This window comes from Salinadaptatus halalkaliphilus (assembly GCF_006543045.1).
GTDB classification, from domain to species: domain Archaea; phylum Halobacteriota; class Halobacteria; order Halobacteriales; family Natrialbaceae; genus Salinadaptatus; species Salinadaptatus halalkaliphilus.
In genome coordinates this window covers 111,283-154,185 of the sequence record NZ_RBZW01000022.1, presented here as the reverse complement: position 1 = coordinate 154,185, position 42,903 = coordinate 111,283, and the positions used below count along the sequence as shown (strand labels likewise).

The 42,903-nt window shown below is 63.7% G+C and carries 42 protein-coding genes and 1 pseudogene (1 of these 43 only partly in view); 18 read left to right on the top strand and 25 right to left on the bottom strand.

Features of this window, described 5'->3' with window-relative positions; genetic code table 11:
- Window positions 1-93 precede the first annotated feature (93 nt).
- Window positions 94-237: pseudogene (locus D8Y22_RS23510) on the bottom strand (IS6 family transposase); the annotation flags it as partial.
- Between the two features lie 203 nt (window positions 238-440).
- Between D8Y22_RS23510 and D8Y22_RS22845 the strand changes: the two are divergent.
- The 3 genes from D8Y22_RS22845 to D8Y22_RS10435 all read left to right on the top strand — a co-directional run bounded on the left by D8Y22_RS22845 (window position 441) and on the right by D8Y22_RS10435 (window position 2,982).
- Window positions 441-1,319, top strand: coding sequence for an HNH endonuclease (locus D8Y22_RS22845; RefSeq protein WP_141464651.1), 879 nt, complete (start codon window positions 441-443; stop codon window positions 1,317-1,319).
- 234 nt (window positions 1,320-1,553) lie between these two features.
- Window positions 1,554-1,946 carry a DUF5805 domain-containing protein gene (locus D8Y22_RS10440; RefSeq protein WP_141464650.1) on the top strand — a complete coding sequence of 131 codons (393 nt, stop codon included), beginning with the start codon at window positions 1,554-1,556 and terminating at the stop codon, window positions 1,944-1,946.
- Window positions 1,936-2,982, top strand: coding sequence for a tyrosine-type recombinase/integrase (locus D8Y22_RS10435; protein ID WP_141464649.1), 1,047 nt, complete (start codon window positions 1,936-1,938; stop codon window positions 2,980-2,982). Before D8Y22_RS10440 ends, D8Y22_RS10435 begins: the two co-directional genes overlap by 11 nt.
- Window positions 2,983-3,207: 225 nt before the next feature.
- Here D8Y22_RS10435 and D8Y22_RS10430 read toward each other — a convergent pair whose 3' ends face one another.
- Entirely contained in the window at window positions 3,208-3,573 is a 366-nt protein-coding gene (locus D8Y22_RS10430; RefSeq protein WP_141464648.1) for an ArsR/SmtB family transcription factor, read from the bottom strand.
- Between the two features lie 96 nt (window positions 3,574-3,669).
- Between D8Y22_RS10430 and D8Y22_RS10425 the strand changes: the two genes are divergently transcribed.
- A complete protein-coding gene (locus tag D8Y22_RS10425; protein WP_141464647.1) occupies window positions 3,670-4,365 on the top strand; it encodes a DUF7509 family protein in 696 nt (231 codons plus the stop codon).
- A 7-nt stretch (window positions 4,366-4,372) separates the two neighbouring features.
- On the opposite strand, the gene D8Y22_RS10420 is transcribed toward D8Y22_RS10425, so the two are convergent.
- The 5 genes from D8Y22_RS10420 to dph2 form a co-directional block, all read right to left on the bottom strand.
- Window positions 4,373-5,308, bottom strand: coding sequence for a hypothetical protein (locus D8Y22_RS10420; RefSeq protein WP_141464646.1), 936 nt, complete (start codon window positions 5,306-5,308; stop codon window positions 4,373-4,375).
- A gap of 268 nt (window positions 5,309-5,576) precedes the next feature.
- The gene (locus tag D8Y22_RS10415; RefSeq protein WP_141464645.1) at window positions 5,577-7,877 is read right to left on the bottom strand and encodes a tropomyosin; all 2,301 of its coding nucleotides are present in this window, start codon (window positions 7,875-7,877) and stop codon (window positions 5,577-5,579) included.
- 80 nt (window positions 7,878-7,957) lie between these two features.
- Window positions 7,958-8,788, bottom strand: a complete 831-nt coding sequence (locus tag D8Y22_RS10410; RefSeq protein ID WP_141464644.1) for an MBL fold metallo-hydrolase — start codon at window positions 8,786-8,788, stop codon at window positions 7,958-7,960.
- Between the two features lie 32 nt (window positions 8,789-8,820).
- Entirely contained in the window at window positions 8,821-9,537 is a 717-nt protein-coding gene (locus tag D8Y22_RS10405) for a DUF7344 domain-containing protein (RefSeq protein ID WP_141464643.1), read from the bottom strand.
- Window positions 9,538-9,769: 232 nt separating this feature from the next.
- Window positions 9,770-10,819, bottom strand: a complete 1,050-nt coding sequence (gene dph2 / locus D8Y22_RS10400) for a diphthamide biosynthesis enzyme Dph2 (protein WP_141464642.1) — start codon at window positions 10,817-10,819, stop codon at window positions 9,770-9,772.
- Window positions 10,820-10,975: 156 nt separating this feature from the next.
- On the opposite strand from dph2, the gene D8Y22_RS10395 reads away from it, so the two are divergent.
- Together D8Y22_RS10395 and D8Y22_RS10390 are read left to right on the top strand one after the other, a co-directional pair.
- Entirely contained in the window at window positions 10,976-11,881 is a 906-nt protein-coding gene (locus tag D8Y22_RS10395; RefSeq protein ID WP_141464641.1) for a DUF7139 domain-containing protein, read from the top strand.
- Between the two features lie 97 nt (window positions 11,882-11,978).
- Window positions 11,979-13,001, top strand: coding sequence for a disk-shape morphogenesis protein volactin (locus tag D8Y22_RS10390; RefSeq protein WP_141464640.1), 1,023 nt, complete (start codon window positions 11,979-11,981; stop codon window positions 12,999-13,001).
- A 73-nt stretch (window positions 13,002-13,074) separates the two neighbouring features.
- Here D8Y22_RS10390 and D8Y22_RS10385 read toward each other — a convergent pair whose 3' ends face one another.
- Window positions 13,075-13,245 carry a TFIIB-type zinc ribbon-containing protein gene (locus D8Y22_RS10385; protein ID WP_141464639.1) on the bottom strand — a complete coding sequence of 57 codons (171 nt, stop codon included), beginning with the start codon at window positions 13,243-13,245 and terminating at the stop codon, window positions 13,075-13,077.
- A gap of 206 nt (window positions 13,246-13,451) precedes the next feature.
- Between D8Y22_RS10385 and D8Y22_RS10380 the strand changes: the two genes are divergently transcribed.
- The gene (locus D8Y22_RS10380) at window positions 13,452-14,084 is read left to right on the top strand and encodes an METTL5 family protein (RefSeq protein ID WP_141464638.1); all 633 of its coding nucleotides are present in this window, start codon (window positions 13,452-13,454) and stop codon (window positions 14,082-14,084) included.
- 53 nt (window positions 14,085-14,137) lie between these two features.
- On the opposite strand, the gene D8Y22_RS10375 is transcribed toward D8Y22_RS10380, so the two are convergent.
- From D8Y22_RS10375 to D8Y22_RS10360, 4 genes are all read right to left on the bottom strand, one after another.
- Window positions 14,138-15,364 carry an ABC transporter permease gene (locus tag D8Y22_RS10375; RefSeq protein WP_141464637.1) on the bottom strand — a complete coding sequence of 409 codons (1,227 nt, stop codon included), beginning with the start codon at window positions 15,362-15,364 and terminating at the stop codon, window positions 14,138-14,140.
- The gene (locus D8Y22_RS10370; protein WP_141464636.1) at window positions 15,361-16,617 is read right to left on the bottom strand and encodes an ABC transporter permease; all 1,257 of its coding nucleotides are present in this window, start codon (window positions 16,615-16,617) and stop codon (window positions 15,361-15,363) included. The genes D8Y22_RS10375 and D8Y22_RS10370 overlap by 4 nt, the downstream gene beginning before the upstream one ends.
- Complete coding sequence (locus tag D8Y22_RS10365) at window positions 16,607-17,371, bottom strand: ABC transporter ATP-binding protein (RefSeq protein ID WP_141464635.1); 765 nt, start codon at window positions 17,369-17,371, stop codon at window positions 16,607-16,609. Before D8Y22_RS10365 ends, D8Y22_RS10370 begins: the two co-directional genes overlap by 11 nt.
- Before the next feature lie 377 nt (window positions 17,372-17,748).
- Window positions 17,749-19,605 (bottom strand): rhomboid family intramembrane serine protease, encoded by a 1,857-nt coding sequence (locus D8Y22_RS10360; RefSeq protein WP_141464634.1) that lies wholly within the window; start codon window positions 19,603-19,605, stop codon window positions 17,749-17,751.
- A 165-nt stretch (window positions 19,606-19,770) separates the two neighbouring features.
- Between D8Y22_RS10360 and D8Y22_RS10355 the strand changes: the two genes are divergently transcribed.
- Window positions 19,771-20,055: a DNA-directed RNA polymerase subunit L gene (locus D8Y22_RS10355; protein WP_141464633.1), complete on the top strand. Its 285-nt coding sequence runs from the start codon at window positions 19,771-19,773 to the stop codon at window positions 20,053-20,055.
- A gap of 15 nt (window positions 20,056-20,070) precedes the next feature.
- Here D8Y22_RS10355 and D8Y22_RS10350 read toward each other — a convergent pair whose 3' ends face one another.
- From D8Y22_RS10350 to D8Y22_RS10315, 8 genes are all read right to left on the bottom strand, one after another.
- The gene (locus D8Y22_RS10350) at window positions 20,071-21,021 is read right to left on the bottom strand and encodes a methionyl-tRNA formyltransferase (protein WP_141464632.1); all 951 of its coding nucleotides are present in this window, start codon (window positions 21,019-21,021) and stop codon (window positions 20,071-20,073) included.
- A gap of 239 nt (window positions 21,022-21,260) precedes the next feature.
- On the bottom strand, window positions 21,261-21,737 hold the full coding sequence (locus D8Y22_RS10345; RefSeq protein WP_141464631.1) for a cupin domain-containing protein: 477 nt from the start codon (window positions 21,735-21,737) through the stop codon (window positions 21,261-21,263).
- 41 nt (window positions 21,738-21,778) lie between these two features.
- Window positions 21,779-22,564 (bottom strand): hypothetical protein, encoded by a 786-nt coding sequence (locus D8Y22_RS10340; RefSeq protein WP_141464630.1) that lies wholly within the window; start codon window positions 22,562-22,564, stop codon window positions 21,779-21,781.
- Between the two features lie 223 nt (window positions 22,565-22,787).
- A complete protein-coding gene (locus D8Y22_RS22365) occupies window positions 22,788-22,946 on the bottom strand; it encodes a hypothetical protein (protein WP_174811823.1) in 159 nt (52 codons plus the stop codon).
- A gap of 279 nt (window positions 22,947-23,225) precedes the next feature.
- A complete protein-coding gene (locus D8Y22_RS10330) occupies window positions 23,226-24,059 on the bottom strand; it encodes a hypothetical protein (RefSeq protein WP_141464629.1) in 834 nt (277 codons plus the stop codon).
- Window positions 24,060-24,160: 101 nt separating this feature from the next.
- Window positions 24,161-24,976, bottom strand: a complete 816-nt coding sequence (gene hisF, locus D8Y22_RS10325; RefSeq protein ID WP_141464628.1) for an imidazole glycerol phosphate synthase subunit HisF — start codon at window positions 24,974-24,976, stop codon at window positions 24,161-24,163.
- Between the two features lie 83 nt (window positions 24,977-25,059).
- Complete coding sequence (locus D8Y22_RS10320; protein WP_141464627.1) at window positions 25,060-26,424, bottom strand: transposase; 1,365 nt, start codon at window positions 26,422-26,424, stop codon at window positions 25,060-25,062.
- Window positions 26,421-27,173: a hypothetical protein gene (locus tag D8Y22_RS10315; protein WP_141464626.1), complete on the bottom strand. Its 753-nt coding sequence runs from the start codon at window positions 27,171-27,173 to the stop codon at window positions 26,421-26,423. Before D8Y22_RS10315 ends, D8Y22_RS10320 begins: the two co-directional genes overlap by 4 nt.
- Window positions 27,174-27,310: 137 nt before the next feature.
- Between D8Y22_RS10315 and D8Y22_RS10310 the strand changes: the two genes are divergently transcribed.
- Window positions 27,311-27,493, top strand: coding sequence for a DUF7550 family protein (locus D8Y22_RS10310; protein ID WP_141464625.1), 183 nt, complete (start codon window positions 27,311-27,313; stop codon window positions 27,491-27,493).
- A gap of 7 nt (window positions 27,494-27,500) precedes the next feature.
- Here D8Y22_RS10310 and D8Y22_RS10305 read toward each other — a convergent pair whose 3' ends face one another.
- Both D8Y22_RS10305 and D8Y22_RS10300 read right to left on the bottom strand, forming a co-directional pair.
- Window positions 27,501-27,731 (bottom strand): ribbon-helix-helix domain-containing protein, encoded by a 231-nt coding sequence (locus D8Y22_RS10305; protein WP_049923285.1) that lies wholly within the window; start codon window positions 27,729-27,731, stop codon window positions 27,501-27,503.
- Window positions 27,732-27,879: 148 nt separating this feature from the next.
- Window positions 27,880-28,179: a hypothetical protein gene (locus tag D8Y22_RS10300; protein ID WP_141464624.1), complete on the bottom strand. Its 300-nt coding sequence runs from the start codon at window positions 28,177-28,179 to the stop codon at window positions 27,880-27,882.
- 464 nt (window positions 28,180-28,643) lie between these two features.
- On the opposite strand from D8Y22_RS10300, the gene D8Y22_RS10295 reads away from it, so the two are divergent.
- Genes D8Y22_RS10295 through menD form a run of 3 tightly spaced genes read left to right on the top strand, consistent with a single transcriptional unit; the run spans window position 28,644 to window position 32,514 of the window.
- Window positions 28,644-29,285 carry a sulfite oxidase-like oxidoreductase gene (locus tag D8Y22_RS10295; RefSeq protein ID WP_141464623.1) on the top strand — a complete coding sequence of 214 codons (642 nt, stop codon included), beginning with the start codon at window positions 28,644-28,646 and terminating at the stop codon, window positions 29,283-29,285.
- Window positions 29,286-29,317: 32 nt separating this feature from the next.
- The gene (locus D8Y22_RS10290) at window positions 29,318-30,673 is read left to right on the top strand and encodes an isochorismate synthase (protein ID WP_141464622.1); all 1,356 of its coding nucleotides are present in this window, start codon (window positions 29,318-29,320) and stop codon (window positions 30,671-30,673) included.
- Window positions 30,670-32,514 carry a 2-succinyl-5-enolpyruvyl-6-hydroxy-3-cyclohexene-1-carboxylic-acid synthase gene (gene menD, locus D8Y22_RS10285; RefSeq protein ID WP_141464621.1) on the top strand — a complete coding sequence of 615 codons (1,845 nt, stop codon included), beginning with the start codon at window positions 30,670-30,672 and terminating at the stop codon, window positions 32,512-32,514. Before D8Y22_RS10290 ends, menD begins: the two co-directional genes overlap by 4 nt.
- A 17-nt stretch (window positions 32,515-32,531) precedes the next feature.
- On the opposite strand, the gene D8Y22_RS10280 is transcribed toward menD, so the two are convergent.
- The 3 genes from D8Y22_RS10280 to D8Y22_RS10270 all read right to left on the bottom strand — a co-directional run bounded on the left by D8Y22_RS10280 (window position 32,532) and on the right by D8Y22_RS10270 (window position 36,261).
- Complete coding sequence (locus tag D8Y22_RS10280; protein WP_141464656.1) at window positions 32,532-33,455, bottom strand: J domain-containing protein; 924 nt, start codon at window positions 33,453-33,455, stop codon at window positions 32,532-32,534.
- 428 nt (window positions 33,456-33,883) lie between these two features.
- Window positions 33,884-35,383, bottom strand: coding sequence for a phytoene desaturase family protein (locus tag D8Y22_RS10275; protein ID WP_141464620.1), 1,500 nt, complete (start codon window positions 35,381-35,383; stop codon window positions 33,884-33,886).
- 116 nt (window positions 35,384-35,499) lie between these two features.
- Window positions 35,500-36,261 (bottom strand): helix-turn-helix transcriptional regulator, encoded by a 762-nt coding sequence (locus D8Y22_RS10270; RefSeq protein WP_141464619.1) that lies wholly within the window; start codon window positions 36,259-36,261, stop codon window positions 35,500-35,502.
- A 143-nt stretch (window positions 36,262-36,404) separates the two neighbouring features.
- Between D8Y22_RS10270 and D8Y22_RS10265 the strand changes: the two genes are divergently transcribed.
- The 6 genes from D8Y22_RS10265 to D8Y22_RS10240 all read left to right on the top strand — a co-directional run.
- Window positions 36,405-37,298 (top strand): 1,4-dihydroxy-2-naphthoyl-CoA synthase, encoded by an 894-nt coding sequence (locus D8Y22_RS10265; RefSeq protein WP_141464618.1) that lies wholly within the window; start codon window positions 36,405-36,407, stop codon window positions 37,296-37,298.
- A gap of 229 nt (window positions 37,299-37,527) precedes the next feature.
- Window positions 37,528-38,829, top strand: coding sequence for a DUF7405 family protein (locus D8Y22_RS10260; RefSeq protein WP_141464617.1), 1,302 nt, complete (start codon window positions 37,528-37,530; stop codon window positions 38,827-38,829).
- A gap of 26 nt (window positions 38,830-38,855) precedes the next feature.
- On the top strand, window positions 38,856-40,232 hold the full coding sequence (locus D8Y22_RS10255; protein WP_141464616.1) for a DUF7350 domain-containing protein: 1,377 nt from the start codon (window positions 38,856-38,858) through the stop codon (window positions 40,230-40,232).
- Window positions 40,229-41,008 (top strand): cohesin domain-containing protein, encoded by a 780-nt coding sequence (locus D8Y22_RS10250; protein ID WP_141464615.1) that lies wholly within the window; start codon window positions 40,229-40,231, stop codon window positions 41,006-41,008. Before D8Y22_RS10255 ends, D8Y22_RS10250 begins: the two co-directional genes overlap by 4 nt.
- A 93-nt stretch (window positions 41,009-41,101) precedes the next feature.
- Window positions 41,102-42,049, top strand: coding sequence for a 1,4-dihydroxy-2-naphthoate polyprenyltransferase (locus tag D8Y22_RS10245; protein ID WP_141464614.1), 948 nt, complete (start codon window positions 41,102-41,104; stop codon window positions 42,047-42,049).
- Window positions 42,046-42,903, top strand: partial view of a mandelate racemase/muconate lactonizing enzyme family protein gene (locus tag D8Y22_RS10240; protein ID WP_141464613.1) — the 5' portion only. The gene runs 255 nt beyond the window's last position; the window shows 858 of its 1,113 coding nt (coding positions 1-858); the start codon lies at window positions 42,046-42,048; the stop codon falls past the right edge of the window. Before D8Y22_RS10245 ends, D8Y22_RS10240 begins: the two co-directional genes overlap by 4 nt.

The following is a 42,903-nucleotide window of genomic DNA, read 5'->3' as shown; positions in this document are numbered from 1 at the left end:
TGAGAGTCGTATCCGATGTCTGCTGCCTGTTCATATCGCGTCCGTTGAACGCTTTCTACGAGAGAGTACCGAAATCAGCTCGGGCTAAACACATACAATAATTGTATTCGAAAGCGATAGTCCCGCGAGATAATGTCGAATACCCATTTCAATAATCTTGCGGGATGTCCGCTCTCGGTGCACAAGCCCAAAGTCAATCCAGTCAGTAGATTCGGTGAGCCAGTCGATTTCGGCCATGGACACCCGAACCTTTGACCGCCTCGTTCCTAACTTAACACCACCCTATGTCTCTGGCCAAGATATTTGTGGATACAGGCGGTCAAATACTTTCACTTTGGTTTCTCCACCTTTAAGTATAAATGACACATATCGCTGTGTAGGATGCGTAGTGTTAGCAGAATGGTTACTACTGAAGACACAGATCGCACCTGATTGGTTCAATGAGTTCAAATAATACAGATCCTATCGATACTACCGATGATTCATGGACGGAGATTCGAGAGAGACGGCTTGAAATTGATGGTTATCAATGCGCTAACTGTGGTAAAGCCAACTCGCTCCAAGTCCATCACGTTGTTCCGGAAAGCCTCGGTGGTGTGGACGAAGTTTCGAACCTCCGTACTCTCTGTGCAAGTTGCCACGATAAAGCACACGGATCCACTATCGGATTAATCGCTAGTGAGCAGACTAGCAGCGAGACTCGCTGGATCCCGACTATTGAGACAATGCAATGGTTCGTAAGCAACGTAAATCACCCATTTGATCAACTTGTAGTAATGATCCTGGCGAAAACGGGAATCGGCGTTTCGGAGTTAGTCTCATTAGAGCTTAGTGACATCTACCTTCGAGATGGTGGACTCGGACTCACGTCAACAGTGGAAAGGCGAACGCGCCCGTTCTTCTTACTTCCGGAGTCTGAGAAGGGACCTGGAAGTGGGAACGGAAAACGACTCTGTGATACCTTAGTTCCGATTGGTCCCGAACTCCGAAAGTGTCTGAGGAGGTATTTAGCAGTCCGTCCCGACACAGAGTCTGCCAAGTTACTAATCTCAACAGGCGAAGCATGGGGAAAACCGATCTCACACGATATAATTCACCATACAGTCGAAAAGAACGCTAGAACGGTAGGCCTCTATGATACCGGTGCTGGTGCCGATTCAAACCTCACACCGACCGCCTTCCGTCAATTCTTCGCGAATAGATATCAGGGCCAGCCTGCTGTCCGTGATTACCTACTTGGGAAAAAAGAAAAGACACCCTTCAACCAAGGGCAGATCGCAACCGACTACCGCGAATCTATATTCAACCTCTTCCACTGACGACCAATACATAGGCCAGTGTAGATAGTCGCGAACTGAGGACCGTTACTCCTATTATATCTAACTATAGTACTTTCTTCTGAAATCATTTATATACAACAGTGGGACCCTCAGTCATATTTATATACTTCTATAGAGCTATCATTAGCCGAAATATCGTGACAGAAGTCAATATAAACTCACTTAGATCGGATGGTGGGAAGATTGAAGGTCACCGCGTTTGATCGTTCTCGTATGAGCGATTCGATGAACACCTCTCGAAAATCCGTCAAAACCTACGTCCCTGCCTATCAAAAGGAGGAGTGGCAGAATCACGCCGACGAACTCGACATGAGCCAGAGCGAGTTCGTTCGAACGATGGTCCAGGCCGGACGAAAGGGGTTCGAACCCATCGACGAGGAACCCGATTCTACCGGGTCAGACCCTGGGGGTAACGCCCTCGAGGATCGGGTCCTCGAGTTACTATCCGGTGACACGTTTTCTTGGGACGAACTGCTCGAGGCGGTCAGCGACGACGTCGAATCTCGCCTCGACGAGACTCTCGAGGAACTCCAGGCGAACGATCGGATTCGATACAGCGGCCGCGACGGGGGCTACACGCTGGTCGGTGATCACGATGGCGACTGAACCCACTACCGAGGCCCCCGAGGAAGTGACGGATCCCGTCGCGTACTTCCTCGACGACCAGCGCTACCACGGCAAGAGTGATCGGACGCTCGAGGCCTACGAGCGCGTGCTCCGGCAGTTCGAGGCGTTCACCACGGACCGGTTCGATCCGGTCGAGGGACTGCCAGACGCCGGGCGACGGGAGTGTATGGCCTGGATCCACTCGCTACGCGGCGAGTTCGAACCGAGCACGATCGCCACGTACGCCTCCTATCTCAACCGGTTCTACGATTACATGACTCGCGTCGGCGTCTTCGACGACAACCCGATGGCGCTGGTCATGGAAGAACTGTCCGAATCGATCGACACCGATCCGACACGGCGGGAGATCACGGTGCCAGAAATGCGGTCGTTCGTCGGGACGATCGCACACCCCCTCGAGCGGGCCGTCGTTCTCACCCTGTTGAAAACCGGAATGCGAGTCGGCGAACTCTCCAATCTCGATCTGCAGGATTGTCACCTCGAGACGCCCGAACTCGACCTCGAGTGGACGCCACGCGTCGCCCTCGAACGCCGTCCGGCGTCGGTGTTCGTCTCGTCGGAGCCGGCCCGGGGAACGGTCGTCAACGGCGAACGGCGGACGGCCTCGAACAAACGAAAGCGCGATACGATCGTCCCCGTCGACGACGAACTGCGTCGGGCACTCCTCGAGTGGCTCGCTATCCGCCCGGATGCCATCTCGGACGCGGAACCGCTCTTTCTCGACACACGGGATTCCTGGGGCAAACGCCTCACGCCGTCGGACATCCGGTATCTCGTCACGAAACACGCTCGAGCACACGGCTGGTACCGGAAAGGCGGCGGGACCACCGAGAACGTCACACCGCACTACTTCCGGCACTTTTTCACCACGCATCTGCGGGATCGAACCGGTGATCGCGGTATCGTTCAGTACCTCCGGGGCGATGTCGCCGGTGACGTGATCGATACCTATACCCACAACTGGGGGGACCGCGTTCGGGACACCTACCTCGAGCACGTGTATTGTTTCCGGTGACCAATATATTTACTACGCCAATACCCAACAATTTCGTCGGAAATCAATCTCGTAAATTCCATGTTGCTATATCGAAGTAGGATGGTGCCGTGGTGAACGGATGGGTGTACATTCGGCGAAATCGAGGACTCGAGGGCAACGTATCGAGCAGTCCGAACGCGAGGACACAGGGTCGATAGACGGGTCGATAACAACAGCGGACGACTATGCGCTGTCGTACCAGTATCAGGCGACTTCGGCGCGAGCCCCGACCGCATCGAAAATGTGTGGGACGAATCCTTCGGCGAGCGGCGAGAGCTCGTAGACGCGATTCCCTCCGTCCCGAAATTTCCCGACGAGGCCCGCATCTTCGAGCGTATTCAGGTGGTGGTACAGATCGTTCTGCCGGCGCTCGAGCAACGCTGCGAGTTCGCCACTGTCGAGTTGGCCTTCCTCGGCGAGTAGATACAGAATGATAAACCGCGTCGGTTCTCCCATCGCATCCAGTCGGTTCGCCTCTCGCTCGAGATCCAGCGTGTCCTCGAGAAGTGTCGCTTCGATTTGCTTCCGGGCCGGCGACCGTTCGTCCGTCTGGGCCTCGCGTTCACTCATAGGCGATGAGACGTTCTCGAGCGACTTAGGCTTAATTACCGTTAAGACATTTACTAGACATAAACCGTAATGTTCGCCGGTTCGGAACGAAAACCAATGGCGACACTCACGGAATACGAAGGGGCGTCGATCGAGGCGCGTATCGCTCGCTCGATTCCGGAGGCCGATCCGGACGATCCCTTCGTCTTTCTCATGGGGCCGTACCGTCTCCTCGATCCGTCGTATTTGTATCCCGACGATAGCCACCCGCTACCGTACGATCCGCTCGCGCCTCGTGACGGTGGGGCTGCACCGGACGCGATCGAAGCCACGCTGCGGACGATCTGTGACCGCGTTTCAGAAGCGACCGGGGTGACGGCGTTTATCGCGACGGACGTCGATATACCGACCAGACGGGAAGCCGAACGCGAGAACCTCGCGGAATCGGGGATGGCCGTCATCGATCAGTCGGTTGCGTTCGCGAAGGCGAGTGTGGGGAGTGCCTTCGTCTTCACGAAGGCCGGACTCACGACGGGCGCCGGCGCCGAAGCGGGTGCGATTCCCGAGTACTTCCGGCTTCGAGCGGGCAAGAACCGACGCCGCGATCCCCGAACGTTCTGTATCTTCGCGGAAGCCTCGCAGCGCAAGAGTGGGACCGGCTCCGTTTACGAACCCCGATTCAGCAGCGCGTCGATCGACGAAATGGACGACGCATACGACCTCCGGTTCCGGTACTTCGTCGACCGCGGGGAGTTAGCCGAGCGACTGATCGATTTCGTCGAGGCGTACGTTATCCCGCTCGTCGGACGGTAACCGCGAGTTACGCCACCTCGTTACCGACTGCGAGTTCCGTCTCGAGGTCGTCACCGTTCAACAGCGAGCGGACGGCGGCCACCGATTCGTCCACTTCGGAATGGTTCTCGAGCAAGACGGTTTCGCTTGGAAAGAGCTGTTCGCCGAGAAGGAGACCGTGATCGCGAGCCGTCGATCCGGTGACGGTCAGATAGACGCCGAGTCCAGTCTCGGCGATAGCGGCTTCCTCCTCACGATCCTCGGCCGGGTACCGAAAGTCGATGTCCTCGAGTGCGCGCGTGCCAAGCACGGCTCGAACGAGTCGTTCGTATCGTGGTTCGATACAGAGCGGCCCCTCGTAAGCTTCGAGAAAGTCGCGATCGAGAGCCGCCGCAGGCGGGGCAACCTCGGGCGTCGCCATCAGCGTATGATAGACGGTGTCACCGAGGCCAGTGACGACGCGGACATCGGTATCGGCCGGATCGATCCGGGCGTTCATATCCGCGATCCGTCCAACCGGCTCCGGGCGTAGCTCGACGACCTCCTCAAGGATGAGGTCAGCACTGTCGAACCCGAGTGCGAACTCGTGGGTTCGAAGTGCGCGAAAGGGCTCTTCACGGCCGACGAGTTGAATTTCGCCGTCGTCCGGACCGGCGTCGACGTCCTCGAGCGGAATCGTAACGCTGTCGAAGACGATCCGTCGCGGGTTGCCCGCTCGGTTGTCGCGCAAGAGCGTGTACTCGGGTGCGGTCGAATCCTCGACGGAGCTGTAGGTGGCGAGACGATGGTAAACGTTCCCGTCATCGGGGTCGATTGTCCCCTTCGTGAGTGCCTTCTCGTGACGTAGCGTCGACGTGATGTCATCTGCGAGGTCGGGAACGGAAAGTCGCCGTGCGAATCGGTCGAGCACCGACTCGAGGGGGCGCCCTTTTCGGGGAACAGCGATCGATATGGTCTCGCCCATCGACCGCTTCTCGAGTAGCGACGGATAAACGAGTTGCGTTTTCCAAAGGGAGACGCTCGATCACCGGCCTCGCGTATCGCCTCGAGGTGCCGTCGGACGTGACGACCGAACGACCGACCGTCGGACGGTCGTGTCGGTGCAACCGCGACCGTGCTGAATGGGCTGCGTGAGTACAGCAAACCGTCTCATACGGTTTACTGTAAGTCATTTCCGGCGCACCCGCGACCCGGGCGGCGGGTGCGCCGGTAAATCGTTACAGTAATCCGTATCAGTCGTCGGCAAACATCGAACCGAGTTGGTCGCGCCACTCCTGGATGTCCGTAATCTCGCCGCGAACGTCTTCAAGGTCGGATTCGACGGCCGCGATCTCACTGGAGAGGTCGGACTCGACCGCATCGAGATCGCTCTCGAGATCGCCGATATCAGTTTCGACCGTGGCGAGGCCGGTATCGAGATCGTCGACATCACCTTCGACGGCCGTCAGGCCGTCCTCGAGCGAGTCGACGTCGCCCTCGACGGCAGACAGCCCAGTTTCGAGGTCGTCGATATCACCTTCGACGGCCGTCAGGCCGCCCTCGAGCGAGTCGACATCATCCTCGACGGTGGCGACGCTGTCGTCGAGGTCGCCGACATCGCCTTCGACCGTCGTGATGGTCTCGTCGACCTGTTCGAGGTCGGACTCGAGAGCGCCGACGCGGTCGTCGACGGCGTCGACGTTCTCGTCGAGTTCGCCGACCGTCTCCGTCAGCGCATCGACGCTCGAGTCGACAGTCTCGAGGTCCGTCTCGACGGTCTCGACGCGGTCGTCGACGGTTTCCTCGACGGCGTCGACGTCCAGCTTCAGCGAGCCGACGTCGGATTCGACATCGTCGATGTCGTCTGCAACGTCCTCGACGGTGGTGGTCACGCTCTCGAGATCTTCGTCGATAGATTCGACATCAGATTCGATATCGGTCGCCCACTCCGTCAGCGTCTCGATTTCGGTTTCGACTTCGTCCACGCGGTTCGTGGTTCCGCTGAGTCGACGTTCGGTTCGCGTAACGCGTTCGTCCATCGTCTCGAACTCCGACTTGAACGACTCGAGTTCGTCCCTGAGATCGTTGATGAGTTGCTTGCCGGTCCCATTATCGCCGATAAACTCTTCGAGGGCGCTGGCGTAGGCGGCGACTTCCTCGACGCGGGACTGCAAGTGGTCGAGCTTGACCTGCTCGAGGTTCGACGGCTCGGCCTCGAGTTCGGTACGGAGCGTTTCGAGAGCATCGTCATCGATCTCCCCGTCGCGAATTTCGGTGGCTAACTGTGCGCCCAGCGAGCCGTCTGCTGGCGGCTGTGGCGTCTGTTCCGCTCGAGTGGGGACACCGGCATCGGCTGCGGGAGCGTCTGGCTCCGTTTCGATCGGTTCGGGCTCGGCCTCGTCGTCGACGGGCGTCGCTGACTCGTCGTCCGACTGGACGCTCGAGGTCTGCTCGTCGTCGGTCGCTGGCTCGACCACGGCGTCGGAGTCGGGCTCTCGGTCGGATTCCGGCGCTGGTTCCGACGCAGCGTCCGACTCGAGAGTGGACTCGGTATCCGACTCGAGGTCGGATGACGTATCCGTCTCGATATCGATCGCTTCGGTGGATTCGTCGTCGGATTGGTCAGCGGATGGGCCGGCTGTTTCGGCCTCGGGTTCGGTTGTCGTCTCGGGTTCGGTGGCAGCGTCCGTCTCGGCATCCACAGCAGCGTCCGTGTCGTCGATCGTAGCGGTATCGAGATCGAGTTCGATCTCGGGTTCGGCGGCCGACGCCTCGGCCGGTTCGGTATCCGTCGTCGACGAATCTGGCTCGGTCTGGCTCTCGTCGGTCGGATCGGCGAGGTCGATCGTCTCGTCGGCCGGTTGGCCGTCTTGGGGGTCTGGAATCTCGTCCTCGCCGAAGCCGAGATCGATGTCGGGCGCGTCGTCGTCGGTGTCCGTTTCGTCGTCGGTGTCGGTGGCGACGGGGTCAGTATCGACGTCGTCGAGGTTCAACTCGAGGCCGTCGTCGTCCTCGAGCGTGATGTCTTCCTCGGGGCTCGAGTCGTCGGCTGCGTCGTCCTCGAGTCCGGGGACGGCATCGGATTGGCCCGAGAGCATGTCCTTGACGGGCTGGTTGCGGTCTTCGGTGACGATGGTGTCGATGACGCCGTCTTCGACCTCGTCAGCGCCGGGACCGTCGGTCTCGTCGGCGTTGACGTCGACGATCGTCGGCTCGGTCATAAACGCCGCTGCCTCGCTTTCGTCGTCGATCCGAATGCCGTAGACCGTGACGAGCGATTCGTCGGGCGCGACCGAGCCGGTGAACTCGACGTGGTTGTCCTGAAAGGCGGTCCAATCGTCGCTGTGAAAGTCCGGGTGGAATCCGACCTTGTCCATCGGGAACGAATCGGGGATCTCCTCGGAAAGGCGAACTGCGACGTGGTCCGTGCGATCCGATTCGATCTCGAAACGAACCGCAGGGACGGGAAACTCGTCCGCCGTGAACGATTTCCGGACGGTCAACCCGTCGGAACTGACTTCGATCACGTCGTCCGTGTCGGCGGTGCTACTCATGCGGACAACGTTACCATACCATTATTATAAATGGTACGGACACTATGGTCGCGAAAACAGTCCTGGTACGGGCCAGGAAGTTACGCGAGGTCGACGCGGTCGCCGATCTCGACGATCTCAAGGCGCGTCGGATGCTCGAAACTCCGCGCGTGGTGGTGCAACACGGTCGGATCGGCGGTGAGGCCTTTCCACATGTCCCAGTGGGTAGGGACGAGCCGGTCGACCTCGAGCGCCGATGCGGCCTCAACGATCTGGTTTTCGTCGTTGTACCAGCGGGTGCGTTTGGGTTCACGCGTTTCTTTGTCGGGAATTTGCCCGACAGTACCGAAAGCGAGAATGCCGAGATCGATCTCGTACTCGTCGCCGAGACGGTCGAACTCGTCGCTTGGCTTCGTATCGCCGCCGTGGAAGACGGTGCCGGCGTCGTGCTCGAGGACGTAGCTCACCGGATGAGTCGCGTCGGGATCGTTGGCCACCTCGACGTGGACGGTGAACGCACCGATCTCGAGGGTATCGCCCTCGCTAACTTCGACGAGTTGGTCGTCCGCTACGTCCCACTCGGTCGTCCACTCTTCGTCGTGGGCGACGGCGAGGCTGTCGTCGGCGCCGTAGAAGGTCCCGCTGGACTCGAGAATCGGGGCCTGGCTCGGCCCGTGGACGTGATCGGTGTGTTCGTGGGTCGCGAGCACGGCGTCGGCGTCGGTGACGTCTTCGGGGTCGAACGGGACGGGGATCATCCGGACGGTTCGGGGCGGGTCGCCCAGCCCGAGATACGGATCGATGTAGATCGTCGTGCCGTCGCTATCTTTGAGAATGAGACCGTTGCAGCCGAGATACCAGATGGCGACGCCCTCGGGGGTCGCCGATTCGACGTCGCGAACGAGCCAGTCGCCCCAGTCACTCTGGATCATATCCGTTGGTGCGGGGACCGTCAGGGTAAGTGTTATCCTCTCGAGGCGCTCGTCGCTTTCGGCGACCGCTCGGAGTCACACTCGGTCGAGTCCGTATCGCCGAGCCAGGTGGCACGAAGCAACGGATGGCCGTCGGAGGAGACGTGACCGGATGCGCGCTCGTAGGCGACGAGACCGGCGTCCGCCAACAGCGGCAGGTCGGCGTGAACCAGCGACGTCCGGACGCGTTCAGTCGCTGCCGGCAGACGGCTCTCCTCGGTCGTTTCGCTAGCGACGATCTCCGCCGCCAGGGCGTCGACCGTCGTCGGCTGGTACTGGTGCTTGAGCGTCGAGAGCGCCCGGCGCCGTTGGGGATCGGCTATGGCCTCGAAGACGGCGTCGAGTTCGTCACTCGAGACGGTCGTGCGCTCCTCGAGGACGGCCTGGATTCCGGGGTCGCGGTAGGCCCAGTGATCCGTCGTCCTGACCGTCTCGCCATCGACCTCGATCAGGCCGGCGTCGGAGAGTGCGGGGAGATGTCGGTGGTGACACGCACTCCGTGCTCGCTGTTTTTCGTCTTCCGTGACGACAGCGGGCTGTGAATCGTCGGTTACCGACGCGAGCCGCGATGCAAGTGCAGCAATCGTGACCCCAGACGGCGATCGTTCGTGCACGATTCGAACGACGGCACGCCGCCCGGCGTCTGCGAGTGAGCCAAAGCACTCGTCTCGAGCAGTCGACGGTCGTCCGCTCGCGTCTGTGGTAGTCATCACTTACTGATCTGGACTATTGGGGCAAAAGAACTCCCCCAAACTACGTTGGATTCCCGCATCTAAGGTCTTCTCTGGATGAAATTCAGGGGATTAATCCAGAGCGTGCTGAACAAACACGGCGTTTTTGCGTTCGGTCGAAGGGACCATTGAGGGAAGTAATCGACGGCTCATCGGCGAGATTGCGCGGGGCCGACCGAAGGATCCCGATTTCACCGGCCCGTCTCCGTCCCTACCAGGTGCCGTGGAACGTGTCGAACGAAAGGTCCTCGAGGGGCTCGTTGCCGACGGCGATCTCGTACTCGCCCGGCGTGAGCATCGGCTTGTGGAACTGCGGGCCGTCGTCGGTCGTGATCCGCGGACAGCCGGTGTTGACGAAGGCGTCCATGTCGAAGTTACGCAGGCGGTCGGGGGTCACCTCGTCCATCGTGATGAGGTAGGCGTCCTCGTTGTCCGCGAGGATGTCCTGGGCCTGGTCCCAGCGACCCTGGCCGATCTTGGTACAGAAGATGACGCCCCACTTCTGGGCGTCCATCGCGCGGTGGACCGCGCCGTAGCGCTGTTTCATGAACTTCTCGGTGTCGGCGACGGTGACGACGTTGTTGACCGGATCGGCGATGACGACGTGTTTGTCGGGATGTTCCATCGCCAGTCCGAGCGGGTGGAACTTGCCGCCGCCGACGTAGAGCACCTGGTCCGCGGGCACGTCCGCGCTCGCGTAGTTACAGCCGAGCACCTGACCCTCGTGGGTCAGTCGTTCGTCGCCGCGACGGCTGTGGACCTCGTAGCCCCGTTCCGTCAAGAACTCGGTCATCTCCTCGTAGCGGTTCATGTGCTGGGCGGTCGTCACGAGACCAACGCCCTCGGTTTCTTCGGGGGGCTCGAGGGTATCCAGGGATTCCTCCATGATCGGCGTCACCTCGACGTTCGAGAACAGCGGGACGTAGATGACCTTGTCCGTGTTCTTCATCGGCGAGTGGCCGAAGTGGACGAAGACGTCGGTGCGTTTCATCAGGTAGGTATCGAGATCGCAGGCGCCGTAGCAGGGCTGGCCCGAGAGCATGAAGGTGACGTCGTCGCCGGCCAGCGAGCGGAGGTCGTCGGCGACGGCGGGGCCGCGTCGCTTGAGCCCTTCCGGGAACTGCAGGCCGACCGTCTCGGCGTCTCGCTCTTCGATCGCCTCGATGATTCGCTCGAGTTCGTAATCCCACTCGCGATCGTGTTTGAGACGCATCCCGGTGTTCCGAAGGTCGCCCTCGGTGGCGGCCGAATCCTGACTCATTGGCCGGGATAACGGCCACGGACGTATATACTGCACGCTGTCGGGTCGCGACCGAAATCCCGCCTCAAGGCCCCGTCACTGGCGGGCACGTCGCTCGCCGATCGCGTCATCAGCGCTACCCAACAGTCATAGTACTGGAGTTTCAACGAGGGTGTAATGGCAGCGGATCCGCCCGCAGACGGCTACCTCGTCGATCTCTACCGCCAGTATATCGGTGAGCCGGAGGATCGGACCGACGTCTATCTCGGCTTCGGCCTGTTTCTCGGCGGTATCAGTCTGGCGGTCGTCGCACTGGCGCTCTTTCTCTGGAGTACCACGCTCGAGCTACGCTCAGATCCCTACTTCGCCTGGGTTCGGCCGGCGTACGCACTGGTCATGGTGGCGTTGCCGGTCGCGATGCTCGGCATCGTCGTCCTGTTACCCTCCCAGCGACGGATGCTCTATACCTCGATCGCGGGGACTGCGGTCACGGTCGGCGCCACGGTCGGCTTCTGGTTCGTCTACCCCGATCACTGGAACTTCATGGGCGACACCGACTACACCGTCGAAGTGACGGCCACCTACGCCGTCGGTCTCGCGGGACTGACCGCTGCGACGGGAGCGGCGCTGATCGCCCACTATCTCGATATGGCCAAACAGGTCCAGACGATCGAGACCGAAGCGGACGAGCCAGCGGAAGACGAGTCCTACTCCGACGAAGAGATTCGCCAGGATATCGACGACGCGATGGAAGATGTCGAACTCTCCTGGGGCGGCGTCGAGGAGACAGACCACAAACGCCTGCAGTTCTCCGGTGACGAGTTCGACGAGGTCGACGTAGATATGGAGGCCAAGACGACCCGTTCGACCGGCGTCGACGCACAGGTCGCCGGCCTCAAGGGGTTGAAAGGCGGCGACACGAAGACCACGACCTCGAGTTCGACCGTCGACGACCAGACGGCGAAGCTGACGGAACTTCGCGAGCAACAGCAAGCGGACGACGCCTCGGCCGGCTCGTCGACCGACGACGGTCCCGTAGCGTCCATTCTCGACCGGATTCGCGGCCTTTTCGATCGAACGTAACGGGCAGTTGCCGTTCGAAAACGAGTAATTACCGCTCGTATTTGGCCGATGGAATTAAGGCACATAGATTTATAATCCGTCGGGAACGTTGGCCAGTATGGCCAAAGGCCTAGACGTCGGAACGATGAACATTCTGTCTGCACAGCAGGATGGTAACGATACGGTTTTCGTGCAACAGCGTAACTCCTTCGTCGAGATCGAATACTCGGATATGGCCGAGCAGATGCTCTCGCGAAGCGAAGTCCTCCACATCCGCAAAGACGATAAGGTCTACGTCGTCGGCGACGACGCCCTGAACTTTGCAAACATCTTCAACAAGGAGACCCGCCGCCCGATGAAACACGGGATCCTCTCGAACGACGAGCAGAGCGCGATCCCGATGATGAAACTCATCATCGAACAGGTCGTCGGCGAGCCCGCCTATCCCGACGAGAAACTGTATTTCTCCTCGCCGGCGGATCCGATTGACTCCGATCTCTCGACGCTGTACCACCAGAAGACGATCGAGTCCTTCTTGGACGATATGGGCTATGACTCCGAACCGATCAACGAAGGGATGTCCGTCATCTACTCCGAACTCGCGGACAACAACTTCACGGGCCTTGGCATCTCCTTCGGTGCCGGGATGACCAACGTCTGTCTGTCCTACTACGCCGTCCCCGTCATGAAGTTCTCCGTCGCCCGCGGTGGCGACTGGGTCGACGAACAGGCTGCCCGTGCGACCGGGACCCCCGTCGACAAAGTCACCTCCATCAAGGAGGACGACTTCGAACTCGACTTCACGACCGACGTCGGCGGTGTCGAGGGCGCGCTGTCGATCTACTACGAGAATCTGCTTGACTACGTCATCGAGAACATCGTCGACGAGGTCGACGAGGAAGACGTCGAAGAGGGCCTCGACGTCCCCGTCGTCGTCACCGGCGGCACCTCGAGTCCCGACGGCTTCGAGGCACTGTTCCGTGACCACCTCGACGACGCGAACATTCCGTTCTCGATCAGCGGCGTCAGCCACGCGAACGAACCGCTCTACAGCGTCGCCCGCGGTGGGCTCGTCGCCGCCCGCTCGGACGAAGATGTCGACCACGAGGAGGCCGAGGAAGCCGAAGCGCCGGCCGAATAACGGCGCTCTCTCACCACCCCCATTTTCGCCGCCGCTCCCCGATCGTCGTTGTCCGTGGTCGACTCGAGACGAATCAGCGCCGGTAGAATCGGTTGAACGCGTCCTGCCAAGACTCCGCCTCTGGCGCGGTCCCATCGTGGTTGACCGGAATGTCCGCGTACTCACAATGGGGACAGGTGACGGTCGAAACCTCACCGAGCGTGAGCGTCTCGAGCGATCCCTGACAGCGGGGACAGTCGTCCATACGTATGTTTCTTTCGGCCGACCCCTTAACTCTAGTCGAAGCCCCACCACGGCGGGGAGAAACACGTTTTTCCATGCCGTCTGCGTACCCGCTGACAGTGACTCAAACGTCGTCCGACCGCATTCGCTCGTCCCGCTACGTACCGACCGTGCGTCACTCGGCTCGACGACGCGACCGATCTCGGTTCTCTCTCCCTACCGATTAGCATGGCTGGCCCATCGCGGCGGACGCTCGCGCGCAAACTCGAGTCACTCGCGGATTTTGGCGCCCCCTCACCCGCCCTCGAGCAGTATCTCACGCCACCGGAACTCGCCGCTCACGTCTGTCACCTCGCGGCGTTACAAGGCGACCTCGAGCGGCCGGTCGTCGACCTCGGCACCGGAACGGGGATGCTCGCGATCGGCGCCGCGGTCGCAGGGGCACAGCAGGCGGTCGGTATCGATGTCGACCGCGACGCGCTCGAAGTCGCTCGAGCGAACGCCGACCGCGTCGACGTGACGGCGGCCGTCGACTGGCTCCTGGGAGACGTCACCCGTCATCCGTTCGGGACAGCTGGGGTGACAGTCGTCTCGAATCCGCCGTTTGGCGCCCAGCGCGGAAATCGCCACGCCGATCGCGCCTTTCTCGAGACGGTCGCGGAAATCGCGGCTGTCTCGTACACGATCCACAACGAGGGCAGCCAAGCGTTCGTCGACTCCTTCGTCGCCGACGAGGGCGGCGAGGTAACCCACGCCTTCAGAGCCCCATTTTCGATCGAGCGACGCTTCGATTTTCACACCGAAGCCGAGACGACCCTCGAGACCGAAGTGTTCCGGATCGAGTGGCAGGACGGCTCATAGCCCAGCGTCGTGGCTGCGTTCTCGAGCACGTTCGAGGCTTTCGTTTCGGCCGGTTACTCCTCGAGGTGTTCGACCCGCGCATAGCGGCCCGCTCGCCAGCCGGTGACGAGCGCAACGATCGAGCCGACGCCGACTGCCAGTGCGAACCCGGCGAGGTAGACCTCGAGCGGCGTTCGCAACACGTCGTCGAAGCCGATGACCGACCGCGAGAGATGATTGAGTCCGTGGACGAGGACGGGCGTCAGCGTCAGGCCGACGAGGCCGCCGAGGACGCCGACGATCACTCCCTGGGCGCCGACGGTGCCCGCGAGCAGCCGGCTCGAGAGGCCGATCGCATTGAGCGCGGCGAGTTCGTCGCGTTGTTGGGCTGTCACGAGCGTAAAGAGATTGACCGTGAGGACGATGCCGCCGACGACGGCGAGCCCGACCAGCGAGATGCCGCTGGCGATGATGAGCGGGCGTTCGCCGAGTAAGGCACCGACCTGCTCGTCGCTGGTTCGCACGTCGTGGTCGGGATACTCGGCCTGCAGGTCGGCCGCGACCGCGTCGGGGCCGGCGTCGTCGTCGACGGTCGCGGCGACGAACGTCGCTCGATCGGTACCGGTCGTCCCGGCGACCGCCTGGAGGTCCGCGAGGGACATCGTCACGGACTCGTCGCCGAGAAACTGCGAGTAGTAGTCCGAGGTCCCGACGACGGTAAAGGCGTAGTCCGGTGCGGTTTCCCGGCTCGTCCCGACGTAGACCGTGTCCCCGACCGAGGCGCCGAGTTCGTCGGCGGTGGCTGGATCGAGGACGACCTCCTCGGTCGTCGGACTCGTCGACCGGCCGTCAGCGTAGGCCGCCTCGTCGGTTTCGAATCCATGGCCCTCGTCGAACGCGAAACCGTCGTGGGTCGACTCGAGTCCGACCGCCGGACGGCGCTCTAACTCGTCCGGCTCGGTCCCGATATACACGTCGTGCATCGCGATCGGCGTCGCGGCGTTGACGTCGTCGCGTGCGGCCAGATCGGCGGTCACCTCGTGGGAGCCGACGAGCGGGTTCGCCGTCCCGCTGCCCGTCGCGTCGACGGCGTCGCTCGAGATCCAGATGTCGCCGTGGGAGCCGTCGAGCCCATCCTGACCGAACTCGACGACGCCGACGCCGAGACTCGCAAGCAACGTTACCGCGAGCACGGCCAGGGCCACGGCGAGGACCGAAAGCAGCGTTCGACCGGGCGATCGACGAATCGTCGCGAATGCGATGCCGACGACGGCCCGTAGTCGGACGAGCGCACCGCTCATCGGCTCACCTCCTCGAGGACGGACGTCTTGGCGGCGAGAACGAGCGGATACGGCATCGCGATCAGCCCCGATAGCACGGCCACGACGAGCGCGTAGGGGACGAACGCGGGGTGAGAGTGTGCGACGAGACCCGGTGCGATGGTCGCCCCGGCCACCGCGTTGACGGCGTAAATGCCCGCGAACCCGAGGACGATACCGACCACCGCGCCACAGATCGTCGTCACGAGCGTCGAGATGGCGACGATCGCCAGTCGACCGCGCTGCTCGATGCCGACCGACTCGAGGACGGCCAACGACTGGCGGTCGTCTTCGACGGTCATCCCCGCGGTCGTCGCGACGAACGACGTGCAGATGACGACGCCGACCAGCAGCGCGAGCAGGCTGGCGGCGAAGGCGAGACCGTCGTCGAACAGCGAAGCGGGGTTCGCGGTGGCGCCGGAATCGACGGCTGCGTCCGGATACGCCTCGCTCGCGGCGGCGCTTGCAGCGTCGTCGTCACCCCACACGACGACTCTGTCGGCGAGTTGGCCGTCCGCCGCGCCGCCGACCGATTGGAGTTCACTCAGGTGGACCAGCGCGACGGGCGTCTCGTCGTCGCTCGCGTCGTCGACGGCAGCGACGGTGAGCGAGACGTCGCCACTGCCGGTCGCGCCCTCCATGGCGGGGACGGCGAGTTCGTCGCCCTCCTCGGCTTCGAGTCGGTCGGCGGCGGCCGCGGAGAGGACGATCTCGCCGTTCGGTGGGCCATCGTAGGAGCCGTCCCCGTAGTGGGAATCGCCGGGCTCGAGGTCGTCGGTCGGGAGCCCGGCCACGGTCCGGGGTTCGTCGTCGGGGACGACGCCGACCAGCAGGACGGTTCGGCGCTCCTCGCCTTCGGTTGCGGCCTCGAGCTGGCCCGGTTCGACCAACACCGGCGAGGCGTGATCGACGCCGTCCGCGTCCGCGATCGTCTCGGTGCGGGCGTTGGTGTCGCCCAACCGCGGCCCTTCGACGCCGTCGACGGCCGACAGCGTGGCGCTCTCGGCTGGAGTGACGGTGATGTCGCCGTCGTCGTCGCTCACCGCCCCGCCGTCGGCCAGCGCCAGCGAGACGCCCGTCACGGTAACGAGCAGCCCGATAGTCACCGCAACGACCGTCACCGTCGCTGCGATCCGCCCCGAGCGGGTGTGCATGGCCCGTCGCCAGAGCCTGGCGACCGCGAGTGAGACGATCCCGACCCACCGCGTTCGCCGCCGGCTGTCGCTACCGTCCATCGTCGATCACTCGCCCGTCGCGAAGCGTGACCACCCGGTCGGCGACCGAAAGCGTGTCGTCGTCGTGGGACGCGACGAGCACCGCCCGGTCGCGACCGACGGACGTCAGCAACTCGAGGACGTTCGCCCCGGTGTCCGTGTCGAGTTCGCCCGTCGGCTCGTCGGCGACGAGCACGTCCGGGTCGCCCGCGAGCGCTCTGGCGAGGGCGACCCGCTGGCGCTCGCCGCCGCTCAACTCGCTCGGTAGGTGGGTCGCTCGATCCCCGAGTCCGACCTCCTCGAGCAGCGCCGTCGCCCGCTCGCGGCGAGTCGACGTGGGGACGCCCTCCTGGACGAGCGGGAGCGCGACGTTGGCTCTGGCCGACAGCGACGGCAGCAGGTGAAACCGCTGGAAGACGATGCCGACGTGTCGCCGGCGGACGCGGGTTCGCGCTCGAGCCGACAGCGCCGAGAGATCCGATTCGAGTAATTCGATCGATCCATCCGTCGGCACCAACAATCCGGCGACCGCGTGCAGGACCGTCGACTTCCCGCTCCCGCTCGGTCCCTGCAGACCGACGGTTTCGCCCGACTGCACCTCGAGTGAAACGTCGTCGAGTGCGGTTACCGTCCGTTCTCGACCGGAGCCGAACCGGGCGCCGGTAGCGCCGTACTCGTGGGTGACGCTCCCGAGACGAACGGCTGGTGTCTCCCCTTCCTCGTCGCTCGTCCGAGACGCCGATCTGCCCGAGAGCCCCAGTAGACGGTTGATCATCAGTTATCCGGTCAACTCGATCGATCGAACGGCGCGTCGGGTCATTGTTTCCCGCCGGCTTCCCGCCGCCACGTGGCGGTTAACGTCGCGTCACTGTCACCGGTTCCAATAGGAGTCCCCTCGGGGCCACGGCTGCGAGGCTGAAATCTTCGTATACAGTAGAGTATTCGACTCGAGTGACGGTCACGGTGATGGATGGATCGCTCGACTGGGCGCGTACGCGGTCGGTAGCGATAGCGTCGGCGTCTCGGACGAAGATCGTCCGGTTTGCCAAACACGTGAGCGCACTCGGTTGGCGGAGCCGTGCCCGCGTCGTCAGTACGTCACTACCGGTCGAAACCGAGCCATACAGCTGTCGGCCGCGACGGCTTCGTCCGTCAATTGTACGTCTCTTCGTGGGCGACGACGACCTCGGTCCCGTCCGTGACCGCAGTTACGGTTCCGTCGTCGCGTTCGAACGTGAGTCCGCCAGCGTCGACGGACTCGTTGGCCGCGGGTATCGGTGTCTGCGCCGACTCCTCGGTATCGGTCGACTCGACGACGAGCACGAACTCACCCTCGTGGGAAACGACTGTGACCGTCCTGTTCTCGATCACCGGATCGCCGGTGAGCCCGCCCGATTCGAACGCCAGGATTTCGTCCTCGCCGTCTTCCGAGAGCCAGACCTGGTAGACCGTTTCGTTACCGACGGGCGTCCACCCGACGCGTTCGGCGTGGACGCTCTCTCGCCACCCCGGTCCGCCGACCGTGACGGTTCGTTCGCCCGCGAACTCGAGTTGATCCGTGGTGACGGCCTCCTGCCAGATGTTGCGTTGTTCGCTCGAGACGATCACCCCGCTGGCCTCGAGGCCTTCGTCCTCGGCGATGGCGTCGATGCCCAGTCCCGAGACGAGTTGGTTCTCGACTCCCTCGGCGTACTCGATCGTGTAGCCCTCGACTTCGATCGTCTCCCCCTCACCGTGGGTGGGCTCTGAAAGGATGAGAAGGTTCGTCGGGATCGCCACGCCGCCGAGTACTGCGAGCACGAGCAAGACGACGGCGAAGGCCGACCCCCGACGCGTCGCTGGCGAGAGTGCCGGGACGGCTCGGTCGCGAGCGCCGCCGGCGATGGCGGTGATTCGATCGATTCGCCCTGTCGAACGGCCCCTAGAGCGAGCGCCGTCGAGGCTCGGTGCGTTCGCACGGACGATCTCGAGGGGACGGTCGATGCCGGTATCGGACGGCGGCGATGTTCGACTGCGAGCGATCAGTCGCTCGAGACGAGGGGGAACGGACGGCTGTTTCGAGGCGCCGACCGAGAGCGTGATCACGACGGCGAGGACGAGGACGATAGCGACGCCGGGGCCCTGAAAGAGCAGAAACGAGTTCCCCTCGCCGAACCAGTAAATCTGCCACAGTCCCTTCGAGAAGGCATAGAGCGCGACTGCGATCCAGACGCGACACGGATCGGGGCGAAACCCGCGGCGCTCGAGCAGGACGATGCCGAGCACGAGGCCGATGAAAAATCCGAGCGCGTGACCCTGGATGGCGACGTTGGCCCAGGAGGGTGGGGCCGGCGGACTCGCTTCGGCGACCTCGACGAGGACCGGCGTCTGGAGGGCACGATAGATGGCGAATGCGGCGCTTTGGATGACGGTCGTCGCGAGCAGCGTCGTGATCGGAAAGCGGACGATCGCGAACCCGGCGAAGGCATAGACGAGCCCAGAGAATCCGATGACCGGGCCCAGTGAGAAGAGACTCGTCGCCAGTCCGATCCCGATGACGACGAGTGGGAAGACGACGAACGCGCGGAGCCACGGCGTCCGCCACCAGGGGGTCGCGAGTGCCATCGTCTCATCTTGGTCGTCGGTATCGCGACCGTCGGGATAGTGTCCCCAGACGAATTCCGCGATCGGTGCGACCAACAGCGTGGCGATCATGTTTCCCGTCAGGTGACCGAGGTTGGCGTGGGAAAACGACGATGTCGCCATGCCAAGCGGCGAGAAGTACGACCAGGCGCGGTAGGGGAGCGATACCGGATTCGAGAGGTCCGTAATTCCGTCCTGAACGAACAGATAGACAGACAGGACGAACGCGATCACGACGAGCGTTCCCCACGGAATCCCGAGCACGAGCCGGGCGGACGCTCGCTCGTACCAGCCGCGTTCAGGTTCCTGGAGGCGTCTGACGACGGCGATAGAGCCCACTACCGAGAGAAAAACGAGCGCTGCGAGTGCGAACGCGACCGCGGACATGTGTCTGTGGTTCGACCGAGACCGTATAGTGATTGCCTTCACGTCGCCGTCGTCCGCCGATCGCGGGGCCGTCGACGCACTGCAGCGGCTGCAAACCGTCGTCAGCGTTCGCCTCGTCGCAGTGTCTTCGAAAGGTACAAGCAGCCAACGAACGGAGAGTAACCCATGGAACTGCGGGTCACCGAGAGCACCGAGGACGAACTCTCGATCGAGATCGCCGGCGAGGATCACACGTTCATGAACGTCCTCAAAGGGGCACTGCTCGAGCACGACGACATCGGCGCGGCCACCTACGACGTCAATCCCGAACAGTCGGGCGGCCAGACCGAGCCCATCCTGACGATCAAGACCGACGGCGGCGTCGACCCGCTTGAGGCCCTCGAGGAAGCCGCGGTCGATGTCCGAGAGAAAGCGACCACGTTTCGCGACGCGTTCGAAGCCGCTGCCTAACGTTGTGTCGCACGGTCAATCCCGTGTCTCGGTCGGCTGATGCGTTTCTGTTCGGTCCGCTGGGTGCGTACTCACGTCGCCGTCGGTACTCGAGCGGTGGTTCTCGAGCCGGCGGCGAACTCGGCCGGTGACGTTTTTCGCGAGGACGCGACCTGCAAAGGCGACCGTCCGGCGCTGGTCCCGGTAGTAGAACTCGCCGAGTTGCTCGTCGGGGACGGTCGTCGGTTCGAACGCGGGGTCTCGTAACGCGAGAACACCGTCAGTGAGGAGCCGTATCTGCAGCGTCGCGAGCCGGTCGAAGACGTCCCACAGCGTCGCACAGTCCTCAAGGCACACCTCGTCGTCGGCGACGATTTCGCCGCCGTCGATCGACTCGTCTAGTCGCTGCAGTGTCGAGCTGGCACGCGGTCGCCCATCGTGAAAGATAACCGGCGGGCCCATTCCGCGGTACCGGCGGATATCTGCGGGATGGAAACTGAGCACCCCATATTCGGGCGCCGTGAGGATCTCCCCTCGGACGAGTCCGAACCCGAAGCGGACGACGACATCACAGCGGTCGGCCACCGTGGCGACGACGGTATCGGGTAGTTCGGACCAGTTACCGTCGGTTCGCGGTTCGCACGGCAGCCGGTCGACGTCGGCGAGTACGTCGACGTTCTCGAGTGAGTGTCGATGCCACAGTGGCTGTGTATCCCCGAGTAGCCGCGCGAGCGTTCGCTCTGCGAGCACGAACGTCCAGGCCCGCTCCTGTCGTAGCGCGTCGAAAAACTTCGTGACGTCCGTTCGCTCGAGTCGGGTTTTCTCGTTCCAGGACTCGGCTTCGACCGTGTCGACGCTGGTGTTGTGGACGACCAGTGAGATGTCGATATCGTCCTCGGTCTGTAGGCGTTCGATCGCTCGCACCTGCCACTCGTAGAGGAACGGCTCGGCTAACACCCCGACGGTCACCGGCGTTGTCTCTCCCATAAGACAGTCGGTCCACGCCTTCCTCGTGTTTAGTTACCACACCCATTTGCGACACCGTTTCGTCCCAACGGAAGTATTACCGCGTCCGTCACGTGGTTCCCGGTCGGTAATCGTCGCACACGCTAACATGCTATCGGCGTGGTTGTTGACCAGTGGCGTTACAAGGCTGAACTGATGGGTGAAATCGATGGCGTGCGCCCGATTTCACTCATCAGCCGACGGTTGGAACGGTATAGCGATTAGTCCTCCCAGTAGTCGACATCGTCGTCGAGGTCGTAGTAGCCGTGGACCGATCGCTCGTCCCGGCCACCCGGTGGCGAGCCGGCAAAGACCCCCACTTTGTTCATATCCGGATACACCGTCACGTCGGGATCGGTCATCGTCGACACGGCCAGATACCGCAGCGGCTCCTCCGAGTCGTTGACGACGCGGTGACCGCCGGACTCGTCGGCCGGGAACGCGACGTAATCGCCCGCGGTGAGCGACCACGTCTCGTCGTCGAGGCGAAGCGTTCCGGTACCGGTGAGGACGTAGATCGCTTCCTCGTTGGCGGTGTGGTAGTGATACGGCCACGATCGTTCTCCCGCGGGCAACTCGTAGAGGCTACATCCCAACTGCTCGGAGGCAGCGCGTTCGCCGAGCTGTTTTCGCTTCATTTCCGCATCGCCCTCGTCGATAAGCGTCCACTCGAGGTCGGCTTCGTTGATCGGTCCCATAGATGACACTTACTCCGGTACGTAATAGGCATTATCCACTCTTACTCGGATTCGCCGACCGAAACGACGCCTTCGGTCGAGTTAAAGTGGACGCGTCGCTCCTCGTCAACGGTGAGACTCGCGCGCACGAACTCGAGTTCGTCGGGACGCTCGAGGACGAGGACGGAGTGGCGACTCGCCATATCCGTAGTTTGGACGAGCGGCGCCGTGTAGTAGCCGTGCAGGTGTACGTGGTCGCCCTCGTCTTCGGCGCGAACCCACTGGTGATACACCGAACTCGAGCCCCAGCCGGATTCGACGACGGCGACGACGCGGTCGGTGAACTCGAGGCTCTCGAGGGTTTCCCGAACCTCGTCGTCGGCGAGTTCGAGGTCGAGTACGTCGGTGAGTTCGCGCTGGCTCTCGAGGAGGGCGATCCGGTACTCCCCGGTTGCCTCCTCGTCCTCGTAGAGTCCCCCGAGTGCCGACTCGACGAGCCCGACCTGGGGAACGACCTCGAACTCGAGGCTCGGTTCGTCGGCCATCCCGTCGCCGAGGTAGTGTTCGTTCCAATCGTCTTCCTCCGGATCCTCGGGTTCGTCCGGACGCTCGATGTCGTAGGGTGGTTCGTCGACGCGGGGTGCTTCGTCGATCGTTTGGGTGGTCTCGTCGCTGTCGTCGGAGCCGTCTTCGTCGTCGCCGTTGGGGTCGTCACCGCCAGTGTCGGTCTCGTCGTCATCGTTCGACCCCGAACCAGGCTCGTTCGTTTCGTCGAGACAGCCGGCAGCCAGTCCAGCCCAAGCGACGCCGGCGACTGTAAGAACACGTCGACGTGTGTGGTCGGTCATACACTACCATTCACGCTAACGGATAAGTGCTTTCAGAAAGGTCAAAGTGGTCTTTCACCGACGCGGATACCGACCTCCAACCGGCAGCCCCCGTCTCCTTCTATGGACATCTCGGGGTGGGGATGCCAGCCGGTCGCGCGTCTGCGTTCCACCTCACCGCCGCAGGGTTACCGCTCGAGGCATCCTCGAATATGCGGTTTCGGTCTCGGGACACGTCGTGGCATTACGACGGCGCCTCGCTGGCTTCGATCTGTCGGGGATCGATCGGCTGCGCGTCGGATTTGTAGGTGGCAGAGACCGACTCCGCCCACTCGCGTGCCGCCGGCATATCGGTATCGACCAACACCGCCACACCGCTGCTATCCGGATCGGCGCCGATCACAGAGCTCCGATCGACTCCGGGGTCGCTCCGTCAGTTCGGTGAGAGCCGACACGCGGTGGGCAGACCGTGCGAGATACGCGATATCGTCGGTCGCCGATCCGTTTCCGCTCGAATGAATGTTACTAAATGCCATGGTATAGAATGCAGACGCCATCGCATTGACATCCTCCTCCGCGTAAACGCGGAGGAATCCTGAGTCAAGCGAATAACAATTTTCTCACCGAGACCGCACACTGCGGGGAAACCGTAATACCAGCTACAGGGAGATCGTGGCCCAGGTTAGCAGGCTGCGTAGTAGACGAAGACCGTGTTGTCGGGCGCGACGTGGACGTCGAAGCCTTCGGCGTCGTGGTCCGCCAGCAGTTCGTCGTCGGTCGACTCGAGCAGCGGACCAGCGAGGTCGGCGGCCAGCGCGGATTCGTCGTCGTACCCCTCGAGATCGACGGCACCGATCGGGACGACGCCGTCTATCGTGGCGTCGTTGCAGGCCGCGTCGAAATCCCCGACGCTGACGGCCTCGATTCGGGCGTCGTCGTATTCACTGGCCACGATACCACGGTTGTAGTAGGTTGCATACGCAACGAGCCCGTCGTCGTAACTGACCGACTCGCCCTCGCGCTCGGCCTCGAGCTGGGCGTGGATCTCCGCGGCGGTCACCTCGAGATCGAGTCCCGCAGCCTCGGTCCCGTCCCCAGAGGCGTCCGGCGGCGACGGCGGCCCGATGCCGGGAACGATCGACGGCGGGACGATTCCGGTCGCGAACAGCCCGACGACGACGGCGACGACGACGATGACGGGGGCGTATGGTTTTGCGACCTCGAGCCAGCTGGGCGTCTCGAGATCGCGGTCGACGTCGTCGTAGGTCTGTTCGGTCTTCTCGAGCGTGGGATTGCCACAGCGCGAACACGGCGGGTTGTGCTTGACGTGTTCCCGGCCGCAGTTGGGACAGGCCCAGACGTAGGTCGTGCCTGTGTCGACGGTTCCCTCGGGAGTCTCACCCGGCTCCTCGTCGGCGCGGACGATGGCCTCCTCAAAGACGTTGTGCCCGCAGTTGTCACAGGGTGGGTCGTTCTCGGCGTGGGGCTTGCCACACCACGTACACCGCCACTTCACTGGGTAGAGAGCACGACCGCGAGACTATAAGCGTACTGGAGCGGTGTGACGTCCGACCGAATCGACGGCCGATCCGCCCCGATAGAAACCGGGGCCAGCAATCAACGCCGCACTGGAACGCCGCGTTCGTCGAGATGGGCTTTGGTCTCCTCGATCGAGTATTCGTCGAAGTGGAAGATCGACGCGGCGAGGCCGGCGTCGGCACCGGCCTTGGTAAAGACATCGTACATGTCGTCGGGACTGCCACAGCCCGAGGAGGCGATGACCGGTGTGTCGACGACGTCGCAGACGGCTTCGGTCAGCGGCAGGTCGTAGCCGTCCTTGGTGCCGTCCTTGTCGATCGAGTTGACGAATAGCTCACCCGCGCCGCGGGACTCGGCTTCGGCGGCCCACTCGAGGACGTCGATGCCGGTACCCTCGCGACCACCCTTCTTGGTGCACTCGAACCAGCAGGACTCGCCGTCGACCTCGACGTAGTGTTCGCCGCCCTCGTCGTAGCGACGTTTGGCGTCGACGCTGATGACGATACACTGGCTGCCGAAAGCTTTCGCGCCCTCGTTGATCAGTTCCGGCCGTTCGAGCGCCCCGGTCGTGATCGAGACCTTGTCCGCGCCCGCCCGCAGCGTCTCTTTGATGTCCTCGGTCGTGCGGATGCCACCGCCGACGGTCAGCGGGATGAACACCTCGTCTGCGACCCGATTGACGACATCCAGCATCGTCTCGCGGCCGTCCGCGGAGGCGGTGATATCGAGGAAGACGAACTCGTCGGCGCCCGACTCGTTGTAGGCCTTTGCCATCTCGACGGGGTCGCCGGTGTATTTCAGGTCCTCGAAGTGTACCCCGGTGTAGACCGCCGGGTTCCCGTCCTCGTCCAGATCCACGTCGATACAGGGGATAATCCGCTTCGTCAGCGTCATCTCTTGGGCGACCGTTCGCACCGAGGGTAGTAAAGGCGTCTGGATCGAACAATGGGTGTCTGTCAGTCGAACCGCTCACCCCGTTATACGTCGTCCAACCGCTCGCGAAACGCCTCGAGCGCCGCCGGGAAGACCTCGAACTCGGCCCGAATCCGGGCGTAATCGCCGAGTTCGTCGCCGAGAGTTACGTTCACGTCGGGATCGTTGTCGGCGCCCCGAGCGACCGAACTGTCGACCCAGCCAAGCGACTCGAGCGTCTCCGCGAAACGGTACGCACCCAGGGACGGTGCCGTCAGCGAGAGCTCCTCCTGTGCGGCTTCCGCGGCCTCGATAGCGGCCTCGCGTTCGGTCCGAACGTCCTCGATTGAGTCAGGGGAGACGTGAAAGCCGCCGTCGACGCGGTCCCGGACGACCGCAAACGCGCGCGTCGCGTGCTCGAGTTCGAGGGCGTGGGAGAGTCCGGTGGCGAGGTGGCCCTCACGAAGTGCGTCGTCGATCCCGTCTCGAGCACGATCGATCGGCCGGCCGGCGTCCCAGAGGAAGAACTCGAGTTGAGTGTTGTCGAGGTCGCCGACGCCGATCGCCTCGAACCAATCGTCGCGACTCTGATCGGGAATCTCGACCGCCTCGGTGCGCTCGTTGGCGCGCTCGAGGGCGTCTTCGAACGTCGATTCGAGGGTAACGGGCTCGTCGGTCGCGCCCTCGTACTGTGCGTCGAAGTAATCCCAGATCGCCGTCGTCGCCGCCGCAAACTCGAGGGTGGCCCCATCGTCGCCGAGCTCGAGCACGTCGAGGTCGGGTGTGGTTTGCCAGCGCTCGAGCGTGGTTTCGACGCGCATGAGGTCGGATTCACACCGATATGCATACAGCGCCGCCCGCCGTCGTCCGTCGACGGTATCCGGACCGCGATAGGTGATGTCAGCGAGGTGGTCGGCGACTGCGGCTTCGATGTCGGTGCGCTCGTCCTCGAGGTCGTCAACGAGCGCGTTGGTGTCCGCGTCGATCGCACCCAGCACCGTCGCGGCTTTGCGGGCGTGTTCGCGACCGCCGCGACTCTCACGGAGCGCGTGATACCCGTCTCTTCCCGCCGCGTCGGCGACATCCGAACGCGTCGCGGCGGCCTCATCTCGAGCCGTCTGGATCTCCTCGCGGACGACGCCGTTCGGGATGTCCGCGGGCTCGAGCGAATCGGGAACGGCCGCGAGCAGCTCGTCGATCCGGTCGGTCGCCGCCTCGAGGGCGCGGGATTCTGGCGTCACGGCCACCGGCCACTCGGGGTCCGGCGCCGACGGTGACAGAATGGGCTCGACTTCGCTGGCGGCGAACGTCGTCGAACCGGCCTCGTCCTCGAGCAGTCCGGTACAGCCGGCTAGCGCGGTCGTCACGCCCGCAGCCACGCCGGCCAGCGCACGGCGTCTGCTCACGATCGGCGTCGATCGTCGCGTCATCGGTCGTCGCCCTCCGCGGTCACATTCGAGGCGCTCGTGCTGTTCGTCGTCGATTCGGTACTCGAGGCATTGCCCGTTGCAGCGTCGTCCTCGAGACCGTTCTCGCCGTGGACGATCGGTCCGCGACAGGACATGCTCTCGGAACTGCCGCGGCCGGAGGGCGTCTCGTCGTAGACTCGCTCGACGCGAATGACGACTGCCTCCATGAGTCTTCTATCGGCTACACAGGCCGCTTCCGGATCTTTCAGCTGCTGACAGTACGCTGTTCGAAACTGGTCGTTCTCGGCCTGCACGCGCAGCAGCTGGCGCCGATAGCAGTCGTCGATCCCGCGCTGGTCGATAGCGACCGTCTGGGTCCCAAAGTCCGTGTCGTCGACGAACGATCGTAACTCGGCTTCGACGCTATCCGCGGCGTCGATCCAGAGCGCATCGGCCTCGTCGGTGTCGGTGACGAACACGATCGACCGTCTGAACGACGGCGTATCCTCGTCTGCATCCGGGTCGGGCGCCGCGTCGTCGTCCTGATAGACGAACCGCTCGGCATCGTCGGCACGCACCTGGAGCGATTCGTACTCGTGGGTAGACGCTCTGGGCGGCCCGCCCTCGCTCGCTTCGTGCGTGGCGTGGGCGTCGTCGGCCGCCGAGGACGAGCGGTCGTCGCCGGTACAGCCCGCGATTGCGACGCCGAGGCCCGCCCCGGTGGCCGCGAGGATCCGTCTGCGGGATATCGATCGACTGCTGGAGGGCATCAGCGCTCGATTGTCGACGGGCCAGTAAATACTTCCTGATTACATATTGGATATTCGACGTGTACCGGGTGCGAGAAACAGCACCGCCGTCGGTCGCAGTAGCTGTCTTTAAGGCCTCGAGTCACCAACGGCCGCGTATGACAGCCGACACTGACGTGGACGAGGACTCGGGTGCAGACATCGGTCACGACCTCGAGACCGAGCGGACGACCGCACCGATGAGCGAGTACTCCTCGAGAGCCGTTGCTATCGGGTTCGTCGTGATGGTCGTCGGCGTAGCGATAACCGTGGGGATTCCGATCGGCGTCGTCGGATTTTAATTGTGGCTTAGAAGACGTACTCGTCGTCGTGGCCCATCATTCCGTCGTCCTCGAGGCCGGTCCCGCCGGTACCTGTCCCTTCCTCTTCGTCCATCGGCCCGCTGGTCTTGTAGGCTTTGATACCCGTCGAGAGGAGGTCCTCGATCGCCTCCTCGCGGTTGACGAACTCACCGCGTTCGACCATCTGGGCGATCTGCATCTCGAGATGCTCCGGTATGGTGATCTCTACTTTCGGCATCTGATTCGGCTTTCGGCGAGGGGGTATTTAGGTTTGACGGGGAACCAAATTGACCGAGACGGCGCCGCGTCTACCGAGCCTTGCTCGAGAACGGTGAGAAACGGTCGAAAGCGGGTGGCTGAACTCGTTCCGATTGGCTTGAGGTCGCCTATCGGTTGCCCATCATCGAGTCGAACGCGTTCTTCAGCGTTGCCCCGGGCTGGGTGATCGCCTCGAGTTGCTGGCGCATCTTTCGCTGGTTGAAGTAACTCGCGAACGCGAGGATCGTCGGCGGCCAGAGTCCGACGAAGAGCCCACGTTCTCGGTCACCGCGTACGAAGAAATAGTACCACGACAAGCCTACTGAGGCGGCTGACGCGAGAAACGCTGGTCCCATCGCCTGTTCGCCGATGTCCTCGGCTGTCTCTCCGGACATCTCTCGTTCTGTCATCTGCTGTTTGCTCGCCATACGCCGTGATAGTCGGGCAGTCACTACTAAGGCGTGGCGAGGGTTACAGCGAGAAGCTCCCGAATTGATCCGTCATCGTGATCATTTCGGACCGTTTCCTTCCCGATGCAGTCGGCGTATTTCGATATTTTCTCACCGTTCGCGGCCGTCTCGGGGACTTCCTCGCGACTCGGCCTCGAGTGATACGGGTTGCTGTAACGATGTACCGGCGCAACCGCGACCCGGGCGGCGGTTGCGCCGGCAATGACTTACAGTAAACCGTATGATACCCCAGTCGTCGAGGCCGGTCGGGTGAAACCGAAGCCGTTACACTCCTCACGTGCACTCTGACTCCTTCCTACGTCGCCTGTACGTCCCGTTCGCGGGTGTCGAAGAGTGTGTGTACCGTTTCCCTCGTCGTTCGCGATGGTTCGTGGCTCCGATCGAACGCCACAGCTACGTCGCTCGAGCCGAACCAGTTGTCTATGAGCGAAACCGACGTCACCGACCTGTACGAGGAGTTCGGCGACGACCGAGTGCCGCCCGGCCAGCGCGAGACGTCGGCGTTTCCTGTCCTCTCGAAGGGCGAAACGCCCGCGTTCGATCCGGGTAGCTGGGAGTTTACGGTCACCGGCGCGGTCGAAACCGAGCTATCGTTTTCCTGGGACGAGTTTCGCGACCTGCCCTCGGTCACGCAGCGCCAGGACTTTCATTGTGTCACGGGCTGGAGCAAGCTCGACTGTCGGTTTACCGGGGTGTCGTTCCTCGAACTCGCCGAGCGAGCCGGCGTCATCGAGGCCGGCGACGAGGGACGGACGACGGGACGAGAGACGCCCTCGGGGCGGGCCGTTCACGTCCTCTTTTCGGCACTCGACGGGTATACGACCGACCTGCCGCTCGAGGATTGTCTACGCGAAGAAGTCCTGTTCGCGTGGGGGTACGACGGTGAGGAGCTGCCCTCGGACCATGGCGGCCCGCTTCGGGTCGTGACACCGCATAAGTACGCCTACAAGGGGGCAAAGTGGGTCGACGGTATCGAGTTCTGTACGGCGCCGACGCTTGGGTACTGGGAGCGACGGGGCTACTCGGAGACGGCCAACCCGTGGGCGGAGGAGCGATATAGTTAGGCTGAAGGCACATCGGTCCTGACCTGTGTTCGATGGACCGTACGTCGGGTGAGAAGGGGCTCGCGGCTGGCGTCCCGCCGAGCGACGGTGAGGCGTCGACCGACCTCGTCAGCTACAGCCGCGAACTCGAGGACGTGTCCCTCCGTGCGATCGTCGACGATACCGCGCGGTCGCGGATCCAGTGGGCGGCTCCCGACGGCCTCGAGATTGCCGGTCGAGGAACTGCCGTTCGTTTCACTGCGACGGGCGCGGACCGATTTACCGCCCTCCGGACACAGGCCGACACAACGTTCGACTCACTCACTCACAACGGCCCGCGGGTCGCCAGACCGCGGGCATTCGGCGGGTTCGCTTTTCACGATACACACGACCCGACACCACCCTGGAGCGGGTTCGAAGCCGCGTCGTTCGTCGTCCCACGACTCTCCGTTACTCGGAGTCCCGACGGCGATACCTGGCTCACCGCCGTCGATACCGACCCCGACGCTGCGACCGACCGACTCGCAGAGTGGGCCCACACGCTCGCGGAGACGCCGCCGATGCAGCCGGTCGGCTCGCGTCCCGGCGTCGCCTCGACACGACGGCCGACCTCGCCGGCCGCCTGGGCCGACGGCGTCACCGCCGCGCTCGATCGGATCGACGGCGGCGACCTGACGAAGGTCGTTCTCGCCCAATCGCTTTCGGTACGTCTCGCGGAACCGATCGAGGTTCCAGACACCCTCGAGCGACTGCGGCGAGAGTATCCGAACTGTTATCGATTTCTGTTGAACCAAGAGGGGTCGGGGACGTTCTTCGGTGCCCCGCCGGAACAATTGGTGTCGAAACGGGGCGATCGGGTCGACACCGAAGCGCTCGCCGGATCGGTTCCCCGCGGCGAGACGCCCGAAGCCGACGACGAACACGCCGAGCGGATGCTCGACGACGACAAGCTCCGCCACGAACACGACCTCGTCGTCGACGCGATCCGCACTCAGCTCGCCCCCTTCGCAGACGACCTCACGGTCGCCGACCGAACGATTCGACGGCTGGCGACGATTCAACACCTCCACACGCCGATTGCCGCGACTATCGACGCCGACAGCCACGTCCTCGAGCTCGTCGAGGCGTTACATCCGACACCCGCGGTCGGCGGTGTCCCGCCGGACATCGCTTGGCAAACGATTCGAAGGACCGAACCGTTCGATCGCGGTTGGTACGCCGCACCGATCGGCTGGTTCGACGGCGACGGCGACGGCGAGTTCGCGGTTGGCCTCCGATCGGGCGTCGCGACCGACGAGACGGTCACCCTCTTTGCCGGCAACGGTATCGTCGCCGACAGCGACCCCGCCGAGGAGTGGGACGAAGTACAGCTCAAATTCCGCCCGGTACTCGATCAACTGAAACGATGACGGCGCCGAATCCAGCCACCCTGTGGGGTCGCGTGCTCGTCGAGGAACTCGTGGCCGGTGGCCTCGAGGCCGTCTGTATCGCACCGGGGAGTCGATCGACCCCGCTGACGGTCGCGTTCGCCCAGCATCCCGACGTTACCGTCTACTCCCATCTCGACGAGCGTTCGGCATCCTTTTTCGCGCTCGGGCGCGCGAGACGAACCGGCGAGCCGACGGCGCTGGTCTGTACGTCGGGTACCGCGGCGGCGAACTTCCACCCGGCGGTCATCGAGGCGGATCGGGCGCGGGTTCCGCTGCTCGTGTTGACCGCCGACCGTCCCCACGAGTTGCGAGACAGCGGGGCCAACCAGACGGTCGATCAGGTCAAACTCTACGGTGACGCCGTCCGGTGGTACGCGGAGCTTCCCGATCCCGAGGCCGACGAGCGGAAGGTCAGAAGCCTTCGAACGACTGCCGCTCGCGCACTCGCCAACACGGGTGGGGTAGACCCCGGCCCCGTCCACCTCAACTGTCCGTTTCGCAAACCTCTCGAGCCGATCGAGGTTCCCGACGCCGTTCCGGACGAGTTCGGGGAGAGCCTCGCCGGCCAGGGCCGAGACGGCCCCTTCGTCGAGACTGCCGGCGGTTCGACGACGCTCGCGGACGGACAGATCGAGACGCTCGCGGACGCGCTCGAAGCCGCGGATCGGCCGCTGATCGTCGCCGGGCCCGCCGATCCCGCCGCTTTGCAGGCGCTTTCGTGCGAGGATGTCGTCACCGTGGCCGACCGGGTCGGGGCACCGATCCTCGCCGATCCGCTGTCAGCACTGCGGTTCGGCGACCACGTCGGGACCGAATCGATCGCAGATAGCCGTTCTGGCGGGCTGATTTTCGGCGGGTACGACGGCTACATCGACGAACTTCCGGCGCCGGATGTCGTCGTCCGCTTCGGTGCCTCGCCGACGTCGAAGCGACTGCGTCACACGCTCGGCGATGCCGACTGCGAGCAGTATCTGCTCGACCCGGCCGGCGACTGGCGCGAGGCGACGTTCACGGCGACGAACTTGCTCGAGACCTCGCCTGCAGCCGCGTTCGATGCAGTTCGTGAAATCCTCTCGGAACGATCCGAGTCGACTACTGACGCGACACCCGACGCGCCCGCTCGAGACGCAAGCGATGACTGGATGACCCACGTTACCGACGCGGAGCGTCGTCACTGGGCGATACGAGACGCGGCGACCGACGCGAGCGAATTCGAACCCAATCCCTTCGAGGGAGCGATTCTCGGCGCCGTCTTCGAACACGCGCCCGACCCGTCGACGGTGTTCGTCTCGAACAGTATGCCGATTCGGGACGCGGATCGATTCGCCCGCCCGCGGGCGGCCGACGTGACTGTCCTCTCGAACCGCGGAGCCAGCGGTATCGACGGTATCACGAGTACGGCTCTCGGCGCGGGCAGTACCGCGGCCGAACCGCTCGTACTCGTCACCGGCGACCTGGCCTTCTATCACGACTCGAACGGCCTGCTCGCGATCGAACGCTGTGGCGTCGACGCGACGATCGTCGTCCTCGACAACGACGGCGGCGGCATCTTCCACAAACTACCGATCGAGGGGTTCGACCCGCCGTTTACGGACCAGTTCAAAACCCCACACGGCCTCGAGTTCGACGGGCTTGCCGACACGTACGGCCTCGAACTCGAGTCCGTCGATCCCGTCGAGTTCGTCGATGCGTACCGTCGATCGCTCGCGGCCGATGGGACGCAGGTGCTGGTCCTCGAGTTCGATTCGGCGGCCAGCCATCGGCGTCGGGAAGCCCTCGACCGACAGGTTCGCGAGGACGTACGCGCAGACACCCCGTAACGACAGTCGACACGCGATCAGGGTCGAAGCGTCCACCAGAGACCGAGTGCGTAGCCGAAGGGGATCCAGACGAACCCAAGCGCGAGGAGTCCACGTAACGATGTCGGCTCGGCGAGATCGAACTGTCCCATCCCGACGGCGAAGGCGAGACTCCAGGTTCCAAAGACCGCGGCCGCGATACGTGGCCGCAAGAGGACGTACGCGACGATGCTGAGCGTACACGCCGCGAGAATCGCGTTGACCACGGTCGGAAACAACGTCGTGAGACTCGAGGTCACCAAAACGGGATAGAGCACCCAGAGACACCCCATCGTCACCGCCGTGGTATGTGAGAGTGGCTGTCCCTCCCACTCGAGGTCGATCTCGCCGTCCCAGTCGTGGACGCTGTATCGAAACTCTGCGGATTCGTCGCCTTCGGCGGGTGTGTCCGCGGAGCGTCGGCGCTCATGAGTTGGGTCCTGAGACGATGTGCCGTCGGCATCGAACGACCGGGACTGCCGTTTCTGCGTCGTTGCCCTCTGTTGCTGTCGGTCGGTCGTACGGGTACTCGCGGTTCGACTGGTCGTCGTCCGCGACCGGTCCTGGGCGGATTCGGTTCGTCGCTCCGTCGCCGCGCTCGAGGTTGCCTCGGTCCGTCGGGTCGTCGATCGACCTGCCGATGGGGACTCGCCGCTCGAGTCGTTGCCTGTCGAGCTGGAATCTCCGTCGTATTGGGCAAGCCGGACGTAGGCGTCGTGGCCAAGTCGGTCGTATCGTGCCCGTTCGGTTCCGTCGGTCAACACCGACTTCGCTCGAGCGACCCGTTGAAATTGCTCGGTCGCGTTCGGCGCGTCGTTGTGGTCCGGATGGGTCTCGAGGACGCGGTCGCGATAGGCAGCCTGGATTTCGTCGCGAGAGGCGTCCGGATCGATCTCGAGGACGTCGTAGTACGACTCGGCCATCCGTTCGCTCGATTTGTTTTCGACGGTGAAAATCACTCGGGCCGATAGCCGATCGACCGTATCGATACGTGTTTCCCAACTATAGTAGCCACTGCAAATCACTGCACACCTGATCGCACGACGAACGCGCGGTTCGGAGAACAGCGTGAGCGAGAACTGCGGCAAAGCGAATAGCGCGCAATCGTGATTCCGCGGCCCATGCGAGCGGGTCCTCGGCCCGCGAGCAGACGGGGAACGGCGTGACCCGTGATACGGATTGCTGTAACGGTTTATCGGTGCAACCGCAGGACGGGACGCGGTTGCACCGGAAACGACGTACAGTAAACCGTATGAGTGGGCTGTGCGATCAGTGTGTAACTAGTTGCAGTTGGTACTATACTGTTTTCCGTGTCGTCGTTGTGGACGACCGACAGACAACAGATAAACTCTCAATCGCTATACCGAATCCCTCGTTCGCGAACGAGATCGGCGGCGATGTCGCTGCCCTTTACGCAGGCAACCGTTCCGAGCCCCGGCCACGTCGTATCGCCAGCGAGGTAGAAGCCATCGACGCCGATATCCTGGGGAACGGCGTGTTGGTTGGTGTTCGAGAGCGTCTGTCGATAGCCGCCGACCGCCCCGCGAGGACGGTTCGTAAACGCCTCGTAGGTGACGGGAGTCCCGACCTCGGAGACGACCGGATCGGTCGCCAGCTCGGGATAGACCGTCCGCGCCTGCGAGACCAGCCGTTGACCGATCGCGGATTTCCGGCGCTCGTAGGCCTCGGATGCGAGATCCTGCCAGGGCTCGACGTCACAGTGTGTCGAGAGCATCACGGCTCGGTGGCCCGGCGGTGCACTTCTGGTGTCGTCCGCGGCCGATACCGTGACGAACATGTTGTTGCCCGCCCCCAGCGGTTCGTCGTAGGACGCCAGTAGCTGGTGGTGCGTGATCCCGTGGTCGGCGACTTCGGCTTCGGGAACGCCCAGGAAGACGACGACCGCACTCCCCCGGTGATCGCGAAGCATCTCGACGTGCTCGTCTAGTCTGTCGCCGACGATCCCCGAGGCGATCCGTTTCGTCAGGTCGATCGGCACCGCGCTGACGACTTGGGCCGCTCGATACGAGTCGGTCTCCGTCTCGAGTCGAAAATCCCCCGCCAAGCCGATCACCTCGGTCACCGTTCGATCGGTCTCGAGCACGCCCCCCAGATCGGCGTAGTGATCTGCAAACGCCGTCCAGAAGCCGTACATGCCACCGGTCGCGCGGCCGAGACCCGCCCTGCGGATGGTCGTTCCCAACACCGCGTTGAAAAGCGGGGCCTCCTCGAGCGTGGCGTGGACGGTATCCTCGACGAGCATCGCAAGCCCGTGTCGAAGCGCCGTGTCGTCGTAGACGCCGAATTTCCGCATCGCGTCGGCCATCGTGGAACGGCGGTATCTGACGATCGGTAGATCGCGAAGTCCGACGGCGCGCAGATTTCGAACGAGGTCGGCGACGGACTGGATCGGGAGTGCCACGTCCCGTCTGGTGAGTCGCCAGAGCGTCGCCGAGAGGTCGTCGACGAACTGATAAAAGGCCAGGTGGCGCTCGTCGTCGCCGAACGTCGCCCGTCGTTCCCGATCCCAGCGCTGCTGATCGCGATACAGCGTCGCCCTGCGATCCGGAAGCCAGAGTTTGTAGGCGTCCTGGACATCGATCGCCGGCGGTTCGAAGTCGATCGCCTCGAGCAACTGGCCGCCGACGCCGCCGTCCCGGAAGTCGACCAGCGTCGTGGCTCCGACATCGAACGCGAAGCCATCCTGTCGATAGTAGCCGGCACAGCCGCCGACGTGATCGTGTTGTTCCAACACGAGCGTCGAATAGCCGTCCGCCTGCAACCGCGCTGCCGTGCTCATGCCTGCGACGCCGCCACCGACGACGGCGACGTCGAACTGCGTCTCGGTCATCGTTTCCGACACTACCGACGAGCGGTACAAAATGACACTCCCCGTCCAAATCAGTACCGTCGACACGCCGTGACGATCCCGTCGCGGTCGTCATCCAGCGATCGAGTCCCCCTTCGTCACCCGACGATAGGATCCGCCTCGTCTCGATACGCTCGAAAGGTCTCTCGAGCGGCCTGCTGAACGGCGTCGGCTTCCGTCTCGAGGGTCGCCTGGAGCACGCCGCCGTCGTAAGCACCGAGTACGACGCGGTCCGCACATTGAAGGAGGCCAAAGGGGACCTCGTCGCGGACGGCGAGCGAGACGTCGGCGAGGGTGCCGGCGAGTGTGACGCCACCCCGCAACTTGGCACAGAACTCGTCGTAGGCTGGCTCGTTCACGACGGCCTCGACGGTCGCTCCGTCTCGAACCCGCGCGACGAGCGGGCGAACGTACAGCGGTGAGGCGACGGGTGCGAGCAGTCTAATATGCGTCGCGTCCTCGAGGGCGTCGATGACGTGAGAGACGGGTGCGTGGGGCTGGCACTCCCGGCGAACCGTGGCTGTCCCGTCGACCGTCTCGAGGTCGACGCCGATCGCGTCCGTCGGAAACGCATCGAGAAAGGTCGCAAACGATCGGTAGTCCGGCACGGCCTCGAGCACCGTGAAGAGCTCGGGGGCGAGCAACTCGGCGTACGTCGTCGCGCGGTAGGTCCGTCCCTCGCTGGTTGCCAGTCCCGCTTCCTCGAGCGCCGAAAGCGTTCGCGATACGGTTCGTCGAGAGGTCGCGAGACAATCGGTCAGTTCGGCGGTGTTCGCAGGGCCGTCCTCGAGCAGGTGCCGGAGCACGCGCAGGCGAACTGGTGATCGCGTGAGCATCGAGAGCGTCTCGAACCCGTCCATGAACTGTCATCGTCGCTATACTATCAAAAGTATTCCTCTCGCCGGAGGTGTCACTGAACAGCTCTCGATTGGGTATCTGAGTCGTCCGGCTGTAGATCGTCCGACGAGAACCTATATCTGGTATCGGTTCCGAACTCGAGCCAATGGTTTCGCAAATCTTCGACGCCGACCGGTGGGAGCCGGTGACGGCTCTCGACGACGAGTTCGACGACATCACGTACCACCGCGCGGTCGACTCCGGGACGGTTCGGATCGCGTTCGATCGCCCGGACGTTCGCAACGCCTTCCGCCCGGGGACCGTCGACGAACTCTACGATGCGCTGGATCACGCCAAGCGCCAGACCGACGTCGGCTGCATCCTCCTGACGGGCAACGGCCCCTCGTCGAAAGACGGCGGCTGGGCGTTCTGTTCCGGCGGCGATCAGACCATCCGCGGCGACGACGGCTACCAGTACGAGGGCGACGAGGAGCGGGCCTCCGAACAGGGACGACTGCACATCCTCGAGGTCCAACGTTTGATCCGACACATTCCGAAGGTCGTCGTCTGCGTGGTGCCAGGGTGGGCCGTCGGCGGCGGTCACTCGCTGCACGTCGTCTGTGACATGACCCTGGCCAGTGCGGAGCACGCCAAATTCCTCCAGACCGATCCCGACGTTGCGAGCTACGACGCCGGTTTCGGATCAGCCTACCTCGCCAAACAGATCGGCCAGAAGAAGGCCCGCGAGGTCTTCTTCCTCGGAAAGACCTACGACGCCGACGAAGCCGCCGAGATGGGCATGGTCAACGAGGTCGTTTCCCACGACGAACTCGAGGAAACCGCCCTCGAGTGGGGCGAGCGCATCAACGCGAAGAGCCCGACGGCGATGCGGATGTTGAAATACGCGTTCAACATGACCGACGACGGGATGGTCGGCCAGCAGGTCTTCGCGGGCGAGGCGACTCGACTCGGCTACATGACCGACGAAGCCGCCGAGGGCCGAGACGCCTTCGTCGAGGGACGCGACCCCGAGTTCGACGACTTCCCGTGGCACTACTGAGACGGTTTACTGTAAGTCATTGCCGGCGCAACCGCGACCCGGGCGGCGGTTGCGCCGGTAAATCGTTACAGCAATCCGTATGAGACGGACCACAGGTACTCTCTTCGGTCTCGACCGTCTCGCAGCGGGAGCGTCCCGCGGCACCGACCGACCTGGTGGCGTCACAGACGCCAGAAGTTTTTGTCGACGAAAGTAAACCATTTCACTGTCAGTCCCCGACTTGCTCGCAGTGACGCTTCCGGATCGGTCCTCGCTCTCGCGACGTGACTACGTCCGCGGACTCGTTGCAGCCGGCGGCGCGACCGCGCTCGGCGCCTGCCTCGACGTGACGAGCGACGGCCCCGAACCGGACGTTCCGTCGGGCACCGACGACCCGGCCTCGTTGCCCGACCGCCAACACGCCTGGAACGATAGCCTCTCGACAGACGCCGACGGCACTATCCAGTTACCCGAACACCACGTCCTCTGTCCGCTGGCGCTGTCCGACGCTATCGCTGACGGCACCGACATCGACGACGAGCGTCGCGAAACGGTCGAAGCGGGACTTCAGACGCTCGAGCGAGCCTACGAGTGGAGCAACGAGGGGCTCGTCTTTACGATCGGCTACACGCCAGCGTACTTCGCGCGCTTCGATGACTCGCTGCCCGACTCGGTCGACCTTCCCGATCCCGAGGCACTGACGGCCCAGGAGACTCCCGAGTTCGACGAGTTCGACGCGCTGCTCCACCTCGCGAGCGACCATCCGTCGGTCGTCCTCGAGGCCGAGGAAGGCCTGTTTGGCGACCGCGAGCAACTCAACGGACTCGAGGTCGAAACTGACCTCTCGGATGTCTTCGATCGGGTCGTACAGCACCGCCGGACTGGATTCATCGGGGAAGGGTTACCCGCCGAACACGCGGATGTCGACGGTGTCCCCGACTCGATCCACGAGAATGCGCCTTTCTTCATGGGCTTTCGTTCCGGTTTTGCCGACAGTCAGGCGACCGAGGATCGGGTTACGATCGAGGACGGCCCCTTCGCCGGCGGGGCGACGATGCACGTCTCCTCGATGGCGATCAACCTCACCCAGTGGTTCCAGCAGGAAAATCACTACCAGCGCGTCTCGAAGTTGTTCAGCCCCGACCACGCCGACGAGGAACTGGCCGGCGAGTACGGCGAAGCGCTTGGTGGCTCGAGCGCGATGACGCCCGATCGAATCGACGCGACCGAGGCCGACGCACGCGAACGCGGCGTCGTCGGCCACGCCCAGAAGGCCGCTCGCGCTCGCGAGGACGGCGAACCGCTCCTCCTGCGGCGGGATTTCAACACCGTCGACGGCGACCAGCCGGGGCTGCACTTCGTCTCGCTGCAAGATGAAATCGACGCGTTCGTGCGCGTCCGCGAGGCGATGACCGGTACCGACCTCGAGGTCGCCCGGGCCAACAGCGGGATCCTCCACTACCTGTTCGTGAATCGGCGGGGTAACTACCTGCTTCCGGCGCGAGACGCTCGAGCAGTGCCGACACCGACGTCCGACAGCACAGACGTATGACCAACGATACTCGAACTGACCTATCTATGCCCAGGCCGCACACGTTCGACCGACGGACGTTCGTTACCCGAACAGGAACAGCAACTGCAGCGCTCGCACTCGCCGGCTGTCTCGAATTCGGCGAAGAAACTGACAACGGCGCGGAGCTCGAGACGGCGCCGGAGGTTATCGAAGTCGAGGACCCGCCCGCCGCGGTCTACATTCCGACCCACCGCGAGGCGATGCGGATGCTCGATCCAATCGAGGCAGGTGACATCGCCATCGCCCCCATGCTTTCGTATCCACACCCGTTCTGGATCGTCGCCGGAAGCGGCGAGGACGCGATCGAACGCGTCGAACCCGAGGACGGCCGCGGCGTCCACATGATGTTCACGGTCTGGGACCGCGAGACGGGCATCGTCTTGCCGGTCGACGACGGCGCACGGGTCACCGTCGAACGAGACGGCGAACAGGTCGGCTCACCGCTGTCGCCCTGGACGATGATCTCCCAGGAGATGGGCTTTCACTTCGGCGACAACGTCTCGCTCCCCGCGGACGGCGAGTACACCGTCACGGTCGAACTCCCGCCGATCTCGACCACCACGACCGGCGCACTCGAGGATCGCCTGACCGATACCGAGACGGCGACCTTCGAGTTCACCTACGACGAGGCGTTCCGCGAGGAGGTCGTCGGCGGCGTCGAATATTTCGACGAGAGTTTCTGGGGGACGACGGGCGCACTCGAGCCGATGGATCACGGCGACCACGGCGATCACGACGACCACGACCACCAGAGTGGTGACGACCATCACGGCGATGACCACCATGACGATGGTAACCACGACGGTCACGGTACAGCTGACGAGCATCACGAATCCGCAGACGGTCACGGCGATCACGACGACCACGGCGAGCACGACGACCACGACGACCACGGCGAGCACCACCAGCACGTCCCCTACTCCGCGCTGGCGCGCATCGGGGAGTATCCTGGAACGATCCTCCGCGAGCCGGCTGCTGTCGACGACGGCGTCCCCGCCGAGAACGCGGACCTGCCCCGCAGCGGTGACGCCGCCGTTCTCGTGACCGTCCTCGAGTCGGGCTCGCGTCTGGCCGACGGCGACGAGGGGTATCTGCTCGTCTCGCCGCGAACGCCGTACAACCGGGTCCCGCTCGCGGATATGGCCCTGAGCGTGACGATCGAACGTGACGGGGGTGAGACGGCAGAGCTGTCGCTCACCCAGACGATCGACGGCGAGTACGATCTCCACTACGGAGCGTCGGTCGAGGCTCTCGAGGCCGGTGATTCAGTCACGGTTACGATAGACTCCCCACCTCAGGTCGCACGTCACCAGGGCTACGAAACGGCGTTTCTCGAGATGGAGGACCTCGAATTCGTCGTTCCAGAGGTGGACGGCGAATGAGCGAGCAGTCCCGTCTCCCATCGTCGGTTCTGCCCCTCGTTGTGGTCATCGTACTGTCTTGTCTCGCGGTTGGACTGCTGGCGACCCCAGCACTTGCCGGGGACGGGGCGACGATTTTCGAAGTCCATCCGGACGAAGTCGACGCCGACGCCGGTGAGACGATCACCGTCGATATCATCGTCAACGAACACGGCGACCTCCACGCGAACGGGATCGACGCCCTCTCGTTCGACCTCGAGTACGACGCCGACGTTCTCACCGCAACGGAGGTCGAACACGGCTCGATGCTCGCCGCGGGCGACGACGACGCGACGGTCGACGGAATGACCGACATCGACGACGATGCAGGCGTCGTCACGGTCAGCCAGCAGCGCGAGCCGTCCGGTGACGGCGCTCGAGGACGGGAGTCCGCGGCGACGGTCACGTTCGAGATCGACGACGACGCCGAGCCGGCGAGCGAGCCGCTCGAAATCGTCGACGCGTCGGCGACGCTCGTCTCCTCGGATTATCCCCAAACTGCAGTCGAGTTCGACGGCACGGTCCACGTCGAGGGCGGCGACGAGACTGACGATGGCGAATCTGGGGACGGAGTGGACGACGTTCCCGACGGCGTCACGATAGCCGACGATGCCGATATCGACTCGAGCGCCGACGATGGGGGAGGCGGTCAGACGGAGTCCGCCGGCGAGGACCCGGTTCCTGGGTTCGCTGTTGGGGCCGCTGTCGTTACACTTCTGGCGACGCTGCTCGTGATTGCGTCTCGCCGATTCCAGTGACGGTGGTGGGAACACGATCTCGAGTTCGGAAAAGCGGAACCGTTGGCCTGCAATGCCAACGTTGACACTCTTTCGTATCGGACACTCGAGGCAATGAGTACGGTCGAGACAGATATCTCGCGGACGAAGGCGTGGCTGATGGCGGCACGTCCGCAGACGCTGCCCGCGGCCGCGGCACCCGTTATCGTCGGGACGGGGGTAGCGATCGCCGAGGGCGTATTCGCCCCGCTTTCGGCGCTGTTTGCACTCGTCGGTGCGGCGTTAATTCAGGTGGGGACGAACTTCGCGAACGACTACTACGACGCGATCAAGGGGGCGGATACTGAGGACCGCGAGGGGTTTACCCGCGTCACGCAGTCGGGTATTATCTCGCCGGACCAGGTCAAACTCGCGACCGCACTGACCTTCGCCGCGGCGATACTCTCCGGGGTCTATCTGGTGTACGTCGGAGGCCTCCCGATTCTCGTGATCGGGCTGGTGAGCGTCTTCTGTGGCTGGGCCTACACCGGTGGCCCGTACCCGCTTGGCTATCACGGGCTCGGGGATCTCTTCGTCTTCGTCTTCTTCGGTATCGTCGCCGTGATGGGGACCTTCTACGTCCAGGCCGCGGCGGTCGCCCCCGTCGAGCCGCCGATTACGACGATCCCCGCCGGAACGGTCACACTCGAGGCGTTCCTCGCTTCCCTGCCGATCGCGGGGCTCTCGACGGCAATTCTCGTCGTCAACAACATCCGTGACAAGGAGACCGACACCGAGGCCGGCAAACGAACGCTCGCGGTACGACTGGGCTATCGCTGGAGCCGCGTCGAGTACGTCGCCATGCTCGCGCTCGCGTATCTCGTTCCGCCGGTGCTCTGGCTCGCCAGCGATCTCGGCGTTGGCGTCTTGCTCCCGCTGGTGACGCTGCCTTACGCCGGCGTTCTCGCTCGCACCGTCTGTACGCGAACGGACGGCGAGGCGCTCAACCCGGCGCTGGAGGGGACCGGCAAACTGCTCGCGATCTACGCGATCGTGTTCGCCGTCGGCGTGGTGGTCCTATGAGTACGGCGGTCGACGAGGACTTGCACCTCGAGTATCGCCCGTTCTCGCTGTCGCTTTCGGCCCCGCTCGAGACGGCCAACGGGACGATCGAGACGCGGGACGGCTACCTCGTTCGCATCGTCGACGAGAGCACCGCGGGGACGCCGGGGGACGGAGCGGCGCCGACGCCTGCCTCCGAGGGGACCGTCGGCTACGGCGAGGCGACGCCGCTTTCCGGCTGGACGGAATCCGGTGAGGACTGTGCAGACGCCCTCGAGCGCGCCCAACAAGCACTGACAGTGGGTGGACCCGAAGCGGCACTAGAAGCCGTCGACCGGCAGGTCGCGGCCAGACACGGCGTCGCGCTGGCCCTTGCGGACCTCCAGGCCTCGAGGGAGGCGGTTCCGCTGTATCGGTATCTCGGCCAGGAGACGATGGTCGGTCGGGTGCCGGTCAACGCGACGATCGGTGCGGGATCGGCGAACGACGCTGTGGCCGCAGCACACGAGGCTGTCGACGCCGGTTTTGCCTGTTGTAAGGTGAAGGTTGGCTCTCGCCCGCTCGAGGACGACATCGAGCGCGTCCGGCGCGTTCGTGATGTCGTCGGTTCGGCCGTCGAGTTGCGGGTCGATGCAAACGAGGCCTGGACCATTCCGGATGCCGAGCGGGCGATCGAGGCCTTCGCCGATCTCGACGTGTCGATCCTCGAGCAGCCGCTCCCGGCGGGCGCACTCGAGGGACACGCTGACCTCCGTGGCGAGGGCGTCGAGATCGCCCTCGACGAAGGCGTGCTCGAGCACGGGATCGACGCGATCTGTTCGGCCGAAGCCGCCGATGCGGTCGTCCTGAAACCGATGGCGCTGGGCGGTATTGAC

Coding starts and splice junctions, on each gene's coding strand:
- D8Y22_RS22845 (WP_141464651.1), top strand. CDS start 441: ATGAGTTCAAATAATACAGATCCTATCGATACTACCGATGATTCATGG.
- D8Y22_RS10440 (WP_141464650.1), top strand. CDS start 1,554: ATGAGCGATTCGATGAACACCTCTCGAAAATCCGTCAAAACCTACGTC.
- D8Y22_RS10435 (WP_141464649.1), top strand. CDS start 1,936: ATGGCGACTGAACCCACTACCGAGGCCCCCGAGGAAGTGACGGATCCC.
- D8Y22_RS10430 (WP_141464648.1), bottom strand. CDS start 3,573: ATGAGTGAACGCGAGGCCCAGACGGACGAACGGTCGCCGGCCCGGAAG.
- D8Y22_RS10425 (WP_141464647.1), top strand. CDS start 3,670: ATGGCGACACTCACGGAATACGAAGGGGCGTCGATCGAGGCGCGTATC.
- D8Y22_RS10420 (WP_141464646.1), bottom strand. CDS start 5,308: ATGGGCGAGACCATATCGATCGCTGTTCCCCGAAAAGGGCGCCCCCTC.
- D8Y22_RS10415 (WP_141464645.1), bottom strand. CDS start 7,877: ATGAGTAGCACCGCCGACACGGACGACGTGATCGAAGTCAGTTCCGAC.
- D8Y22_RS10410 (WP_141464644.1), bottom strand. CDS start 8,788: ATGATCCAGAGTGACTGGGGCGACTGGCTCGTTCGCGACGTCGAATCG.
- D8Y22_RS10405 (WP_141464643.1), bottom strand. CDS start 9,537: ATGACTACCACAGACGCGAGCGGACGACCGTCGACTGCTCGAGACGAG.
- dph2 (WP_141464642.1), bottom strand. CDS start 10,819: ATGAGTCAGGATTCGGCCGCCACCGAGGGCGACCTTCGGAACACCGGG.
- D8Y22_RS10395 (WP_141464641.1), top strand. CDS start 10,976: ATGGCAGCGGATCCGCCCGCAGACGGCTACCTCGTCGATCTCTACCGC.
- D8Y22_RS10390 (WP_141464640.1), top strand. CDS start 11,979: ATGGCCAAAGGCCTAGACGTCGGAACGATGAACATTCTGTCTGCACAG.
- D8Y22_RS10385 (WP_141464639.1), bottom strand. CDS start 13,245: ATGGACGACTGTCCCCGCTGTCAGGGATCGCTCGAGACGCTCACGCTC.
- D8Y22_RS10380 (WP_141464638.1), top strand. CDS start 13,452: ATGGCTGGCCCATCGCGGCGGACGCTCGCGCGCAAACTCGAGTCACTC.
- D8Y22_RS10375 (WP_141464637.1), bottom strand. CDS start 15,364: ATGAGCGGTGCGCTCGTCCGACTACGGGCCGTCGTCGGCATCGCATTC.
- D8Y22_RS10370 (WP_141464636.1), bottom strand. CDS start 16,617: ATGGACGGTAGCGACAGCCGGCGGCGAACGCGGTGGGTCGGGATCGTC.
- D8Y22_RS10365 (WP_141464635.1), bottom strand. CDS start 17,371: ATGATCAACCGTCTACTGGGGCTCTCGGGCAGATCGGCGTCTCGGACG.
- D8Y22_RS10360 (WP_141464634.1), bottom strand. CDS start 19,605: ATGTCCGCGGTCGCGTTCGCACTCGCAGCGCTCGTTTTTCTCTCGGTA.
- D8Y22_RS10355 (WP_141464633.1), top strand. CDS start 19,771: ATGGAACTGCGGGTCACCGAGAGCACCGAGGACGAACTCTCGATCGAG.
- D8Y22_RS10350 (WP_141464632.1), bottom strand. CDS start 21,021: ATGGGAGAGACAACGCCGGTGACCGTCGGGGTGTTAGCCGAGCCGTTC.
- D8Y22_RS10345 (WP_141464631.1), bottom strand. CDS start 21,737: ATGGGACCGATCAACGAAGCCGACCTCGAGTGGACGCTTATCGACGAG.
- D8Y22_RS10340 (WP_141464630.1), bottom strand. CDS start 22,564: ATGACCGACCACACACGTCGACGTGTTCTTACAGTCGCCGGCGTCGCT.
- hisF (WP_141464628.1), bottom strand. CDS start 24,976: ATGACGCTGACGAAGCGGATTATCCCCTGTATCGACGTGGATCTGGAC.
- D8Y22_RS10320 (WP_141464627.1), bottom strand. CDS start 26,424: ATGACGCGACGATCGACGCCGATCGTGAGCAGACGCCGTGCGCTGGCC.
- D8Y22_RS10315 (WP_141464626.1), bottom strand. CDS start 27,173: ATGCCCTCCAGCAGTCGATCGATATCCCGCAGACGGATCCTCGCGGCC.
- D8Y22_RS10310 (WP_141464625.1), top strand. CDS start 27,311: ATGACAGCCGACACTGACGTGGACGAGGACTCGGGTGCAGACATCGGT.
- D8Y22_RS10305 (WP_049923285.1), bottom strand. CDS start 27,731: ATGCCGAAAGTAGAGATCACCATACCGGAGCATCTCGAGATGCAGATC.
- D8Y22_RS10300 (WP_141464624.1), bottom strand. CDS start 28,179: ATGGCGAGCAAACAGCAGATGACAGAACGAGAGATGTCCGGAGAGACA.
- D8Y22_RS10295 (WP_141464623.1), top strand. CDS start 28,644: ATGAGCGAAACCGACGTCACCGACCTGTACGAGGAGTTCGGCGACGAC.
- D8Y22_RS10290 (WP_141464622.1), top strand. CDS start 29,318: ATGGACCGTACGTCGGGTGAGAAGGGGCTCGCGGCTGGCGTCCCGCCG.
- menD (WP_141464621.1), top strand. CDS start 30,670: ATGACGGCGCCGAATCCAGCCACCCTGTGGGGTCGCGTGCTCGTCGAG.
- D8Y22_RS10280 (WP_141464656.1), bottom strand. CDS start 33,455: ATGGCCGAGTCGTACTACGACGTCCTCGAGATCGATCCGGACGCCTCT.
- D8Y22_RS10275 (WP_141464620.1), bottom strand. CDS start 35,383: ATGACCGAGACGCAGTTCGACGTCGCCGTCGTCGGTGGCGGCGTCGCA.
- D8Y22_RS10270 (WP_141464619.1), bottom strand. CDS start 36,261: ATGGACGGGTTCGAGACGCTCTCGATGCTCACGCGATCACCAGTTCGC.
- D8Y22_RS10265 (WP_141464618.1), top strand. CDS start 36,405: ATGGTTTCGCAAATCTTCGACGCCGACCGGTGGGAGCCGGTGACGGCT.
- D8Y22_RS10255 (WP_141464616.1), top strand. CDS start 38,856: ATGCCCAGGCCGCACACGTTCGACCGACGGACGTTCGTTACCCGAACA.
- D8Y22_RS10250 (WP_141464615.1), top strand. CDS start 40,229: ATGAGCGAGCAGTCCCGTCTCCCATCGTCGGTTCTGCCCCTCGTTGTG.
- D8Y22_RS10245 (WP_141464614.1), top strand. CDS start 41,102: ATGAGTACGGTCGAGACAGATATCTCGCGGACGAAGGCGTGGCTGATG.